This window comes from Novipirellula herctigrandis, assembly GCA_007859835.1.
In the GTDB taxonomy this organism is placed as follows: domain Bacteria; phylum Planctomycetota; class Planctomycetia; order Pirellulales; family Pirellulaceae; genus Novipirellula_A; species Novipirellula_A herctigrandis.
Genome location: SJPJ01000001.1, coordinates 1,991,704 through 2,049,374, shown reverse-complemented (window position 1 = coordinate 2,049,374; position 57,671 = coordinate 1,991,704). Strand labels below are relative to the sequence as shown.

The following is a 57,671-nucleotide window of genomic DNA, read 5'->3' as shown; positions in this document are numbered from 1 at the left end:
GTCGGTTGCCCGAGATACCGGCCAACCCTTGGATTCGTTCTTTGTTTGCATTGGTGACAGTGTGATACCGCAATAAACGGAATAGTTGTCTTTCACGTCGAGATCAGCGATCAGGAAATTCCGCACCATTTTTGCCAGGATACCTCGAATACCCTCGCCTTTCTTTCGCTCCCGATCGGAATAATCAATGATCCAGCGACCACCAAGCCCACGGATGCTGACATTCTCAATGAAGGCTTTCTCCTGATCCAGATTCATCTTCTTTTTGGAAGACCGTTCGGCGTCCAGGTTGAAGACCACCGTCTTTTCCCCTTCTGGCCAATAAGGTTTGATGACGGTGTCCTTCTCGATGAGAAGATGCACGTTCGATTTAAGCTTGACGCTTGCAAAACGATAGGTTCCCTGCGGGATTACTAATCGCCCACCTGCCGAAGCGGCAACATCGTCGATCGCTTTTTGCAGGACATCGCTTTGATTGGTTTTTGCGTTGTCATCGACAAGCCCATAATCGGAGCCAACATTTTTTGTTGGGCCGTTCGGGTCCATGGTCTCTTTGTATTCGGCGTTGGCCGTTGCCGCAAAGCCAATCGCCAGCAGCGATAGCAGCATGAGCCTTGATGTATATTTCATAAACGTTTCTCCTAAAAACGGGTTATGGGTTAGTGTCATTTCAACTCCGCTAGTCTTCGTGTCGGTTTGATTGTGGGATCCGAGTCGGCATCGACGTAGTTTGGTGGTTTGTCAAAGTGAATTTTTGGAAATCCAACACGTTCCGCCGGAACATGCTTTTTCATTTCCGCAATCACCCCGGCGTGTTCGGGGCGATTGATCCGATTCGACCATTCCATCGGATCATGCTTCAAATCGTAGAACTCTTCAGCGCCGGAAAGACTGTGGATGTAGTGGTAACGTTCCCCCATCACGGACGTTCCTGCCGCTGAGACCGTGACGCCAAAGTGCTTCCACTCTGTTTGGGGGTTACGAAGCAATGGCGAAAAGTCGTGACCGTCAAGCTCTTTGGCCGGCAGTCCGCAAAGCTCCACCAAGGTCGGGTACAGGTCAATCAGACTGACCGTTCGGTCGCAATAGGCAGCGTTTTGATCTTTCATTTCGGGTAGGCGAACGATGAACGGTGTCTTTGCCGCTTCGCACCACAGTGTGTTTTTGAGGTAGCGATGTTTTTCACCAAGATGCCAACCGTGATCACCCCAGATAACGACGATCGTGTTGTCGGCGTGCGGGCTCTTTTCCAGAGAACTCAGAACCATTCCTAGGCAGGAATCCACATAGCTGATACTCGCCAGATAAGCCTGCACGGCTTCCTTTTCCAAACCATGTTTCTTGATCCATTTGTACTCGCCGGTCGGCTCGTACGCAGGCTGACCATTGGGATTCAGAATGTCGTTGAGGTCGTCTTCCTGAATCTCCGGAACGTTTAGCGAGGCGAGATCGTACCGATCAAAAAACTCCTGAGGAACAATCCAGGGCAGGTGCGGCTTGATGAATCCAACCGCCATTAAGAACGGCTTGTCAAACTCGCGTTCCATCTGTTTGCCAGCCCAGTCGGCAACACGATAATCGACCGTTTCCTCAAAGGGCTTTTTCGTTGGCCCCCAACTGAGTTTGCTTTCCTTGCTCACAAAGTCGGGACTCTGACGACCATTGATAATCCCGGATTTACTCGCGGTGTAGCGTTTCTTGTCAGGCCCATCCTTCACTCCCCTGCGTGCCCGCGCGTGTTCATCAAATGCCCAGTGCCCAAAATCGACACCATGTTCCGTGGCGTGCTTGTGAAAAATTTTGCCGTTTGACAGTGTGTGATATCCGTTTTTGGAAAAGTACTCGGGCAGCGTTGCGTGCGTCTTGATGATGCCCGAGTAGATCATGTTGGAGTCATTCCCATAGACGCCGGTCCGCCCAGGCATGAAACCGGACAGAACGGCTGAACGCGACGGTCCACAGATGGGGGCCGCGCAGACACCATTGCGGAAAATCACCGAACCGCGTTTGCAAAACTGGTCCAGCTCCGGTGTCTGTGCCTGCGGATGACCTCCCAGCGGCCCAACCCAGTCGTTGATGTCGTCGATGGCAATGAACAGCACATTTGGATGGGTGTCCTCGCACTGAGCTGACTGTTCAGTCGCCAGTCCAAAGACTGACATTGTCGTCGCCACAAGCAAAAATCGAAATTCCATAACGTGAGCCACAAAGAGGGTGTTGGTTAACAAGGCCGGCCTGCACATCATCGAAGTACCGAGCCAGGGGGCAACGGAACATCATTTGCTTTTCGCCACTCGACCAACTCCTTGAGCAATACCTGCGTTTGTTCTGGGTTTTCTACGGCGAGATTTCGCTCCTCGCGTGGGTCATTCTTCAGGTCGTACAGTTCAAGTTTTCCGTCGGCAAGAAACTGAATCAACTTGTGATGATTCTTCCGGATGACCGAACACGTGCCGTGCTTATTACAGCTAGCCAAATGCCAGAAGAGAGGGCGAGTCTGCAACGACTCGGGTTCACCTTGAAACAGTCCCGTTATTGAGTGTCCGTCGAGCACGCCGTCATACTCGATCCCAGCCAAGTCCATGAACGTAGGGAAGTAGTCGAGGCAGGTGACTGCGTTGGATGTTCGCCGGGCGTCGATTTTGCCAGGCCAATTCACACAAGTGGGAACACGGATGCCGCCTTCGTAGATGTATCCTTTCTTGCCACGTAGCTGATCGTTGCGACCAACATTTTGACCGTTGTCTGATGTAAAGAGGATGAGGGTGTTGTTGCGTAGCCCGTTCTTATCCAGGAACTCAACGATCCGGCCGACGTTGTCATCAAGTGATTCGATCATCGTCGCGTATTGAGCCTCACGTTCCTTGTTTCGCCCTTCGCTGGTTCCCTGGCCGGTGATTGGGTCGCCTGGCTTATTCATGTACTTCTGGACAAGCTCTTCGCTACGTCCTCGGATCGGGCGATGGACTGTGTAGTAATGCAAGTTGATGAAGAACGGGTGTTCCTGATGCTCGCCCATGAATCCGATCGCTTCGTCGGTCAACCGGTCGGTCAGCCACTTGTCATCTGGTTTAGGCTCGATGAACGGGTTGCTAAATGGGGCAAAGTAGCCACCGGTTTCACCCTTGTAGCCGCCCACTTCAAGAGCTGGGTCACCACGATACGTTCCCCCAATATTCTTCAGATATCCACGGCCCTCCGGATAGTATTGTCGGCAGTGTTCTTTGTGATACGGCACCCAACTGAAGTCCCACGGGTCGGGCTGCTGAAGCTTTTCCTTCAATGGAAACTCCATCGCTAACTCTTCTTTGGGATACGGTCCGACTAGGTGCCACTTCCCAAGGTGAATCGACTTGTACCCAGCATCAGCCAGCGGCTGGCTATACATCGTGTGCTCCGCGCCGACCGTCCACCGCGAGAAGATGTTCTGCTGGTCATCGCCCTTTTCGAGGACAGGTACCGTGTAGACTCCCGTGCGAAACGATTGCTTGCCGGTGGCCAGAGCGGTGCGAGATGGAGAACAGGTGGGGTACATGTAGGCGTTTTCGATCACCAGACCGCCACGAGCCAATGCGTCGATGTTGGGCGTTTCGTAATAAGTTGAGCCATTGAAGCCAACATCCGCGTGTCCGAGATCGTCCACGAGAATGAATACAATATTTGGTTTCGATTCACCCATCGCCGTTGAGGCAAGGGCAAGAACGAAACAAAACAATCCAGTCAGGACGCAAAAGGTTTTGTGAAATCTCATCGTAAGTCCGGTCGTCGCGAGTTGGTTTCTCGTTTCAGAATCTGCTTCACTGGCTCAAGCGTACAGGTAAACGAACCCATGAGTTTGCCTTGTCCTTTGCTTGCACCGTTGTTTTCGCTACTTGATCTTCGTTCAGTTGATGGTTGCAGTTCAATTTTATGGTCATCCTTTCAAAGGGATTCAGCTTATCGGCCGCATTCTGTGTCAACAAAAACAAGTCGATGTCTATTTCGCGTAGGTTAGATCAACAAAACGCACGGATCCGGCAGGCACAGTTAAGTTGACTACCTTACCTTCAAAAGGCAGCGATTCCTTGCTCAGGATATCAATCGCCTTGACAGGTCGGTTGCCCTGAAAGCGAATCGTAACGTCGCGTTCACTCGGATCGATGTACCCTGGATCGACCAGCACCACGCGAATATGGAGATCATCGAGACGAATCGCGCTCCACGATGCCCCCGACACCAGCACCGGCATCGTCGAAGCTCCTGCCTTGACGGTCGAACTTAGCGTTGAGCCAAATTGTTTCGCTGGCACTGGTTTGCCGTCAACGTAACCCACTCGGCCATCGCTTACGGTATAAGGAATACCCGCGTCCTCAAGCGTCGAAGCGTATTCCACAGGTGCGACGGGCACCATGCCATAAGGCAGCTCAGGAACAAAATTGAGCCAGCGATAATCGACGCCCAGCGTTTTAGAAAAGTCGTGCTCGGGAACACTCGCGCCGCACCAGTTCACCTGTCCGACGGAGAAAACGGCATCCTCGTCGTGAGGCGTATAGAGTTTCATCTCGTGCCCATTATCGATTTGGTGAATCAATTCGTCATCGACGTCTTGGATCAAATGCCACGATCCGATCGACAAAACATCTTCATTCTGGAAATCTGGAAGTGCTCCCGATTTCATGAGCGCATAGAGGATGTTCATTCCCGGTTGTTCCAGGTATGCAACATTGAAGTTCACTCCTGACCTGGCCCCGTAGGCCGCAAGGATGACACCGTTCCTCAAATAGGGAGAAACCGAACGTTGCCCGCCGGGGCTGAGAGGACGCCAGCAGGTTGGGTTGTCATCAACCAAACGCATCGCCACGTCGTTGACATAACCACTAGCAAGCATTCCCACTCGCCCGGCAAAGTTGATGTCCTGCGTCCGTGAATTCGTATCCTCGGAGGAAGGGACAAGGATATCGTTGTATTTTCCCGAGAAGAACAGTCGATTCCAGGGTTTCTGATGTGATGTAGCTGCCCAAAACACATTTTTGTAGCGGAAAAACAACTTCGCCTTTCCATTTGTCCTGCAGACCTTGGCGAGTCGAGGAACATAGTGATCAATGAAGTAGTGGTAACGCTTGTCATCCGGATTCGACATCTCTGCATAGACGAATCCATAGCAAGTATTCGGCGCCACTTTCATGATTTCTTCAATCGTCTCAATCGAGAGATAGAAGGGGTCATTACCATGCCCCGCCCACGCAGCAAAAGGTTTGCCAGTTTTTTCGTGTTCACGAGCGATGTCCAGGATCTGATCGCGGCGCCACTTGTAATTGCCACGACCGTCTCGCTTGAGAGCTTCTTCTCCCAATGCATCAACGAGATAGTCGCGATCGAAGTCCTCGTGCCAAGTGTATTGCTTGACAAATACGATTTCACTCTCGTCGAGACGCTCGACTTCCTCGCTGGGCTGAAAACTGGTGATCATCATCCATGGTCTCTTCGATCGTTTCTGATAGGCGGGCGGAGTGAATTCGAGCGTCTGCTCGTAGAGCCTATTCAAGTTTTCTTCGACCTCTTGCATCCGTCCTTGAAGGGCGTGCGTTTTCTTCCACCAATCAGAGTTCGAAAGCGGGTACTGATAGACTGAGTTACCACCACCCACTTGGCCCGCTGCCAGCAGTCGACCGCTGTTTGGTTCCAGAGCGAAATCGTTGTAAATGATTCCGCGATTTTTTTCGCCGCCTGTATGCAGAAGCTTTCCTTCCAGATTCGTGATATAGAAAATACCGCCGTACTGCATCACGATTTCTGGGCGCTGAGGCAGTAAACATTCGCCCCGCACATGTGCATAACGCTGCTTGTGTTTGCTATTGCCTACGAATTGGGCGATTTGAGTCAGCTCTCCACTGAGCCCGAAAAAAGTAGCAAGCCCCGCTTTCGTCGAACCGAAGAAGAGCAAATCATCAAGCTCATCTCCATTGAGATCCGACACGGAAAAATCTGTCAGCATCAGCGAACGCCATTCTTTCGCAGAAAGCTCGTTGACCTCCACCTTCTTAAGCACCGCCTTGCTCTTTGGATCGAGCAATCCCATGAACTCCCAGCTGAATTTGTCATGCGAATAGGTCATCAGGAAGATGGATGACTTGTCTTTCGAACGGAAATTTCCAACTTCGATCTTGCGCACCACTCCGTTAATTTTCGTTTCAGAAACGAGCTCTCCGTTTTCATTCAATTCATAGAGCTTGAAATTGTTGCCGCCGGCAAAGATGCGAGTCACACCATTCTCTCGCATAGCCGCCACTTCCGAAAAGCGAACTTTATAGCCAGGATTGAATTGCCAACGGAGCGTACCGTCATTTCCCCAACAGCGAATCCGTCCATCCGCGCTGGCCACGAGCAACTCATCGATCCCATCACCATCAATGTCATCCGCTTCCATTTCGAAGATGACGCCCGGCGACCCCGTTGTCGCGGACCACAACTCCTTGCCATCCAAGTCATAGCAACCAACACCACCGCTCACTTCCGAAACAAAAATCGCCGGTCGGTCATTCACTTCGGTCGACACAAGATTGCGAAGCCCGTTGAGTCCCGTTACGAAATTTTGTGCATTTGCGGATGCAGCGAGCAAGCCGGCTAACAGCACGGCGAGATGACAATTCACACATTTATTCATAAGTAAAACTACTTTTGCGGTATGCTGACGTTTGTCCGTTATCCATTCGCAACACCTTGTTTTGCGATGGTTTACTTGTCTTCTTCTGCCAACTTCTTCTTGTGCTTTTCAAACTCTTCTAGAATCGGCATGCCGGTGAGAATCTGATTTAGATTTCCTTTCACGTCTTCTTTGAGCGTGACAACTCCAGGGTTGTACTTGAAACCTTCGCTGGTTACGTTCTGGATGACGGGCCGCCAACTTTTTTGAGTCCGATCGGTCACCGCACACACTGAAGGTCCTCGGAGAGATTTTGTTTCTCTTTCATCAATGCGAAGCTGAGACAAATACTCCTTGGGGACCCGGGCCAGACTCTTCGTTGCGATCGGTGCGTTAGTGCCAAAGATCGCATGAATGTTCTTTACGGTCGATCCGTCAGCAAAACTTCCAGGCGACACATGGACCCCCTCGGCCCTCTTCTTTTGGTCAACGAATCCGGAACCCATTTGCACCGCATTGAAGCAACCTTTGGTTTTGACACCATCAATCATGACCATTCCGTTTTGGCGAACATGAGGCCCCATCAGAACCGCAGCCTTGCCGTCTTCGCAGTAAAGATCTTTGGCGGAGATGTCGTAGATGCCCCCATGCTCTCCACCCGCTCCGGTCTCCAAGCGAAAGGTGACTCCGCCACCTGTTGTGGAGAGATTTTCAAAGTGAATGTCCCTGCCTCCGTGCATCTGCACCAAACCATAACCGGGTGACGAGTGAGTGCTGTGGCAATTCTTTACCAAGCCATCGACAGGCATGTAGACGTCATAACTTTTGGCGTTTGGGGAGGACGAAGGAGTGAAAATGATCGCACAGTAGGTCGTCCAGTTATCCTTGACCTCAAAGTCGGACAACAGAAAATTCTTTGCCATGCGACAGTTGACCGCGCGAATCCCCTCGCCCTTGACTCTTTTGCGGTTTGAGTAGTCGATAATGAAGGTTCCTCCCAATCCACGAATGCTGACATTTTCGACATAGCGATCGTCGTGTTGCCTGCGTTTCCTGGATTCCGAATAGGGAGTGAGTTGAAAGACCACTGCCTTTCCGCCTTTCGGCCAGTAAGGTTTGATCACGGTATCCTTTTCGATCAGCAAATGCACGTTCGATGCCAGGCAGACACCCGAAAACATGTAAGTTCCTTTGGGCATGATTAGTCGCCCACCGCCAGCCGCGGAGAATGCTTGGATTGCTTTTTGCATCAGATCACTCTGATCGCTTTTTGCCCCATCATTTTTTAGACCGAAATCCGTATGCAGGTTCTTCATTGGACCATTTGGGTCCATCGTTTCCCTGTATTTGGCGTGGACTTCGGTGCAGCAAATGAGAAACGCAAGTGCAATGATCAGATGTTTCATATCAGTGATGTCTTTTTGGTGCAGGTAGATCGTTGGTAGTCAAGTAGAGCGAAGTGTTTGAGGTTCTGAGATTCGTGGTAACGAGGAGGGTGAACGCGGGCTAATAGCGTGTGCTACGTTCACCGTGCAAGCCATAGATGCAATGTCGGTGGCCGGAGCGAGTCGTGATGCGAACTCGCAAAAGCATTCACCATCATTCCTTTTCTGGATTCGGTTTCCGAGACCAGCACAATCGAGAGGAGCCCGTTCGAGTCGTTTTTCAACAACTTGGTCAACTCGGGTCCTTCAACACGGAAGTTGCCGGATTGTTGCCCCTTGGGAATCGTGAAGTGTCCAAGCAAACGCACTGAATTCGACTGCCAAGGATTGTCGATCACGCCGGGAAGCTCGTTCCACAAGACTTTGTCCGGTAACCAATGATCCAACGTGTCGTCGATGATGCCGTAGGCCGCGATAACCGTATCCGTTGATTGCGAGGCGAATCCCTTTCCCGATGGCGTTGCGGTAAGTTGCAGGCTTGCTTTGTTTGCATCCGCAGTGCGCACATTCGTCAGATCGAAACGGAGACAGATCCGAGTGTCGAATCGGCTCAATGCGGGCCGGGATGTTCGTGCGACAAGCAGTGGGCTTTTAACTTTGCGATGTTGGTGATCGCGTCGCAAACTACAATCCGCGCCTTGAGCAGCCGTCGAGGCGATTTGAACATCACCTGAGTCTTCAACAGTCGGTGGCGGCTCGTATTCCGCTTCATCAACCATCTCTTTTGGCAGCAATCGTACGGCGGCATCCTCGGCCAAGCGACGTTGCTGGCCAGAAGTGCGATGCTTAACATCGACAAAACCGTCAAACACTTCCACCACCGACGCACCGTCGTCTTCCACGGTGACGCCAAAACTAGTCCCCTGATCGATGAACTGACCATGAGGGGTGTCGACGGTGAATCCCTTGAAGTCGTTCTCGACGGTGACAACCAGTTTACCGCTGTGCAATTGACAGTGATCTTGCCCCAGCACTTCCAGGTGCGATGAACCTTCCAGGTCAACCTGCGCGCCATTGTCAAAACGAATCGTGGCGACCCCCTCGGCAAGTCGGAAATGCCCAACGCCGATCCGACCGCCGACGCGAGCGGGCGTCGCTGTCTCTCTCCATAGGCAATTCGATACCGATTCAAGTCGCGCAAAAGACGGCGCCGGACGATTCGATAACCAACTCCATAAACCGACGGCCAACAAAAGACTTGCCGCCAGTACAACCACGCTAACGAAACGAATGGAGGAACGAGGTGCAGCGTCGTTGTGTAGATGGCTGTGGTTGTCACTGTTGGCAGGGCCGACGTTTTGGGCCTGTGATAAATCAGCAACGAGCATGCCGATTTCGACAAATGCGTCCAACGCTGCGGGCGATTCTGAAAGCATCATGTCGAGCTCAGCAACTTCCGCATCGCCAATGCGATCTTCACGGTAGGCGCTAGCCAGTTCGATTAAGCGGTCAAGCTCGGCGGATGATAACTTTGGGTTAGGTTCGGATGTCACGCAAGATGCTCCTGCTGCGAAAGCCTATTGGTGATACAACCGTGAAGTTGCTGATAGGTCCGATCCAGCCGCTTGTAGATCGCATGTATGGAGACGTTCATCTCCTCTGCGATCTCTTCGACCGACTGGCCTTCGTCGTAGCGGCGATGCAGCGTATCGAATTGCACCGACTTAAGTTTTGTCAGACAGTCTTTGAGTGCAGCAGACCGGTCGGAAAATCTGTTTTCCTGGTCGGGCGCCGCAAATCGGACAGCAACGGCTTCAATCACGTCAGCACTTAGCCGGGCACGCTCGCTCTTGCGGCGGCTGTAATAGCTCATCACCTGAAAGCGGGCAATCTTTAGCCCCCAAGCGGCAAAATCTGTCCCCGGCTCAAAATCGCAGTACTTCCGCCACATGACGGCGCAGGTTTCCTGTAGGACATCATCCGCGTCGGACCCGCAGGGGACCAGCGATAGGATCAATCCCCAAATCCGTTTCTGATTTTGGAGCAGCAATCGAGTGAACTGTTCGCCCGATTCCACGGACATTTTTTCGGTCGTCATACTATGGAAATACGCGTCGGAGGCCCAGATTAGACAAAAAAACGGAACGGCCTAACCGATATTTCCTTTTTTGGTCAATTCGTACAAAGGTAGCAAGCACACGTCCCACGCCGTTCGCGACCCATGCTCGTGGTTGACTGTACGATGTGTATGCCTATGACCGCGGTAGAGTCGATCTAGACCAAAGTGATTGGCGAACCACAGAAAATAAGTTTCAATCCATTCCTGTGAAGGTTTGAAGTTCTTTCCCGACACCGGATCGTCCCCCAACAGCCAACAGCCAACAGCCAACAGCCAACAGCCAACAGCTGCGACATACGCAAGCAAAAACGTGTCCAATCGAAACTTGATTGGAATCAAGTCGTTTCACGGTTGTGAAATACGAAGCGAACAGAAATTGTTGTTTAGTCTTTTCGGCGTAGCGGCAGAACGTTGTTCGGCAACACGTCCGGTAGCGGACCGCTGGGATACGCTCCCTTGATGGTCTGCCGTCCAATCGATTCAAAGAAGTCTTCCATCTCGTTGACCGTGTTGAAGATTTGGATTCGACCATCGGGATGAAAGGCGACCACGCCATTGCCCGCATCGGACAGCTTGGCATACCCATCGTGTGCACCGTGCAACACTCGGGGTTGATCCATTCCATCGTTTAACGCTTTGGCAACTTTTCGAAGGTCAGGATTGGACGCATCGGCGACCTTCTTGCCATCCTGGGTCGCGAGCACGATGTTCTGTCCTTTATTGTGCGGTTTGATCACGCTGTGCAAATCATAGTCGCCGACAAGTGGTTTTTTGAGTCGCGGGTCAATGACTTGGCCTGGTTCGAGTGGCCAGTCAGTCTTGCTAGGCAAATCAAGAGCTTGTCCGGCCTTGTTTCTGGCAACGCCATTTCCATCGACGATGTAGTAACCCGCACTGTAGGCATCCTGAATGTGTGACTCGGGTGTTGTTTTGGGGCCATGCTTTTGTACCGTCACAATCCCCGTCTTGTCGCTGGTTTTTACCTTCACCGACATCGGCTTTCCGGGATAGCCGCGGTCAATCCACTTGGTCGATTTTAGGTTCGTGAATCGAACGGCGATGATGCGGTTCTGGCCGCCATTAGACGACGCGACTCGCTGAAATACTTGAACGTGGCGGGAAGTGATTCCTGAGCGGGCCGAAGCCATTGCTGCGGTGACATAGGCAATCAATTTTCCACCTCGTCCCGACTTGCTGCCCAGCGTGACAAGCCCATCGACAAGCCTTGCGATGCGGGGAAATCGGGTCGCCCAGCGAAGGAACTCGCGACCAAACTTCACCGCCAATGCGCCCACACCAATGCCTGTAAATGCGACCGCGATCGAAGCAATGATTGGCCCCAGGATGCGGCCGACTTCGAAAGAAAACCGGATCACGCCAAGTCTGGAAAGCTTGCCAATCTTTTGTCCCAATTGCTGCCCAACCAACTTGCCAAATCCGTGGGCCGCCTTTTCATCATCTAAGATCGCCTTGATCAGTTTGACAGCCGCTGTGGCGATCTCGTCAAAATTGGTAACCAGTTGGTACAAACCGGTTACCGCCTTGACGATGTCTTGGACAATTCCAACCACCATGCCCGAAGCCATCACCGCCGGCAACACGACGTTAAGAATCTGTGACTTCATCAAGTTCCGATTCATCCGGGATAGAGTTTCCGGATCTTTGGCGAGCGACGTCCGAAGTCCCTCGAAAAGACCTTCCACAAAACCTTTCGACGCGCGCATCACCCGCTGGACCATTTCCGAAATGCCTTCGACCATCATTCCCGTCATCGGGAGCAAGGTCATTGGACGTCCAAAATAGGGATGATTGGGGACGCCATACATCCTTTGCATTTGACGGTCCTGCGCGGCAATCGCTTCGGCATGCTCAAAATAATCAGCGATTCGATCGGGATGATCCCGCTCGAGCGAAAGCGAACGCTGATAAACCGAATCCAAGTTCGTTACGTCGATGTTGCCAAAATTGGGACGGATTTCCTTTCCCGCAGGAAGCTGAAACGAGACCTGAGCAGCACGACTGCTTTGTGGATCAACTGGGCAAACACTGGCTTTTGCCTTTTGATAGTACGTAACGCCCATCGGTTCCCCTCGACACGAAATGGTTATTCAAGCCACGCAAATTGCCGTTGGCCCAAGCTCTTCGATGAAGTCAATTATTTGGCACAGACGAGTAGGTTGCTGAAAAAGTCGGTAATACATATTTGTTGTCACTGCCGACAGTCACAGTCGAACCGTTGGCAACTGAATGTAGTGAGGTTAGGTCGTTGCCACCATAACTTTTTTTGGTAGCAGGAAAGAACCAACACCGAAGCAATCGACAAGAGTTCACAGTTTGCATCACCTTGCTATCTCAGGCGCCGGTGGCCAGTCATCCATCATAACGCGATCACACTGCGACCATCATACAAAATGCAACCATGCAGCCTGAACGATGTTGGTTGCCGGAACAGCGGGTGCCTAGTCGGTTTTCGAGGCTCGATCGGAAATGTTTCTCAAAATCTTCCAGAATGCCGCGGGTTTTGAGAACCTAAAGCCAAAAGGCAGTTAAAAGCGACCGCAGAAAAGTCTTGGCATTTTGTTTGCTGACTCGGATTTTCGAGCTCGTTGAAAGAGATCGCGTCATGGTCCATTCGCTAGCTTCGATTCGCATGCCGCGTCGGCTTTTGCTTCGCCTAGAATTTTGACACCGCCGCGAACGACCAACATCGCGATCAGCACGCCGATGGCCAAGTCGGGGATTTGCGAATGGGTCAGTAATACAAGAAGCCCTGAGACAATCACGCCTGCGTTCGCAATCACATCATTGGCAGAGAAAATAAATGAGGCACGGAAGTTCACATCGCCGCCTCGATGTTTCCAGAGCAGTTTCAAGCAAAACGCATTCGCGATGAACGCCACACCGCCCATTGCGATCATCGCCATTCCCATCGGTTCCCCACCAAAAAAGAATCTCCGGCACGCTTCCATGAGGACACCGATTCCAAGCACTATCTGTAGGCATCCGCTCGCTGTGGCTGCTTTGCGTCGTATCCCGCTCGCTCGTCCGACGGCGTAAAGGCTTATCGCATAGACGCTAGCGTCCGCCAACATATCGAGTGAGTCAGCGGTAAGTCCCGTTGATCGGGCCAAGATTCCTACGGTGATCTCACTGACAAACATGACTGCATTGACTACCAGAACAAGCCGCAACGTCCGCCGCTGCAGTTCGTTGTTTGGCTCTGGTTCAAACGCACATCCGCAGTCAGTCATCTTGACGTCTCCTCTGATTCATCTATCAGCAACCGATTCGGTTACTCATTCGATAGTCGAATCCGACCCTGGGGGGCTGGTTTCGCGGAGCGAGCGCATTGATGGAACTCGGCTGAAGCGATCCCAATTCAGCAGATTGTTCCATCCAACCACAAGTTCAAACGCACTATTCCAAGGCGTTGTTTCTCGACTCGAAAAGTCGAAAGAGCGTCAACGCCAATGCAAATGATTGGCGTTGACGTAATGCACCTAACTTCGATCAATTTCCAGTGGCAGGATTAAAGGTCGAAGCGATCCGCATTCATCACTTTGTTCCAAGCCGCTACGAAGTCATTGACGAAGTTCTGCTTCGAGTCTTCACTGGCATAAACTTCCGAGATCGCTCGCAGTTGTGAGTTGGAACCAAACACGAGATCGACGGAAGTGGCCCTCCATTGGACCTGGCCCGTCTTGCGGTCACGCCCTTGGAAGTAGTGCTCACATACAGGGGATTTTTCCCACTGTGTGTTCATGTCCAGCAAGTTCACGAAGAAGTCATTGCTCAACGTCCCAGGTTGCTTTGTTAGGACACCCAATTTCATGTTGTCCGCGTTGGCATTCAAAACTCGCATACCGCCGATCAGAACGGTCATCTCTGGAGCAGTAAGCGTGAGCTTTTGTGCTCGATCAATTAGTAGCTCTGGCCCCGGTCGGTCGAGCTTTTGACCTAGGAAGTTGCGGAACCCGTCCGAAGTTGGTTCGAGCACGGCGAATGACTCTACGTCCGTCTGGTCTTGTGATGCGTCGGTGCGTCCCGGCGTGAAGGGAACTTGCACATCGTGTCCGCCCTTTTTCGCAGCGGCTTCAACGGCTGCACATCCGCCTAGCACGATCACGTCAGCAAGCGAAACTTTTTTGCCGTCAGACAGCGAACGGTTGAATTCCGTTTGGACTGTTTCCAACGTCTTCAATACCTGCGCCAATTCAGCCGGTTGGTTGACTGCCCAGTCTTTCTGTGGAGCGAGACGAATGCGTGCCCCGTTGGCTCCACCGCGTTTGTCGGTCCCGCGGAACGATGACGCCGATGCCCATGCGGTCGTAACCAATTGGGAAACGGAGAGACCCGATCCGAGGATCTTGCCCTTCAAAGCGACGATGTCTTTTTCGCCAATCAATTGATGATCCACAGTTGGAACAGGGTCTTGCCACAATTGTGGTTCGGCGACCAGTGGGCCGAGGCAACGCGAGACGGGACCCATGTCGCGATGCGTTAGCTTGTACCACGCTTTGGCAAAGGCCTTTTCGAACTCCTCTGGGTTCTCGTGGAATCGCTTTGAAATCGGTCCATAGATAGGGTCCATTCTCATGGCCATGTCCGTCGTGAACATCATAGGCGGGTGTGACTTTGTCGGATCGTGCGCATCCGGCACGGTGTCCGCCGCAGCGGGATCCGTCGGAACCCATTGCATCGCACCGGCAGGGCTCTTCACCAGATCCCAATCGTAACCAAACAGATTATCAAAGTAGCCGTTTGACCATTCCGTCGGTGTGGTAGTCCAAGCTCCTTCTAGGCCGCTGGTGATCGTGTCGCCAGCATTCCCCTTTCCAAATGTGTTCTTCCAGCCAAGACCTTGCTCTTCCAAGCTTGCACCTTCGGGCTCAGGACCGACGTATTTACTTGGATCCGCAGCGCCATGGGCTTTGCCAAATGTATGGCCGCCAGCGATAAGCGCAACGGTCTCTTCATCGTTCATTGCCATACGGGCGAACGTTTCCCGAATGTCCTTGGCTGCTTCAATCGCACTTGGGGTGCCGTTGGGCCCTTCTGGATTGACGTAGATCAGCCCCATTTGGACAGCAGCAAGAGGATTGTCGAGTTCGCGATCAGCGGTGTAACGCATGTCTCCGAGCCATTCGGTCTCAGGTCCCCAGTTAACATCTTGTTGAGGCTCCCAAACGTCCTCGCGGCCACCAGCGAATCCCATGGTCTCGAATCCCATTGACTCTAACGCGCAGTTGCCGGTGAAGACCATCAAATCGGCCCACGAGATTTTTTGGCCGTACTTTTGTTTGATCGGCCACAGCAAGCGGCGCGCTTTATCGAGGCTGGCATTGTCGGGCCAACTATTCAGGGGTGCGAAACGTTGTGTGCCATAGCCTGCACCACCTCGGCCGTCCGAGACGCGGTAGGTACCCGCACTGTGCCAAGCCATCCGAATAAACAGTGGCCCGTAGTTGCCGTAGTCGGCTGGCCACCAATCCTGGGACGTTGTCATCAACTCATTGATGTCTTTCTTTAAAGCATCCAGGTCGAGTTTTTTGAACTCTTCGGCGTAGCTAAAATCGTCACCCAATGGATTGCTCTTGGATGAGTTCTGATGAAGGATTTCCAGGTTCAATTGATTTGGCCACCAATCCCCATTGGAATAGGCTCCGGCGGCGGTGTTTCTGCTGGCTGGGTCTGAGGGGGGGGCCATCACCGGGCACTTGCCGCTGGCTGCGACATTGACTTTGGACGCCGCGGTTTGCGGAGCTTGAGCGAAGGTGGAAGTTGCGATGCAAAGCACCACTAGGCTCGTCACTGTGCGAGCGAACGGAATTGTCGAGGGCATGATGTTTCCTGGGTTTGGGGTGGCAATTCAAGGCTTCCAATGCGGACAGGCTAAACTACGTTGTTAGTATGCACGATCTTTCGGCATTGTTCCAATGTATTCTGTAAATGCTCCACGTGGATACCAGACCATACTAGTGGAGGTATCTTCGGGTGAAATTTCGACCAGGACCAATGAGTGCAAAGTTGCAATACCTTTGCTAAAGTCGTTCGGTATGAACGGAGGAACCTGCACCCCGCAGTGCTATGTTCTGACAACGAAGCTTTTGTCAACAAATCATCTACCACGAATGCGATTGTCTGATCGCGGTTAATCTTAATCCCAAGAATTGCGTTGGTGCGATCAAGTCGTTGTCGAGAATCCGTTCGATCGATATCTGGCAAGGGCGGATCTTGCAGGCCAATTGTGCCGAAAACAACGATTCCGCTCCGCTTGAAACACGCACTAGGCGGATTTTGCGAGCTTTAGCCGAGTCAACGGAAAATCCGTGATCCATCATTAAGAACACGGAATGTTCCTCTTTTTTGGTAAGCGGTTACGTGCATTTATTGCCCTCTGATGCGACCCTGCTTCAAGCGATCTTATTTGGATGCGGCAGTAGTTCTATTTGTCTTCATTCAATTTTGAATACTGTGATCAGCCTGGGGCACGATCCGCTGTCTTTCGTTGAATTTGACAGTGGACTAGCTCGGCTCGCCACAGCCGGACTCATCGTGTTCGAGGGGAACCGGGTCACGCCAATGGACGAGGCGTTGATGCTTGCCGAAGAAGTGATGTGCCAAAATGGTTCAGCACAGCGTTTTCACGCACAGTTGCTTGATGTGTTGACTACCATTTCAATCGAAGACAGGGGGGTGGATGGCTATACCACGGAGGTGCTATTGCCCACGGAATATGACCAAGCCTTTATTTGAAGCGATGGTTGCAAAGAAGGTGGCCACTCGTCCAGCGAAGCCATGCTTCGCTGGACGGTGCCAAAAGCACAGGCAATAAGACGTCCGCCTTATTGATAGGCCTTGTTGGCTTCTGCCATCTCTTCTTCATAACTTTCCATCGTCTGCAATTCTTCCTGAGTAATTGGCGGACGAGGGGTTAGCTCCACTTCTTGTGTATTGCTGCCGCAACCCGATAGGCCGCAAAGGCTAAGGCAAACAACCAGTGAAGCAAAAAAAGTGCATTTCATTACAGTAAAATTCCTTTCGAGACAAAGCCTCAATGTTAAGAATGGTTTGGCTGTCAACTTCGGCAGCCGTACCGACTAAAAATCTTCATTAATCGTTTCTTTGGTATTCGAAGTACCAAGGGCTCCCCACAATCCGTAAGGACTTTGCTTGCCACGTTGATCGTTGTGCTGGGCACTATACGGTACGATTGATTGATTACCGGCTTCGATTGAGCTGGTGATAAACTTGACCGCGCCATCACCCATCAAGATGTGCGCACCACCTTGATGCCGACTACTGGCTGGGAAAAAACCGTCCCAACTTTCGCGACGGCCGACACAATATCCGTTTGGCGGACGGATGGTGTTGAACCCAGTGTAATAAGGGACGCCATCGCACCATGCGGATCCACGACGTTGGTATTCGTAGTCGTTGCCGTAGTCAACGCCCCATACGTCGGATGTGGCGAGGTTCCAGAACTGCGGTCGTAGTGGATCGATTTTATCGGTGGTTTCCCAATAGTTTGCAGGACGACTCAGTGCACTGGTGTCGTGCAACATGTGATTGAAAATCTCACCTTTTCCGTCGCCAACAACAATTTCACCGGCTGCGATTGTGTTGGACAGCCCGTCGAGGATATCGCGGAAACGCTTAGAGTGTTTTCCCCAGAAGAAGCCGCGATCAAACGACTTTAACGTGGATTCGGACCACGGTTGCGTCGAAGTGTTTGGATTGCCATTGGCGTTGATTCCACAGTAGTGAAGTTCAGCGGTGGTGTCTCCTAGGCATGCAGCGTAGTTGGTATGCGCGATGTTCGTTTGGCCAGCAACCGTTGGATCACTGGGGCAACGATAGGTGGGAACTTGAGTTATCCATGGTAGGTAGTTGCGATCCCATGGACGTGGACCCATTGGGGCATAAGAAGGCGTTCGGGGAGTCCCATCACGATTCATTCCGAATGGATTGGAAATCGCTTCCCACATCGCTTGTTGCTCGATGAACGGTGTCAATCCGACCAGCCAGCTGAGTCGAAGACCATTCGAATTACCGCCTGAATCATAAGTTCCGCCGGTTTGCATCGGCAGCATATTGAAGGCACTGTGATAGTTGTGAAGCCCCAGCCCAATTTGTTTTACATTGTTGCTGCAACTCATTCTGCGTGCGGCTTCGCGGGCAGCTTGAACCGCTGGTAGTAGTAACCCAACCAAGACACCAATAATGGCAATGACGACAAGCAGCTCCACTAACGTGAAACCATGAACTTCACTCCGCTTACTAGATCTCATTACAACATCCTCTATATAAGTGGTAAAAGAAAAAATAATGCGACTGAATTGACGCATCGATTGCACTCGATTGTAACAGACTGCAACGGTGCTGATGTGATCCTTCGTAGTGAAAAAAGGGGGACAAAAGGGCGCAGCCAAAAAACATCACTCTTGTTGGGGGTGACGTTCTGGCTCGCGACCTTCACAAGCGTGGAAAACGGAAGAAGGTTCTTCTGATTGTGTGATTGTTAACAGCGGCTGGTTTCGTCAGGGAGCGATAACGCCCAAGCGACGTCTTTTCGCTCACCCGCGTAATACAACGTAATATTAGTGTGTGTTGCTTCGACTATGTGCGAACCTTGTCAGGTCGATGCAAACGCAAGTTGCTTCAAGCCAATGCGATACAACCCTGTCGTTTCGACCAAAGGGAACGCCGTTCGATGATGAAATATGCACGGTTTTGGGGTGGTCGGCAAATCCCCAAAGCGTTTCGCCACACAACGTTTGACTATGTCGATTCGTTTCTCGCGTGCAATTGGCTGAAGTCATGTACAGGCGGCTCAGCCAATAGCCAGCAGCACGAGAATACAGCTGCCATTGTCGATCACGTTGATGCCTGCTTCGCGCGCGGCCTCGCTTGCTTTGGCATCTTCTGCGCCGGGTTGCATCCAGACGTGTTTTATCCCCGCGTCAATCGCGTCGGCGATGACTCGCCGAGTTACCATCGGCGGCGTGATGATTGAAAGAGCTTCAGGAACGAGCGGCATTTCGGCGATTGCCGCGTATGCCTGATGACCTTCGATTTCGTCCTGAGCTGGGTTGAGGGGGTAAGTTTCGCGGCCAGCATCTAGCAAGGCACGGAATACTTTGTTGCCGTACTTGTGGCGATGATGCGACGCTCCGGCAACCGCGTAGGTGCGTGATGCGAGAAATTGATCGGTATTGCCGTTCTGCATTTCAGGTGCTTTTTTCGGGGCCAGCGGTGGTCTGTTGGTCTAGAGAATATTGTTACCGAAAAGGGCTTTTGGGCCAGCTCCTCGCCGGAAGGGAACTTCAACGCTCTAGCGAATGCTTTTCCAAAAAAAAGGGGACCCTCTAAACAGTTCAGGCTTCACACAAAAACCTAAGCTTTTTTCGTGGTGTCATCTTCTCTGGGCGGCCCATGCATCACTGGGCGGCCCATGCTTCATCGCTGGCAACCAGCAACGCGGAGACGAATGGATTCATCTTGCCTACGCCACTATTGATCCGAGACCATGAAGTATTCAAACGAAGCGAGACTATCCAATCCTTCCTGAACGAATCCAACACGGATAGACCTCGTCCATGGAGGAAGATCGCTTGCGTCGACATGCTCAACCCCTTCAGGAAACCGATTCCAATTTGCTCCGTCAGTCGACCAAAAGAAAGAAAATAGTCTTGCGTTAACCGCTTGGAACTTCAAATGAACTTTTTGGTTCGTATCGATACTACCGCAGACGGTTTCTTCTGCTTCACCGCGTCGAATGCTCTTCAGCTTGATTTGCTGATCTTCCACGCCCCACATGATCAAGTTCTCTGGATTGGCGTAGACACATAATCCATTGAAGCCCCCTGTGGCATCAACCATGGTGGTTTCGACGGAGTAATTGCCGACTCGGGTGTCTACACCTAAGAAAGTCAGCCCGTTGTTTTGGTTTTGAAGACCGAGTTGGCCTGCTTGCTGTGAAATCACAGGCTTCGATAAACCGACATCCCATTGCCAAGGAATCAAGTTTTCAACGGACTCGAAATCGTCTCGGAATAGGGAACGGCGAAGTTGTTGAGTGTTGCGAAGCGGAACGGGGGCTTGAACGGTCGGAATCGGGCCGTATCTGAAATAGGGCCAACCCGAAGCGTCGTCCCATAGCAGTTCATCAAGCATCCCTTGTCGGCCCACGTACTCAAAATCGTATCGATGATAGGCATGGTAGAGATAGAAGAATCGGCCGTCCGGGGTTGTCACCATTGTGCCGTGCCCCGAACACTTCCATAGGCCCCCGCCATGTAGGATCGATCCCGCTTCGTATTGTTCCCAATCTCCATGCAGGTCCTTTGTTCGCGCGACGCGAATGTTGTAATCGCACCGATTATCGCAGCAGCCTCCGACCGAATAGAAATGATAGTAGTAATCTCCATGCTTTAGGATGCATTGGCCTTCGTCTCCGGCTCCTTTCCATCCCTTGTCGTGGCGAGTGAGACTAAAGTGATCGCCGACAAGTGAAAGACCATCGCCGGATAACTCGGAGGCGAGAATTTCGATTTCGCGAGTAGGATTGAGCCCGTAGGCTTTCCACGATATGAATTTCTTTCCCTGATCGTCCTCGAAAATAAACGCATCAATGGCTTCCTTTCCCCACTCGATGATCACGCCGTGATCGACGAACCCTTCGCGAATGTCATTGGCTACTGCGACTCCGATGCACGAGACATTGTCGCTCTTCCGTTTCGCGGTGTAATAGACAAAGAATTTTCCATTTTCATAGAACAGCTCGGGAGCCCAGCATGATCCTGAAACCCATTCAGGAAGTTCATTGAATACGGAACCGATACGCCGCCAATTTGCAAGGTCAGTCGAGTGATAGAGCGGATAGGCTGGAACAAAGTCATGCGAAGTCCCACATGCGTAATAGTCAGATCCGACTCGAATGACCGTCGGATCCGGAAAGTCGCCGGCAATGACTGGGTTTCGGTAGGTTTGCTCGAAAGGTTGCGCAATCAAGGTTTGCGGAAGCATCACAACGAACGTGAAGCAAAGCCATTTTGCCAGCGGTGAAAACATTTCGTTTACCATTTTTGTAAAATTCTTCGAGCCTCAAAGAGGCACAGACTAGCATTTGTACTTCTCAATTTCGATGGATGGACGAGTTCGATGGATGGGCGAGTTCGATGGATGGGCGAGTTCGATGGATGGGCGAGTTCGATGGATGGGCGAGTTCGATGGATGGACGAGTTCGATGGATGGACGAGTCGCAGCTGCGAATTCGCTCGCCCTTTGTGGGGGATTCCGCTTACTGCTAGTTGCCGTCGCAGTGCGCAGGGGGGCTGCTTAGCGATTTGAATTTCCGGTTCAATGAGTTGTCTTCGTTTCCAAATGAAATCGTATGCAGTTGGGTGTTTGGCAGTCCTCGATAGCCGCGTTGAGTTTGTCGGGCCAACTTTGCTGATTGGTAAAGAGGACTTGTTCACTGCGCATCCTGTTCACTGCGCATCCTGTTCACTGCGCATCCTGTTCACTGCGCATCCTGTTCACTGCGCATCCTGTTCACTGCGCATGTAGACGCCCAGGAAAAACGTCCTGGCCCTTCGCCGGGACAAACCGCTTCGCTATTTCCAACTTGTTCGCCATTGACCCACAAATAGAATGCGCTTTCGACGCCTCCGAAGTGAATGAAAACTTCTCCTCCGCTGCAATCCGATGGCAATGCAAAATTACGACGATAGCTGCCAACCGGATTGCGATATTCGAAAGCGGTGTAGTGCTCTGGGGGCTCACCGGTTACCGTCGGCAAATCGCGGTGGAACGGATATCGTGTGTTGACGTAGAGCGGAGCACCAAACCCCAGAGTTTGCCAGCTGCTCGGTACCTTGATGTCACTCCAATCCGACACGTCAAACGCCTCTTGATAGAAATCCGTAGGTCGCAGGTCGTGACGCTTTGCATAATGAAACTTCCAAGTTCCATTGAGTAGCTTTACATTTGATGACTCTTGCCATCTCTTTTCCATGGCCTGAGACCGATCGGCAAATGGAAGGGAAAACACCCTGCCCGATTCTTTGTTGATACCGATTACACGTTCGTTTTCCCAATCCGCCTGCTTGTTTGCTGAATCAGCAGCGGTAGCAACAAACGAAGTGGCTATCAAACAAGCCAATAACGAAACGGAAAGTCGAGCAAACATAGCGGAATTCTATTGGTGCGGTGGGAGTGGGGGGCTGGTGCGTGCAAACGCGAGGAGGGCTGGTGCGTGCAAACGCGAGGAGGGCTGGTGCGTGCAAACGCGAGCGGGATTCTTTATGTAGGTGCCAAGTGTGTTATTCCAATGTTGTGTCGTAAACCAGACGCCAGCCTTTCGCCACAACTGCAATATTGTTTCATCCTTAATTGGCACGTTGGGCCTCAATCATTTTGTGATATTGGTAAAACTAACGTTGTTGAAGGTCGCCCAATGGTTGCCTTTTTCGTCTTGTAGAACTGGTCATGCCATCTTCGATATTTTGATACGAGAGATTCCTCAATGAAAAGAACAACGGAGCCCCGCGTGAGAAGCCTGCTCATTTGCACTGGAATCTTAATGATCGCGTCGGTGTGTTCGGCACAGCAGCCTCGAGAACGCATACGGTTGGATGATGAGTGGCAATTTGCGTTTGGGCATCCCTCGAATGCTAAGCAAGACTTCGAGTTCGGCACAGGTTACTTTTCCTATTTAGCAAAGGCCGGGTATGGCGACGGCGCGTCCGCGTTTGATTTTGATGATTCTGAATGGCGAACGATCAATTTGCCCCATGATTGGGCGGTTGAGGCACCGTTTGAGAACAATGGTAACCATAGTCAAGGATACAAGGCCGTCGGCCGCAATTTTCCTGAGCGAAGCGTCGGTTGGTATCGGAAAAAGTTTACCGTCCCCGAAACAGACAACGGGCGGCGCGTGGTTGTGGAATTTGACGGCGTGTTCCGAGATGCCAAAGTGTTTTGCAACGGTTTCTACTTGGGTACCGAGCCCAGTGGATATATCCCCTTCCGCTTTGACCTGACCGACTACCTAAACTTTGGTGGTGACAATGTTATCGCAGTACGTGTTGACGCCACGATGGAAGAGGGGCGGTCCGACGAACCGAGGCTTCATATCACTCCGAGTCATTGGAATTGGGCAGACCGAGAAGAACAGCTGATCCCGATTTGTGTCTATGCCAACACGGATGCGGTGGAACTATTTCTCAATGGTAAAACCCTTGGACGCAAGCCGATGCCGCACAATGGCTACGTGAATTGGAATGTCCCATTTGAATCTGGCCAGATCGAAGCGCGTAGTTTCAACAGCGATGGAGAAGTCGTTCTGACTAAGACGATTGAAACCGTTGGCGAACCCGTGCGTATCGAATTGGTTCCGCATCGTAACGCTATCACGGCCGATGGGCGTGACGTGAGTGTTGTGACCGTACGCACGCTAGATGATAACGGGCATTTTTCACCGACGGCGAACGATCTGATTGCGTTCAAAATGGAGGGCCCAGGACGGATCATCGGCGTCGGCAATGGCGATCCTTCGAGTCATGAGCCGGATAAGTTTATTGATCCCGCGTCCGTTTGGCAGCGTTCTCTTTTTCATGGTCTGGCGCAAGTGATCGTCCAGTCGAGCGGCGAACCAGGAGTGATCCGATTGTCCGCTTCGGGACCCGGGTTGCGCCCCACTGAGCTTGAGATTCAGGCGGATTGAAGATTGCATTGCATTTTGCACCGGCAAGAATGCTAACGATTGGTGGCCGCTTTTTTGGGGGGTCACGGATTGGGCGATGGATCGTTGGGCGATTGATCGATTGCGATCGGCACGTATCCAATTTCAAGTCCTTCGGGCGGCGAGACGATCAGTGCATCGTCCATCGCCACGAGCGTTCCTCTCGTTGGAAGGGGCATGTAGTCGCGATCAATCGGCCAAAGTCTATGAATTCGTTCCACCAACTTTTGCACTTTCTCTTTCTCTTTGGCGCTCCAGTTCAACGCTTGGATCGACGGTTGGTCGACGAATCGATACCATGCGTACGTGACAACCGAACCGTCCGTAAGCGCTGCCTTGAATGCCTCTGACTTTGGCCCCGGGTCTTTCCAAATACCCGAGTCGGGAGACCGGTAGCTTTGCGGGACGGACGTTGTACTAAAAGCCTGTTCAACGATCCCGGTTTCTTTTGGCACTTGTTCGGCTGTCGTCGCGATTCGGTGCGTTCCAACTTGTTTGTAATACTCGGGCAGGTTGCCGCGACCACGCGATGTTGTCCACTGCAGACCGAATGCCTGTTCGCCGGGGTTTCCAAAGATCTTGGTTTGCACCACCTGATCGATTTCGGTTAGCTTCACACGGTCGGGACCTTGTTGGAACGAGATTGGATTTGCAGTCAGTTTGGGCTTCCAAGATTTTTCTAAATCAAAGACGCCGGTTGGGGTAAACGCTTGCTTCGCGTAGAACGTGACGTCCTGCATCAGGATTGTTTCACCCCGATCGTTGATGGGAAATTGCAGCTGAGGGATTTTTGAGTACGTCGTTCCTGATTCATCGATCGATTCAAAATAGGGCACGGTGTTGACTTCCATCGCGCCGCTTCCCATCAAGCCTGGCCTGGCGTCCAGACCGCGTCCTGCGATCGTCTTGTAGCCGCGGGACAAACGACTCCATGTTTCAGGAATCCAAAAGGCAACAGGACCCTTGAAATTCGCGGTGTTAAGAAAGAGAGTCCAGCTTTGATCGCCTGTGGGTGTTTCGGGGCCCTGTTTGGATGACGTCATTGGTAACACCATCCAAGCGTTGCCGAGCACTTCTCCGTTTACATCTTTTGTAAACGTCATGCCATCGGGCGGAACCACGAGCCGGTTGCTAAGTTGAGCAATGCCCATTTCTTCGGACGTGAGTGAAACCGTTTTGCCGAATCCCCATCCCGGTGACGATATTTCGTGGTTGTAGCCATTGGGCGTGCCGTTCATCCGATACTTGGGCGTTGCCGAACGGAACCGTGTGGACCCCCAGTATCCAAGGCCGCCCTCGATGGTTTGAAACACGTTGCGATAATAGGGTCCGCGTTCATGCCAATTGTCGCGAGCGACGGTCCCAGGTGGACAGAGTGGTTGCTTGAAGTCGCGGTTGTCAGGGACGATCCACGTCGAAGGAAGTCCGATTTGAAAATGGGCGAGTGGGTCTTCAAGAAGCGGCCAAATACTAATGTAGAAGCTGGCGCCGTAGCCGTATCCAGGCGGTGGAGACTCAGCACGCATTGAGATGTAACCGTGAAAACCACCGCTCATCTGTGGCATGATTTTAACGCCATCTCTGACATACAAATCGTTCTGGAACGTGAACCCGATCACTTTGCCATCGCGTAACTTAAAATGAAATGCAGGCTGCCCTTGCTTGAAATAGGGATTGGATTCGTCTGTTTTGAGTATCCCATGTTCGAGCGAGGGAATGAGATTCCATGAGACGTTGGCTTTGTTGCGCCATCGTAGCGTTGTCACCGGATCCTTTGCCACTACTTCGATTGAACCGACATGCCAATCGTTTTCGTAGGGAAGACGCCGATACGTCCCTTGGATCGATTCTAGATCCACCGCGAAAACGGGTGTCAAAAGTCCCGCAGTAGAGAAAACCCAGACAGCGAGAATCAAGGTTTTTAACGTCAATAATCGCATGGTGGTTTGCCTGTTTGCGGTGACTATCAGGTTCCGGTGTTGGATTGGTCACAATGGCTGATCCAAGCATGCAATTCCGGTTTGAACCCAACGAGGGTTGCGTTTGCCACTAGAATACCCACGAGAAGGGAAAATGAGCGAATCATCTCCGCTAGCGCCAATCCACTTGCTCGCGATTCGAGCAAGTAATTTTGTATCAAAAGAATCATGCAAAAGCAATTTTTGGTAATTTTCGTCATCGTCGCTGCCTCGATGCTTGGCATGGAGTCGTTCGCCGAGGAATCGGTGACGGCCGAATCCGAGATACTGTTCGTTCGGCGCATCGGCCCATTGCTGCGTGAGAAATGTCTCGGTTGTCATGGGAACGATCCGGATGCGATCGAAGGATCGCTGGACGTCCGGTCGATGTCAGGATTGCTCGCAGGCGGAGACAGTGGCGAACCATCCATTGTGTCGGGAAAGTTTGACGACAGTCCGCTGTATTTGGCCGCGACACGCTTCAGCGACGATTGGTCCGAGATGCCCCCTAAGGAATCGGAACAACTGACCGCGGAACAATTGGCGTGGCTGCGAGATTGGATTGCTTCGGGCGCGGTGTGGCCGGATCAAACGCGAAGAAACGAGATCGAAAGCGAGTACGAAAAGGAGTGGTCGGTCGAGGACGGGACTGCGGTTAAAACGGCGGGTGGTTTGGATGTAGATTGGACCAACCGCAAGTACGATCCTGCCGGCTTGTGGGCCTACCAACCGGTAACTCGTCCTTCACTGCCTGCTAGCCCTGGTTCCGTAGAGGGAAAGGCGACGGTTGATCCAATCGACTTGCTGATTGAGCAAGCGTTGTCTGATGGAATAAAAGTCGCGCCGAGGGCTGATCGCAGAACGTTGATTCGACGGGCCACGTTTGACCTAACCGGTTTGCCTCCAACGCCACGTGAAGTCGAAGCGTTTTTGAGCGACCGCAGCCCGGACCGCGCCGCGTTTGCTCGAGTCGTCGATCGGTTGTTGGATTCACCGCACTATGGCGAGCGGATGGCACAACACTGGCTAGATGTTGTCCGCTACGCCGATTCGTCTGGTTTCGCCAATGACTTCGAACGTGGCAACGCTTGGCGATACCGAGATTACGTGATTCGATCATTCAATGACGACAAGCCGTATAACGAATTTATTCGCGAGCAAATTGCCGGTGATGAGATCGATCCAAACGATCCGGGAAAAGTGGTTGCCACTGGTTTTTTGCGAATGGGACCGTGGGAACTTACCGGAATGGAGGTTGCCAAGCTTGCCCGGCAAAGATTCCTTGATGACGTTACCAACAGCATTGGCGAAACGTTCCTGGGGCACTCTTTGCAGTGTGCTCGATGTCACGATCACAAGTTCGATCCCGTTCCGACGCGTGATTACTATTCCATTCAAGCTGTGTTCGCCACGACGCAGTTGGTCGATCGTCCGGCTGGATTTTTGCCACAAGAGAACACCGATGATTTTGGAGAAAAGGCGTATCTGTTGCAGGTCAAGCGACAACACTCTCGCACGACGGAGGAACTGAATGCCGTTCTGGTCAAGAATGCGGAAAACTGGTGGAAAGAAAACCACGGTTCGTCCGACGCGTGGCAAACAGCGATTGAACAAGCGAAACATAAGGGAAAGGGCCAATTGTTCACAGTGGCGAGGGAAATTTTGCGCAAGCAAGGCTTCACCGAAACGCAGCTTCCACCCAAGTTGGAATGCTTCACTCCCGAACAATTCGGGAAAGAGCGTGTCGCAGTAAAGGGTTTGCAGCGACTGACTTGGGAACTTGATCGCTATCGCCCGTTTGCACTTGCGGTTTACAACGGACATACGCCCAAGATGAGTTCGGTGACAAAGCCGATGCGGATGCCAGATGACGTGTCCAAGGGAGAGCTTGAGAGCACTTGCATCTTGAATGGTGGTGACCCATTCGCGCCGGGGGAAAATGTGATGCCCGATACATTGAGTGTTATCGATGAATACGTCAGCGCCGAAATTCCAGATTCGATCGATGGTCGTCGGAAGGCCTTTGCCGATTGGGTTGCCGACCCCGGAAACCCACTGACGACGCGGGTGATCGTCAACCGTTTGTGGCAGTGGCAATTTGGACGAGCGATTGCCGGTAATCCAAACAACTTCGGCTCCACGGGGGCCCGACCAACGCATCCTGTGTTGCTCGATTGGCTAGCTGCGACCTTTGTTGAGGACGATTGGTCGATCAAGACGATGAACCGGCGCATTGTGATGTCGGACGCTTATTGTCGTTCAACCCAATACAAGCGTGAACCTGGAATGGTTGAACCGGAATCAGTTGAACCGGAATCAGTTGAACCGGAATCGGTTGAACCGGGAATGGACCGAGACTCACTCGCCCATGCGTCACGTTTGTATGCCGTTTTTAAACCAAGACGCTTGAGCGCTGAGGAACTGCGCGATGCGATGTTGAAGTTGACGGGGGAACTGAACTCCGTCGTCGGCGGTATTCCATGTCGCCCTGAGATCAACCAAGAGGTTGCGTTGCAACCGCGTCAAGTGATGGGCTCTTTTGCTTCGGCGTGGGTCCCCAATCCACAACCGGAACGACGCAATCGACGTTCGATCTACGTTCTCAAACTACGTGGATTAGTGGACCCGTTGCTCGAAGTTTTCAATTCGCCATCGCCTGATTTTTCCTGTGAGCGACGGGAATCGTCGACGGTGACACCGCAAGTCTTCTCGCTTTTCAATGGGCAGAACACGCACACGCGGGCACTGTCCCTAGCGAATCGGGCAACCAACGAGACGGAAAACGATCATGAAGCCTTGGCATTGTGCTTTCGTTTGGCGTTAGCACGATCGCCGACGGTTGATGAAATGAGCGGCCTGCTAGCCCATTGGGACAAGATGACAGAATTGTTGCCGGTGAATGCCACTCCACCTGATCCGCAGCCACTGAAAGTGGTTCGCGAAGCAGTCGAAGAGAACACGGGTGAGCAATTTGTATTTGAAGAAGAGTTGTTTTCAAACCGCGACTATGTCCCGGATCGTCAGGCGTCCGACTGTGATCGTCGTACGCGAGCACTTGCCGACGTGTGTTTGGTGATCCTCAATTCAAACGAGTTTGTGTATCTGTATTGATCCAATGGGCGTTGGTGTCGGTGTGAAGATGACAAACCTGAGTTATCGTGAAAGAAGATGAACGTGAAAGAAGATGAACGTGAAAGAAGATGAACGTGAAAGAAGATGAACGTGAAAGAAGATGAACGATGGAAATTCCTAATATCAGTCGCCGCGATAGTCTGTTTCGCCTCGGCACGTCGCTTGGCAGCATTGCCTTTTCCTCACTTCTCGCCGAGGAAAATAGGGCCAATGCAAAAGAGAAGCCACTTGCCGCACGCGATGGCCATCTGGCTGCCAAAGCGAAGAATTGCATCTTTTTGATGATGGCAGGTGGGCCTTCCCACATCGACACCTTCGACCCTAAACCATCATTGAAGGACTTGCATCTCAAGGAGTTTGTTCGTGAAGGCAAACAGAAATCCGCAATGGAAAGCGGCAAGCGGTACTATGTGCAAAGTCCGTTCACGTTTCGCAAGCATGGTCAAAGCGGCGCGGATATCGCCGACAACTGGGTACACTTGGCGAAAGTGGCGGATGAGCTTTGTTTTTTTCGTGGTTGCCAAGTCGATAGTGTCAATCATCCCACAGCGATGTATCAGATGAATTGTGGCAATCGGTTTGGAGGTGATCCGGGCATCGGGGCATGGGTGACTTACGGACTTGGCACGATGAACCAAGACTTGCCGGGATTCCTCGTGCTACCCGACGTTTCGTATCCACAAGGTGGCGCGGCAAACTGGAGCAACGGATACTTGCCGGCCTTTTACCAAGGCACGCCGCTGCGACCAAAGGGCTCGCCGATTCTCGACTTAAAACCTCCGACTGGGGTGACACCCATTCGTCAACGCATGAACCTCGATTTGTTGGCTGAGATGAACCGGCGTCACGCTCAACAGCATCCCGAACATGATGATTTAGCGGCCCGTCTAGAAAGCTACGAATTGGCCTTTCGAATGCAGACCGAAGTGCCCGATGCAATTGATATTTCCAGCGAGGACCAGAAAACATTGTCGATGTACGGTATCGGTAACGATGCAACGGACGGCTTCGGCCGTAAGTGTTTGCTGGCACGCAAAATGGTCGAAAAGGGAGTCCGGTTCGTCCAGCTCTACAACGGAACGTGGGACAGCCACGATTATATCGAGCGCGCCCACGGTAATCTCGTCCGAGGCGTGGACCAACCGATCGCCGCATTGATTACGGACCTGAAACAACGTGGTTTGTTGGACAGCACTTTGATCGTTTGGTGTGGTGAGTTTGGACGGACGCCGGACAACGGTATTCGCGGTGGAGGTACGACTTATGGTCGAGACCACAATCCGAATGCGATGACGATTTGGTTATCGGGCGGTGGCTGTAACGCCGGCCACACGATTGGCGCCACGGATGAACTCGGAATGAAAGCCGTCGAAGAAGTCCATCACGTTCGTGATTTTCACGTTACGCTACTGCGTCTGCTTGGTCTCGATGACAATAAATTGACGTACTACCATGCTGGACGTTTCAAGCAGCTTAGCCAATTCGGTGGCAAGGTGATCGACGATCTAATCGCCTAAGGAACCTGATCATCAACCTCGTTGACGCATCGCAGTTGGTGAGCACCCAAAGTGTCGTGTGAACTGTTGGGTTAAGCTTGTACTGCTCGTGAATTCCATCTGGTATGCAAGCTGAGTGATGGACAGGTCGGACTCAAATAGCACTCGCTGGACTGCATCCATTCGAACTCGCCGAATGTGATCCGCGGGAGAACGACCGAGTCTCAGTCGGAATCGCTGCTCAAGCCACCGACGCGACACTGAAAACCGTGACAAAATATCGGCGACGCAGAGGTTTTGGTGTGAGTTTTCCTTGATGAATTGCAGCATCTCTTGCAACTCAGGAGCGTTTGTCGAATGGACATCGGTGGAATGACGTTGCCGAACATACAGCGGCGAAACCAGCTGTGGTTGTTTAGGAACCTTGCCGCCTTGCATCAGGCGATCCAATAGCTCCGCGGCTTGTTCCCCGATGGTTTCGCACGCCAATTGGATGCTAGACAGTTCGGGCGATGAAACCTTGCAAAGCAGTTCGTCATCGTCGCCAGCGAGAATGGCGACCTCGTCGGGAACATTGATTTCATTCCATTGGCACAACTCGGCAATATGTCGAGCTGGATAGGGATCCGCGGCAAAGATTGCGACCGGCCGCGGCAAACGCTCAAGCCAGTGTGCAACGGAGTCGTTGTCCATTTCCCAACCGCTTTTTCCGTCCGCTTCGGCAAATAGGTGGCAGCGAAACCCCGACTTTTCCACCACCTGCTGAAACGCCAACGCACGGTCAAACGAGTATCGGCCGATTGCCGGCGCGTAACATGCAAAATGTTTCAAACCACGTTCCCGAAGGTGGTCCAACGCCATCTGTGCACGTGCGTTGTCGTCCGTCGCAACACGACCAAGCCACGTGACTTTGGGCATCATGATCGACACGTCCACGGCGGGAATCGAAGCTCGTCGAAGATGGTTAGTCATGGAACGATCACGAAGCGACACCAGTGCTCCATCGCCAGTCCATCGTCTTGGTAGGCGGAGGCGATGTTGTTGGTCGCGCGGACAAATCAATAACTGCCAACCGGCGCGTCTTGCGTATGTCGCGATCGACGCAACAATTCGTCGCCCCCAGCTGTCGTCGGTCTCGATTAGAATGGCCACTCGGCGGCGTCCACGGTGCAATGGTAATTTGCCTTGATAAGAACTCAGGTTTAGTTTATGCGCAATATAGCAGGTCTTCTGCGCAGGTGCGCACGCGGTCAACACGCGGTCGGTCTAGAATAATGCTCTTTTGCAGTCCTTTTCGTGCATGCCGGTCAATCGGCTGCTTCCACAAAGACGCATGGAATTACTAGCTAGGGATGGAACATTTCCTTGAGCACGTTATCGCTCCAGCATCAAAAAATAGCGATCCTCACCGATGGCTATTCCACGCCTTTTCTCGCAAAGACGGCCATCAGTCTGCTGCGTTATCGTACCGATGATATTGCTGCGGTGATTGACAGAGCTGGTGCTGGTTCGACGGCGCAGGAACTGTTTGGAACCGGCGGTGATATTCCCGTGGTGAGTTCGTTGGATGATGTTGCCGAGGCCGACGCCGTTTACTTGGGCATTGCGCCACCGGGTGGGAAATTGCCGGAGGAGTGGAGGCCTTTGATTGTTGATGCACTCCGTCGCAAAATGGATGTTGTCTCAGGGTTGCATGATTTTTTGTGCGAAGACGCCGAGTATTTGCATACCGCAAACCAAGCGGGCGCTAAGCTAGTGGATGTTCGTCGCAATCGACATAAGTCAACCGCTATGGGTCGTCCCTTTCGACAAGGGGGCGTGCGGATCCATTCGGTGGGACACGACTGCAGCATTGGCAAGATGGTTACGACGCTTGAATTGCAGCGTGGCCTAGTGGCAGCCGGACAGGATGCCAAGTTTCTTGCTTCTGGTCAGACGGGGATCATGATCTCCGGCGAAGGTGTTCCGGTGGACTGCGTGGTTGCCGATTTTGTCAGCGGCGCCGCCGAGGAACTCGTTGCGGAGAACCAGCAGCACGACTTTTTGTTGATCGAAGGGCAAGGCAGCATCTCGCATCCGTCCTTCTCGGCAGTCACTCTCGGTTTGTTGCACGGCGTTGCCCCCGATGGTTTGGTGTTTTGTTACGAGGCGGGCCGGACACAGGTGAAGGGACTCGACAACATCGACATTCCAGAAATGAAAGCTCAGATCGATGCATACGAAACGATGGCGAATTTGCGGCATCGGTGCAAATTCATTGGCATCGCTGTGAATACGCGAAGGCTTGGCGATGAACAAGCGAAGGCTGAATTGGCACGCGTCGAATCGGAGTTTAACTTACCCGCATGCGACGTGTATCGAACAGGAAGCGAAAGGCTGGTGGCCGCGTGCATTGCGCTTCGTGAACAGGTCGTTTCGCAATGAAGATGACGCTCTATCAATTGGATCTTCCGCTCGCTCATGAGTTCACGATTGCTCGTGAGTCCATTTCCGTACAGCGATCATTGATTGTGGAACTTGAACATGAGGGAATCTCTGGTTTTGGCGAAGTGACTGAAAACCGATTCTATGGCCATACACTCGGCTCAATATCTGCATCGCTGGAAAAGACACAACATTTGCTGGGAAAGTGTCTTGAGCGGTCCCCAGAAGACCTTTGGAATGTCTTGAAAGTTGCCGTTGGTTTCGATAGGTTCGCGCTATCGGCAATCGACATCGCTCTGCACGACTTGAGGGGCAAGCGGCTTGGTGTTCCGACGTGGAAGGATTGGGGTTTTCGGTGGAAAGATACCGTGCAGTCGAGCTACACGATTGGAATTGATGCGATTGATAAGATGATCGCTAAGCTTGCCGAGCAATCGGGTTGGAGCATCTACAAAATCAAACTCGGCACGGACAACGATGTTCAGATCGTTCGCCAATTGCGAAAGCATACTGATGCTGTGTTTCGGGTCGACGCCAATTGTGGATGGACGGCACAGGAAACGATTGACAATTCGAAAGTCTTGGCCGATTTGGGCGTCGAGTTCATCGAACAGCCGCTGCCGATTGGAGCTTGCCGAGATGACAAATTGCGTGTTTTTAATGAATCCGCGTTGCCGATCGTCGCCGACGAGGATTGCCAAGTGAGCGAAGACGTTGTTCGATGCGTTGGACTTTTTCACGGCATTAACGTGAAAGTATGTAAATGTGGCGGACTGACACCCGCACTGGCAATGCTCCGTCAAGCACGCCGATTGGGCATGAAAACGATGGTCGGCTGCATGGTTGAAAGTTCAGTCGGCATCAGCGCGGCTGCTCAATTATTGCCGTTACTCGACTATGCTGATTTCGATGGAGCCCTCTTGCTTCGTGACGATCCGGCAACAGGAGTTGTCGTTGACAAGGGACTCGTTCGACTCTCGTCGTATCCAGGTTGTGGGGCCGTTCTTGATCGAATCCGCGCCGCTTCCTTCTGTATTGCAGAGGCGGACACGACTACCACGAACATTGTTGACCGAAACAATTTAAGGGACGGTGGCAGGTCATAGAGTCAATCGTTCGGCGCAATCGCAAAATCATCTTTGAGCCTACGAAGTAGTTGGATAACACCACTATTCGTCAAATTCGACTTAGGGGAAAGAACAAGTCGCTCTGTTGAGTTGGTACATTGGTCCTGTCGGCGCGGAAACGCGTGCCTGCATTTGCGACGTGTTGAATGAACCAATGGATTTAGAATTGGAAAAGGCCCGGGTAGCATATGAGTCGCGTTTTTTTTCTTTGTCTCGTCCTCAGCGTTCCGTATGCTCAAGCCGCTGAGCGTCCCAATGTGGTATTTGTTGCCATCGACGATTTGAATGACTGGGTGGGATGTCTCGACGGGCATCCGCAAATCCAGACGCCCAATATCGATCGGCTGGCACAGCGGAGCGTGAACTTCACGAATGCTCATTGCCAAGCACCAATATGCAATCCATCTCGGACCAGCATGTTGCTCGGCAAGTTGCCTTCGACCACCGGTCACTACTTTTTGGCTCCCGGATTTCGCGATGTCCAAGTGACCAAGGATGCTGAGACGTTGTTCCAGTGTTTCCGCCGACATGGTTACCGAGCCGAAACGATGGGCAAGGTGTTTCATGGCGTTGCGGATGAAGCTTCGTTCGATCATGTCGAACGCTCTAGTGGTGTTCGGCGACAAAAGGAAAAGCTGCGTTACCGCCAACCGGGATCGCATCCGAGTTGGGATTGGGGGCAGGTCGAGATTGCTGATGAAGATCAGCGTGATTACCACACTGCGGCCTGGGCGGTCGATAGAATTCCCCCGTTAGGGATGACCGAAGAACCCTTTTTCCTGGCGATCGGATTCCACCTTCCGCACGTGCCGATCTACGCAACGAAGAAGTGGTTCGATCTTTATCCCATCGATAATCTCGTGATGCCGACTGTGCTGGAAAATGACCTGGATGATGTTCCGCCAATTGCGATCGATTTGAGTCTCAACCCGACCGCACCACGGTACGAATGGATGGCCCAAAGCGGTGAGGATGTGCACGCGGTTCGCGCGTATCTTGCAGCGATCTCTTTCGTGGATCATCTCGTCGGCATGGTGCTTGATTCGGTCGAAGCGGCAGGGTTGGGGAAAAACACGATCGTGGTGCTGTTCAGTGATCATGGTTTTCACCTCGGTGAAAAGAAAAAGTGGGCCAAACGAAGTCTTTGGGAACGTACGACTCGAGTGCCGCTGCTTATCGCCGGTCCGGGAATTACAAGTGGAGACCGATGCGGAGCTCCGGTAGGATTGATTGACGTTTTTCCGACGCTACTTGATCTATGTGGGCTGCCTGAAAAAGTAGGTCTCGATGGGCAAAGCCTCCGTCCTCTACTCGAGGACGTTGATTCCCCGTGGCAGCATCCTGCGATCTGCACGTTTGGACCGGGCAATCATTCAATCCATTCTCGCCACTACCACTACATCCACTACCGCGACGGGTCAGAAGAATTCTATGACCATCGAAATGATTTTCACGAACACCAAAATCTTGCCAAAGACGCGGTATGTGAGGAGCTCATTTCGGAGCATCGGAAATGGTTACCTGGCAACGACGCCCCGATGGTTCCGGGTAGTCGCGGCTCCGATTCGCCGTTGTACGGAGAATCGAACGGGTTGCAGAAGGCGATGAAGCGATGAGTATGATGAATTGGGTCGTCGAAGAAGTTACGCTAATACCAACGCGTGGAAGCAGAACGAGCTGAAAACGGACACCACAGTCACAACGATGAGATAAGCGATCGTACGTTTCGGCCCCAGCCCAATAAGCCATGTGCCGATGGCTAGCTCTGCCCCAGTCAATAGGATCGACAACCACATCGACTCGTGAAAGTTATGGCCGAACCAACCGACGATGAGTGCCGAGGGAAGCAGCATCGGAAACCCCGCAGCCATAAACAAAAGCGCTTGTAAGATATTGTCAAGTTCGTCGTAGCTGATGATCCAAACAAACGGTAGAGACATGCACGCTAAGAGTGTGGATGCGGGCCATCGATGTTGTGGGTTTCGTGCAAAAAACCAGGCGAAGTGAATAAACGCACCTCCGCACAACACGCTGGCAGCAATCATTGGGAATTTAAGCAGCGCCGCAATGCAGATAGCGGTGGCCGCTGTCAGAGCGAGCAGGGTGCGAACGTGAAACCGTAACGGGCGTCTGTTCTCTGCCTCCGGTGCATCAGACTTAATGGGCAATAATGGCAGCGTTAGGCAAATGGCCACGCCGCCGATTATCATCCCCAACGCGAACTGGCCGATCAAGGGCGATGGCCGGCTTTGATCCGAGCCAGTCCATTCGTAGAACCCCGGAATGATCAACCCCAACAACAAGCTAACCCCGATGAAAGCCGGGTAAATTGAAGTTCGTGAACGCAGTTTTGAGAATGTCATAATTCATCCTTGGCCCACATAGGTTGAGCCCGCATTTGCCAGCGTAGTGCGCCAATTTCAGCAGAATGTCTAAATTTTCAATGACAAATGCATTGGGAACTATGCCTCCAAATAAGTGCTTCGTCTGCGAAACCGAAATTGCGAAACCATCCTTTAGCATAATGTCTCCCAAACCTTTGTATTCAACGCGGCCTGGTATTCAACGAGACATTGTAAGGTCGTGGCGGCGTTTTCCCCAAAACCTGATCCATCAGCTATGAGAGTGTACCGGCCGAAAATGGCCGAGGAGACGCTTGAAATGACGAAGTCGCGAAAACGACGAAAGCCTAAACAGATCGTAAGCCTGAATTGATCGAAAGCCTGAACAGATCGTGAAGGCACTTGCTGAAGGCGAAGCCAGGTGGGGTGCGAGTTGAATTGCGAATCCAGATAGTTACAATGACGATCGGAAAAAGTCGGCGTTCGATCGCCGAAACAATTCGAACTTCAACGCTACGGGCATGTCATGAGATCTCTGAAGATTGTCTCTCTGGTGTGCATAGTCGCAATTCATTACTCGCTGTTTGGCGTGTCCGCCCTAGGCAATGAGGCGACTTGTTATGTCGACGCTGAACGCCATTGTGTCGTCATGCCGGTTGAACAGCCGTTGAGTCAAAAGGCAGTCAAACTACAGCTGAAGTTGGGTTACAGATATCAGGTTTTGGCGAAAGGGGCCGCTTACTCGTCACCCGGTGAAGCCAATCCCATGCTCGGCGTCGTCCTGTTCTACAGTTCCAATCAGGAGGAAGACGGATATGCAACTCGCTATAGCGTGCTAAGGCCTGGCGAAGAGCTGGAATTTCAAACGCCTGAGGTTGGCAGTTGCTCGGATGCCGACGTGTTTCTTTCTGCCTTTTTCGTCGACGAATCCGCCGAGCACAAAAACCATGGTGGATACGAACTTAGCCTCATAGGACGATCCTCGTCGCGGCTGCTCGTTGGATCTGGAACGGCTTTTGTGGTTGATTCAAGAGGCTACCTGTTGTCGAATTATCATGTGATCGACGGTGGCAGCGAGCGAGAGGTTCTGTTTGCTGGCCGTCCAAGTATCAACGCGAGTGTCGTCGCCACGGATAAGGAAAGCGATCTTGCGTTGTTGCGAGTTAATCCCAACGACGTCGCGCTGACACCATTGAAGATCGCGTCCACCAAACTGAATCCAGGATCGAATATTGGCGCATTTGGTTTTCCTCTGGGGGCGACGACAGGACGTCGACTAAAGATTACGACCGGGGTTATTAGCGCGCTACCGGACGCGTCGACCGACGGTATGTATTTGCTCGATTGTATGGTAAATCCTGGTAATAGTGGTGGTCCACTATGCAATAAGCAGGGGCAAGTCGTTGGGATCATAACCGCCAAGAGCGAGGATACCGAAGATACGGACAGCTACGGGATGGCTCGTCCCGGATCCGATATGATTCAGTTCCTGAAAGACAATCTGCCGGACTTTGGTGGGACCGCGATTGCGACGACGGGCGAAGCCTCGGAGTGGGACGCTGTGTACGAGACGATTAGTCCATCGGTCGTCATGGTTCAAAATTGGCGATGAAATACGCGAGAGATTTGCAAAGGAAGCCATTCATGTTTCGAGCATTGTCCATCACGATCGTGTGTGTGTTGGTTTGCGGAACTTTTACCGATTCCCCATTTGCAGTAGAGATTCAGAACGAACACAAAGCGACTTTGCGGGTTGATGCTAGTGCAAACTGTTTGTTCATGACACAGAAAGTGACTCCAGCGAAGCACGCGACCAAGCTCCAACTTAGACGCGGCTATGAGTATCGCGTTACTGCTGAAGGCAACGCCTACTTCTCACCACAAACCGGTAAAGACGCCGATCGAGTGCCCGGTGTATTCGTTATGTATTGCATGGCTCACGAGGTTGGTCACGCGACACGCGTCGAAGTCCTTTTTCCGGGCAAACAGTTGCGATTTCAGACGCCCAATGCGGAGTCGATAAATTCAGAGCAGGTTTTCATCTATGCTTTTATTGTCGACTATTGGGACGCCAGCGAGAACCATGGCGGATTCAATCTAAACGTAGTGGGCAAACCTGTAGGGTCAGGAAAGAGCGAGGATGAATGATTCAGCCGACGTCGACATCAGCGACCGAGGCTATCGTGAGGCCGACGATAGTAGCTTGTCTGTGGTGCTTGCTTGGACTTCTGAGGCCGACGCCCGCGATCAGGCCGATAGTCGATTCTCTTACCCTAGGTGCTTCAAAGACAGACGCGTGTTGGCGTGTCGGGAACCGCTGCACCTTACGCCGACATCGCTACCAAGTTCTTTGGCCAAAGTGCCAGCTGTGTAGCGATGAATGCAGGCGTAGCTGATGAATGCAGGTGCAGCGATGAAGGAAATCGATGCGGAGACGATTGATCGCGATGTTGTCGCGCCAGGTACGTTTGCAACCCTTGGGGCACTTATCACGTTCAGAGAATAGCACCGGTATGCTGTGAACCCATGGCTTAAAGTTTCTTTATCTCAAGCCATTTCACGGTCGCCCACCGATTCGAGCCGGCTTCTCCTTGATAGAACTGCAAGCTGACTTGTGGGGGCAGCGCAGATGATGTCTCTGGGAGAGTCGACACACCGGCTTCGGTCCAATCCGTTGTACCTAGGGGACGAAAGTAACCACGAATTTCTTGGCCGACTACTGTTAGGCGAAGCTGCACGACCGGATCTGCGTAGGGAATGATCACCACGGTGCGGGTCTTGTCGCCTTCCTCTCGTCCCATCACGATGTTCGTGATTCCATGTTCAATTTCGAGGCCTAACTTGACCATCGCGCTGTCACTGTAATACCAAACCAGGTTGGCTTGTTCCCATCGTTTTTTTGGATGATGAGAGAGTTCCACACTTACCTCCACTGCGTCCTTCCAACCATCGGGCAACGGTTGGACTAAGATGTTCTTTGCGTCATTGGAAGCCCCCCACATATTGCCGGGCTCGATCAAAACCTCCAAGCCCGATTCACTGATTCGCCATCCTGCTTTGTTCTCTCGCAGCCATTGCCATCGTTCGTTAAGCGAACCAGCAAATCGATCAATGATCTTCTCTTGACCTGCGGCCACAGCAAGTTTCTTAGGGCTTTGCACCGATTCCTGCCCCCATGCGATTGACGCTAGCGATCCAATCACGACACCTAGTAACGCGATTGTCGAAAAACGATTTGTCATCTATCTACTCACCAACGGGAAAAATGAAGTCTAGCGAACGGTATTGTAACGATTCTGTTCATGGATCGGTAACTTCAGCAAAGCATCGAGATCCACCATCCCATCGCGAATGAACGCGACAAGATGAAATAAACAAAAGGTCATAGGTGCGATACCGACCCCGTTCAGTCGGTCATCCGTGGACAAAGGGGCCAATGCTTGGCTTCCGTTGATGCAACAGCAGCTACTGCGTCACAACGCGGTTTCGTCGCCGACTGGAAATCCACCTACAAAAATCCACCTACAAAAAAAGGTGCGGCCATGATGGGCCACACCTTCGAAAGATTTGCTTACACGTTTGATCTAGATCAGACGCGACGACGACGGGTCAGCAATCCCATTCCACCGAGGCCAAGCAATGCCAGCGAGCTCGGCTCGGGAACGGCGGTGACAGAAATCGCGAAGTTGTCGACAGTGATTGCGCTGATACTGGTGACGTCGTTGATGCTCAAATTGGGGTCTCCGGTTGCGGAGCCGGGTTGGTTGTAATCCGTTGTATAGCCACCGTAGACGGGGGTCCCCGCTGCGATGCCCAAGTCGATGGGATCCGTGGTCCAAACGGACGAGCCATCCAAGACACGGGTAAGTGCCAGAGTGCCTTCGTAGTTGCCGGCGCCGTTGATCGACAGGGCTAACTCGGCGGTCAGCCACTCGCTGGTACCCCCGTCGGCGGTGTTAACGCCTAGGCTGCCATGAGTTTGCCAGTTTTGAATCCAGGGCGCGACAGGAAGCCTATTTCCAATCGCACCGCCTCGGTTGGCCACGGAAATGCTCTTGTTGGCTCCAGACCACCACTGTGGTGCGTCCGAGACCAGGATGCCAAAGAAATTCTCGTTGGGACTGGCTGTGTTGCCACCAGCGCTGTGAGTGTATTGAAAGTTGGAAGTGATGGTTGCGGTGTCGCTTCCACTAATGGAGAAGCCAGTCTGGTGGACAGCTCGGTAGTTGATTTTGGCAACCGTGGTATCGAGGGTCGCGATTCCAGCCCCGTCGCCGGTGATCAGATTTTGCTGCGAAGTGTCGCCCCCATCCCACTTAACGTTCCAGTCAGGACTGGCGCCGAGTGACTGATTGGCAGCCAAGCCACTAAAATCTTCCGAGACAACGATCGCCGCGTTTGCGGTGGCGAGTGGGGCCAGAATCGTACCGAAACATAGAAGTGATTGGATCAAAAATTTCATAAAGAAGTTCTCGAGGAAGGGATTCTAATCCGAGATAATCGGACCACAAAATACCGGGTGAACTGGATTGGTTTGAAGAAGAAACAATGTTGATTGTTGACAAAAAACGCGTGCAACTTCTTGCCCCCAGTTTAGTGGGGTGCCTAACACTGGCAAGGCCAAACTGTCGCAAATAGGGGGAATGTGTGGATTGTGGAGGATGGGGTGTGAGCGGGAGTGTCTCTTCATTTCTGGTCCAGCAACAGCCTTCTTGCTCCGAAGGGGATGCAAAACCAGGCGATTTCTATGCGAATGCATAGGTGTTTGGTCAGCGGAGGCGGATCGGAGCCGAACAGACGCCCTGGGATTCGCCGCAGCGCCATGTCTGGGCTAACTGGCGCCATTTCTGGGCTGGCTGGCGCCATTTCTGGGCTGGCTGGCCGCAAACTGGCGACTGGCGGGGGCGGAATGTCGAGGTCAGCCGGTCCACATGTGCTATGAACGACCCCGAGCGTCTGGTCATTTTTTTGCCTAAGCATGACAGGCACCGTCTGTCATGCAACGCATCTTACTGAGGCTGGAACTTCTTCTTGAATTCCTGAAGTGCTCTCCAAGCTGTCGTTTGCAGGAACGCTTGTTCTTGTTTGGAAAACACCTTCTTGATCGGTTTACCATCGCGATCTTTCCCGCTGTCGCGATCATTGTTGAGAAAACGAATATCAGTGACGGAGTCAATCGCGACGCCCTCGGGACTGCGATCGTAGATGGCTGCGTAGATTGTACAGGCCGTCAAGTAAGCCATTGTCTGGTTCAGGTGGGGGTCGTTTTCAAAACGAAGTGTGACTTGGGGGTTACTCGTTTGGCATTGAAGGGCGACGTAGGACATCGGAGCGACCGAGGCGTCGATTTGAGTGGCTAATTTTGCGATCTGTCTTGCTTTTTCTAAGACCGCACTCGGTTCTTGGTGCTGGGTAATCGGAAACTGGTTTTGAGTGCTTGGCGTTGTTTCATAAAGCAAGACGCGGGCGTCTTGTGCTTTTGCCAATTCAGCGAACTTGGGGGCGAATCGCATATACGAGGACTGAGCTCCTTGCAGATCATCGCGGTACGATTGCAATACCACTAAATCCCACTTCGTGCGGTCAAGCGTTCCGTTTTCAATTTCTTGAAGCAGGCTTCGCATTCGCGTGAGTCCACCGGATGCATGTTTGAAAGTGGGGTCTTCTTCGGATGCGGTTTTCAACTCCGCAATCGTTGCTGCCACCTGTTCACGATTGACACAGTGGCGATTGATGATGTGTTGAGTTCCCAATCGCCAATGGGCTTTGAGCGTTTGGCCCCCATAAATGACTTGCGTCGGAAGGAAGGAGAGCTCCGCATTGGCCGCTTCCGACATCGCTTTGACGACCTGGGCAAGGTTATGCCTAGCCGTGTAGCTGTTGCCAATGAACAGCACATGGAGTGTCTTGGGATTGGCATTGGATGGTTCCTGTGCAAGCCCCATATTGCAGGCGACAAAAATGGATAACAAGAATGCGGTCACTATTTGGTATGCCTTGATTTTGTATGCCATGATCACGCCCATTTTTCCTAAGTATGAGAATATGCACTATTCGAAGGGGCGACGGTGATGGCTTTCGGCCGAGTCCCCTTCATCGGCTTTGAGTCTATGCGAATTGCTACCCGAAGTGTTCGACCGGTCGTTGCAAGGCGATTTAGCGTGAAGCGGGAGTGGGCACGGAAGAACGACTGGCGATCGACCGTCTTTGGCGAAGTCATGTTGTGGCAATAGGCCGCTGGCTTACGGTTTGGGGAAGTCCGGTAGCTCAAACTTTTTTACGGTGTTCGCGGTATGTTCTTGGTAGTGCTTTTGCATTTGCACCAGTAACGCTCGCAGGGATGGCCATCGACTTCCGGGCGCCTTTTTGTCAATGTCCATGCCATCCAGAAGGTAAGCGAAGCGGCGACAGAAATCACTTACACGCTGCATCTGCCGAGCTTCCTCGGCACCGTCCCAATCGGGATGTGCAAAACGATAGTCAAGCGGCATTTGCTGGGGATTCAAATTCATCACAGGAATGTTGGAGTCGATGGCATGGTAGATTTGCGAGAAAAACTGTAGTTGCCGTCCCATCATGTGTTCCGCATTCCAGCGCGGCGTATGCGTTTGGTTCGACGGCTTGAAGTTCATTTGTGACGTCGAGAGTTCAGCAAACACTTTCTGAGATTGGCTGCACGACTGTTCCATCTCTGTGAACAGTGCCGCGAGTTCGTTTGACATCTCCCACGGTGACGGGCCGAGCAAAACCGTTTGTGTCTCTTGTTGCCCTTTATCCGCGGCGGAAACCGCAAGCGTGTTGTGCCTTGTTCGGTTGCTAACGGTGCTGTCCGGTGATGATGCATTTAGGGGAATCAGGTATCGCGGGTTCGCTGATCGTACGATCTTGGCGATCGGTTCCGAGGTAAGTTGTTCGGCATGAACATTGGTCAGAATCATCACGTCGACGCTATCGGCGGAAAGCACGTTTGCCGCTTTGAAATCGTTTGATGCGATCAGCACAACGACACCGTCAACGTTGACTCGAAGTGAGTTGCTGCCAACGGATTGAATTGTCATTGCGTTTGGATCAATCGTTTGAATCTCGCTCGCTTTGCGCCACACCGGTTTCGGTTGGTTCGGCAAACGAGACAGAACATGATCCAAGGGATCGATCAAGGAAATCGACTTGCTGGCCTCGCGAGTCATGGTTGTTTGATGGTTGGCATGGGTGCTGACAAAAAGTTTCAATCCCCAGTGGTTTTCGATCGACACGACTCCATTGGGCCAAGTCCTCACTGCAAGCGGTTCGCCATCCGCCGCGATCGAAACGGAACTCAGTAGCCACCCGACGAGAGTGCTGAGAAGAAGACCGCGTATTAGAAACCGGTGGATGTTGAGTGGCATTTTTGATTTGCCTAAATGGGGTGGTGGATACAGAATCGACAACGTTTCAACAAGCGAAAAGCCATCGGTTGTCTATTGGGTCATGTGGGGGCCATTCGTATGTTACCAAGAATGAGTATTGGTTGAGTGCCTATGCTTCCAGCACTTTCGAACAATAATTAGCGTTGGCGTTTGTTGGTTTTGCGTTTGGTTGCTGCGTTGGAGCGTTTTCCCATCAACTGCAATGACTACACCCAGCGGGCGTTTGTTCGTAGCGATGCTCCATCGATTCGATTGTCCTGTGCGATCGGTTAGCAACTCACAGGGGCCTCCACCGAGTATGATTTGCATAGGATTTCTGCTTCGTCTCTGACAAAAGACTGCAATGATATCGCAGTTCAATGCCACAAATCTATTGACGGTTAGTGCTCGGATCATTGACGGGGCGCCATCGTGCCAGCAACAACAAAGTGAAACAAAAAAGGGTTTCCTAAATGAAGTGTCTAATCACGTTTGCCGTGACTCTCGGTCTGGCGATATCCACGATGGTTGTACAGGCTGAAACGGTCAAGCTTGTGCCTTTTTACGGAGTGCAGATGCAGGACGCGACTTGGAAACCTCGCATTGAGCAACTCGTCAAAAATACATTGCCGCATGCGTTTAAGAATACGGAGGTCGCGAGAGAACGACTCCGTTTGTGCGCCGAATGGCTCGAGTCGGGTGGCACGACGCCAAAACCAGAGCCGCATCGTTTCAATACATCGGACCTTTACAAAGTTCTTGAAGGCGGTGCACTAATGCTCAAGGCGGCCCCTCATCCGGAAATCGAGCGACTGATGGATGAGTCGATCGAAGTGATTGCCCGAGCGCAAAAACCGGATGGCTATTTGTACGTGTCACACATTACCGGTTCGATCTTTGAGAACGAGATGGGACCGCGACCTTACAGTTACCTGTTGCACAGTCACGAACTGTACAATGTCGGGCACTTGTATGAGGCGGCGGTTGCCTACGCTCAGGCGACCGGCAAGACGAAGTTGCTAGAGGTTGCCGAGAAAAACGCGGCGCACGTAAACAAGGTGATTTTTGAGGGCGGCGACCCGAACTACAACGATGGTAAGCCGGTACTTCAGGCACCGGGGCATCAGGAAATCGAAATTGGCTTGGTCAAACTCTACAGCCATACAGGCAAGCGACTGTATTTGGAGATGGCAAAGAAGTTCCTTGACATCCGCGGCGTTACCTTCAAGCCCAATCTCGATAACGTTAGCTCGCCCACCTACGCTCAGCAGCATCTTCCGGTCGCGCGGCAACGTAAAGCAGTTGGCCACGCAGTACGAGCCACTTACCAATATGCTGCTATGGCCGAAGTTGACAGTTTGCTTGGAACGGCCGAGTATTCCGATGCTCTGGACTCGATTTGGCACGATATCGTTGACACCAAAATGCACATCACCGGTGGGCTTGGTGCGGTCCATGGCATCGAAGGCTTCGGGCCGGCCTATGAATTGCCCAACGAACATACCTATTTGGAAACCTGTGCTGCGGTTGGAAACGTCTTCTTCAACATGCGAATGTTCCTGAAGTTCAAAGACGCACGCTACGTTGACGTCGCTGAAATCGCGCTATTGAACAATTGCCTGTCAGGTGTCGGGCTTGATGGCACCAGCTTCTTCTATCCAAACCCACTCGAAGCACGCAGTGGTCATCGCCCGCGATCGGGTTGGTTTGGAACGGCATGCTGTCCATCCAATATCGCAAGGTTGATCCCCCAAGTCCCTGGCTACTTGTACGCCACAACCGGCGATCAAATTTATGCTCTGTTGTACGCAGCCAACAACACGCGACTGGACATCGGTAATACGGCAGTGGATCTTCGCCAGGAGACGAAATATCCATACGACGGTGAAGTGACATTCCATGTCGATCCAGAAGCTGCATGTGAATTTGTCTTGAATTTGCGTGTTCCGACTTGGGCAGGCCAGCAGTTGGTTCCAGGTGACTTGTATCATTTCCAAGCGGATGCGCCGAAATGGTCGATCTTGGTTAACGGAACTCCCATCGAAGCAAGCATCGACAAGGGCTTTGCCAAGATTGATCGAACGTGGAATCCGGGGGACAAGGTTGTTCTACAGTTGCCGATGCCCGTTCGCACCAATGTTTGTACGGAGAAAGTCGTCGCCAACCGCAGTCGCGTTGCCTTCTCGCGGGGGCCCATCGTCTTCTGTGCCGAAGGCATTGATAACGAAGGATCCGTTCAGCGTTTCTTTGTGGATCCGAAAAACGCCGCTGCAAACGCTCGTGTCGAGACCTTTACGGATACGCCACTGAGCGGTTTGCCCAAAATCGTGTTGCCTGCTCACGAACTAACTGGTGACAAGGTTGCACAGGCGGATGATGTGAAGCTGGTTCCCTATTTTGCTTGGTCTAATCGGGATCGAAGTTCGATGATCACTTGGATGCCAACCCAAAGTGATTTGGCGATACCCGGCAATGGCGGGCTGGGCGAGTTGAAGTTCGCTGGTGCCGCTGCATCGCACACCTATGAACTTGACACGGTTGATGCTGTTCGAGCCCAGCATACGCCAAAGTCTTCGTCCGACACCAACATTCCTCGTTGGACCGGTTGGCCGCAGGTTGGTCAACCACAGTGGGTGGAAATCGATCTTGGTAAGGCTCAGCCGGTCGCGAGTGTGGGGGTCTACTGGTACGACGATCACGGCGGAGTCCAAGTTCCCGCAGAATGGCACATCGAAGCACTCGACGGTGACCAGTGGAATAAAGTCGAAATTTACAACACTGATTCCTACAGCGCATTGCCAGATACTTACAACACAGTCCAACCCGCCAATCCGCTGACCACTGGCAAACTGCGAATCCATATGCGACCACAGCACGACAAGACATCGGTTGGGATTCTCTCGGTTGACGTTACCATGGCGGAAGTGGCAGCATCGCAAGACGACGCGGTTGCTGAGAAGCTGCAACACGGTTCGCTTGAGGCAACTCATTTTGTTAATCCGATTGGCGAAGGGGCGGATCCTTGGGTGACTCGCGATCCAAATTCGGGACGCTACCTATGGTGCATGAGCGATGGGAACCGTGCGCTCGCGATTCATACAAGTGATTCGCTGACATCGCTTGGCCAGAAACACATCGTGTGGAAGGCGCCGAGACGGGGGCCATATTCACGCGAAATTTGGGCACCCGAACTGCACTTTCTCGATGGAAAATGGTTGATCTATTTCGCCGGGTCCGATGGAGACAACAAAAATCACCTGGCGTACGCACTGCAATCAAAGACAGCAGATCCATTGGGTGAATATGAGCTGCACGGGGCATTCATCACGGGGGATACCAAGGACGAAAACCGTTGGGCGATCGACATGACCGCGCTAGAACACCAAGGCAAACGTTATGCAATTTGGTCTGGGTGGGATACGGCAACGAGCGATCGGCAATACCTTTACATTGCCGAAATGGAATCGCCTACAAAGCTAGCTGGGCTTCGAGTTCGTATTTGTTCCAACGATGATTTTCCATGGGAGTTGACCGATGGCGATGGTCAAGGCCGAGGTCTTCACGAAGGCCCACAAGTCTTGCAATCAGGCGACCGCACTTTCGTCACCTATTCGTGCGCCGCCTCATGGCTGCCAACTTACAAGCTCGGGATGCTAGAACTTGTCGGCAACAACCCGCTTGATCCGGCCGCGTGGAAAAAATATGACAAGCCTGTTTTTCAAAGCACGGATGAAACGTACGGCGTCGGTCATTCCTGTTTCGTGCGGTCACCCGACGAGAAGGAGTATTGGCACATCTTTCACGCCAAGCGGGACCGAGACCCAGGTTGGCGAAGAGCCATTTTCGCACAGCCATTTCACTTTGACGAATCAGGCCTGCCGCAGTTTGGAAAACCCGTCCCTGCTGGTCGCCCCATGCCTATTCCCTCTGGTGACCCCGTTCCATCCGGCGATAAAGCAACCGAATTGAATTTGCCTTATCGAAGCGATTTGAAAAGCGACCACAGTTACTATGGTCACCATCAATTCTATCAGTTCACCGCAAATGGGCTGCGGCTAGGCGAGCCACCATCGGATCCGATTAACGACTATCGCAGTGGCGAAAAGATCGTGCTTGGGGCTAAGGTGCCGAATGATTTTTCCGCCACCATTTCGGTTGACTTTGGCGATGACCCAAACGCCACCGACGCGGGGATTCTTTTTCGCGTCACTGCCCCGTCCGTTGGCTATGACGCGCAGCGCGGCTACTTCGTAGGGATCAAGCCATGTGACAATGTGGTTTTGCTTGGAAAGACGGACGGTCGTCAATGGGAGGAACTTAAACGCGTCCCGCTCGCGATGGACACGTCAAAGAAGAAACTCAGTATCACCGTCGTCGACGACCTATTCGAAATCGCGGTCGACGGCAAGACGCTTTTTACTCACCACGACGCGACCTACACCGCAGGCACCCTCGGGCTGCGGGTCGTTGATTCGTCGGTGACCTTCAGTGAGTTCAAAGTATCCGCTCCGTGATCCGATGCGTGATCCGATGCGAATGCTAGTCGCCAACGCTCGGATTTTACCGAACCGGCTTGATTGATCCGAATCGCGTGGGTTGATCCGATTGCTGCTAGAAGTCTTTCACTTCTTTCCGAAACGCCGTTGGTGATTGCCCGGTTAGTCGTTTGAATACGACCGTCATGTATTCCACGTGTACGAAGCCGACAAGTTTTGCAATGGATGCAAGAGTCAGATCCGTTTCAAGCAAGAGTTGCCTAATTCGCTTGACCTGTGTCCAGCGGATTTCGTGTTGGGGTGAATGGCCGAGATACTTGCGAAAGGAACGTTCTAGGTGACTCCGTGACACGGCGACTTGATCGGCAATTTGGTCAACGGTCACTCCCGAGAATGCGTTCTCTCGAATGAAGGCGATTGCCGCAACGACATCCGCATCGGCAATCCCTAAAGCATCGGATGATTGGCGTACGACAACTCCAATCGGATCAATCTCGTGATCCATTGGGTCCGGCTGCTCTCCTGCCATTAGCTGATCGAGAAGCATTGCGGCCTCGAAGCCAATTCGTAGTGGGTTTGGTTGGATACTGGATAGCGGAGGGTTGCAAAAATTGCATAGCAATTCGTTGTTATCCACGCCAACCACCGCGACTTGCTCAGGCACGAAGTCGCCCGAGTCTTGGCACGCGTTCAAAACATGTTGGCCACGGACGTCGTTACAAGCCATGATCCCCACCGGTTTCGGCAGGCTTTCAATCCAGGATGCGATTTTGTCCTGATCGGTGTCCCACCGAGGGACGCCTTTTCCTCGCCATACCGATTCGTACAGATCGCAGTGTGTACCGAGTGTTGCTGCTTCGGCGAAAAAACCATCACGACGTTCGGTCGACCATGTTTCGTTCTTAAAACCACAGAACGCGAGATGGCGAAAACCCCGTTCGTGCAAATGTCTTGCGCCGAGTTGCCCGATCGCTTGCATTTTGGATCGAATGCGCGGTAATCCGAGACCCGTGTAGAGGTCATTCAGATCGACCGCAGGTATGCCTTTCGAAATGATCGACTCTGCGAGTCCTTTCGTCGTTGTCCGGCACAGGATCCCGTCCCAATGACGCTGTAATAGCCATGATGGCGGAGTTGCCCAAAGCTCCCGTTCATCCAAATACACCGACCATCTCGCATGACTTTTTTGGTACTGGGCGATCCCTTGAAGGATCTCGCGACCATAAGTCGTGGACGTTTCGATCAGCAACGCGACTCGTCGTTTGGAAGAGATTGGCATTGGTTTCTATGCATTTTTCACGTTCGGCCGTCTTGCAATTGATCTCCTGCAATAGCATTCTTCAGGCACGTTTTTGCTAAACGTCCAGCATCGCAAGGATGGTTGTGAACACAATTCAACTCGTAAATTGGCGTCCGCCGGCGCTACGATAACCGATTCAGTGGATGTTCGACAAGGATTGGGCTGACAATATCTCTCATGCTATTTACTGGTGTTCTCCTGGTGTTCGCAGGGGGACCATTGCACAATGAGAGCCCACGAAGAACTTACTCGACCCACGAAATTTGAAGAATTATCAATATGCTTTTTTTTAGAACCTTGCTTGTGGGGTTTCTTTTGTTGGCGATTGCGAAAAGCAATCAGGCGCAAGAATTAGCGATCAAGGTAGATGCCACTAAGCAACTCCATCCGGTTTCTCATCTGCTTACGGGGGCATGCATCGAAGATGTAAATCATGAGATCTATGGCGGTTTCTATAGCCAGATGATTTTCGGCGAGAGCTTTCAGGAACCAGCTACCGCATCGACGATTGAAGGTTTTAAGGCTTACGAAGGTGAGTGGGAGGTCGAAAATGGCGTGCTACATATATCAGGTGGTCAGGGCAACAAGTTGGTTTCGGATTCACCGACTTTGCGAAACGGCGAAGTGAGTGTCGATGTCAAGTTTGAGGACCGGACGCCAGGCAATGCGGGATTGATTCTGCAGGTTTCCAAAGCGAAGAATGGTGCCGATAACTTCTACGGCTACGAGATATCGCTCGATCCCGCTCTTCAGATATTTCGACTGGGGCGGCACCGAAATAATTGGGAACACATTCGCGATGTTCCTTGCGAAATCAAAGTCGGCCAATGGATCAACCTTCAGGTCAAATTGGACGACGGCACTCTCGCCATCGATGTCGACGGAGTCAATCGCCTGACGTACGAAGATCACGACAATCACTCGTTGCATGAAGGCTTGGTTGGGTTGCGGCAATGGCAGCGAGGGGCAAGCTTCAGAAACCTGAAGGTGATGTCAGAATCAAAACTCATTGAACTGCCATTCGAGAAGACCACCTCGCCAATGAATCACGCGGTCAGCAGTATGTGGCAGGCTTCCGAGACGGGCACCGCGGTTGGTCAGTACGAAATTGTTCGCAGCGATTCGTTCGTGGGAACTCAGTGCCAAAAAATTCGCTTTGTAAACGGTCAGGGAACTGTCTGTATCAACAACAAAGGGCTGAATCGTTGGGGTTTGCATCTTCAGCAAGGTAAAGAATACGAAGGTGTGGTCTACGCCAAAACCGATTCGCCGTGTGAGCTTTGGGTTGGCGCCGAGAACAGCGACGGTTCGCAGGTGATGGATGAGAAGAAGCTGAACATTGCCTCGTCGGAGTGGAAGCGAATTGAGTTTTGTCTGACTCCCAACGAAACCGTTGTCGACGGGCGATTCACGTTGAAATTAAAGATGCCCGGTTCGGTCTTGGTTGGCTACGTTTCCCTTCAACCGGGACCGTGGGGACGATTCGAGAATCTTCCTGTCAGACGCGATGTGGCCGAGATGCTTCAAAGGCAAGGAATCAATATCCTGCGTTATGGCGGATCGATGATCAACAACGATCAATAAAAGTGGAAGAACATGATTGGTCCGCGTGCGGAACGCCAGTCGTATCGAGGACATTGGTACAAATACTCAACCAACGGTTGGGGGATTTTGGACTTCATGGACTTCTGTGAAGCCGCCGAGTTTGAATACGTTCCGACATTCGGTATGCACGAAACGCCAAAGGACATGGCTGACTTTGTCCGTTACGCAACTGCGGCTATCGATACCGAGTGGGGGAAAAAACGCTCCCGCGATGGGCATCCGCAGCCATATCAGCTGAAATATCTTCAGCTTGGAAATGAGGAACGCGTGGACGAAGCCTACGCCGACACGTTCGCGCGGCTTGCCGATGCGATTTGGGCTATCGACAAGAACATCCAGTTAATCGTGGGCGATTTTGTGTACGAAGAGCTGATCACCGATCCGTCTCGAATCCGACGTTCTGCATCGGGAATTACGAACTTAGAAGGCCAGCGAAAGGTATTGCAGTTTGCCAAAGAGAGGAATCAAGAGGTTTGGTTCGACGTGCATGTTTGGACCGGTGGCCCACGTCCTAACCAATCGTTTGATGCCTTTTTTACCTACATTGATGCACTCGAATCGCTCGCTGATGGGGCGAAGTTTAAAGTGCTAACATTCGAGTTCAATGCGAACAATCACGATCAACGTCGCGCCATCGCCAACGCCTTGGCGATCAATGCGATCGAACGAGACGGAAGGGTGCCAATCGCGACTTCGGCCAATTGCCTTCAGCCTGTTGGACAAAACGACAACGGTTGGGATCAAGGGTTAGTGTTTCTGTCGCCATCGCAAGTTTGGATGCAACCGCCGGGCTACGTCACACAGATGTACTCGGATAACTATGGTCCAATGCTAGTCGAATGTTCGGTTGCTCAGGACGAGCAGGCTGAGCAGGACCTCGATTGTAATGCGAAACTAAGTGGCGACGGTGCATCGTTAGTGTTAAACATCGTTAACGTGTCCGCGAAGCCAAAGTCCGCAGTTCTACAAATAGCGGGATTCATATTGTCGAGTGACGAGGCGGATGTTATCGAACTCAGCGGTGAACTGGATGCGGCGAATACCGAAACAAATCCAACGACGGTGTCACCGCAATGCAGAAATTGGGAGCATGGTCTGGCGAAAGGCTCGACCAGTTTCACGTTCAAACCAAATTCGGTAACCACGATTGTATTGAAGTAGGTTGCAATGTGGATCGGTGCGGGGAGCCACTCCGCTACCAGTCTGCTAAGTTTCGGCAGTGATTCGTGGCCAGCATAACGTTGCCCGCCGGAATCACGCGGTGTTTGGAACGGCCTACTTTAGCGTTCTTTAACCGGATGCTGGAAATACTCAACAGCCGAGTTGCGTTTTGCTGTTTTGGCTCGATATCTGTTTCACTCGGTGGCATACGGCTTCCGTTGGGGCATCATCACCAAAGTTTGGTGCAACAGGACGAACCGTTTTTCAGGTGCGATTATGGACACGCTTTGCTTCCGAAGATAACGATTAGGAGAGTCATTCGCACTGCAGTGTACTCGACGGAGGTACGTGTCGATTGGCTCACAAGAATACTCGGTTACGCGTCGATAGTGCCACCATGGGCTGCAACGAAATTGTGGCCAAAATTTCATCGAATGGAGTCGATTCTGCTGTGAATATGCGTTTAATTGCTACCTTCTTTGTTGTCACATGCTGTGTTGCCGTCCTGGATATCAGCTCCGTTCAGGCTCAATCTTGCGATCAGCAGTGCGATTCTTCTTTGGGCGATTCTTGGTTGGGCGATTCTCAGTCGGGACATCTTAGAACACGAGGCTGCTCGGACCGGGGGACGGTGGGCTCCCTGTTTTGTTGGAGCGGGAACTCCTGCCGTGATGAACTCATTCAGCCGAACGAACCGTTGATTACGGACCGTCCCGACTTTACCGAAGCTAGCAGCGTTGTGGGGTTGGGCATACTGCAAATCGAAACGGGTTACACGTATTTCTACGATGACGATGGAACCACTCAAACCATTTCCCATTCGTATCCAGAGGCACTTTTGCGCTATGGCGTTTTGGCAAATTGGCTTGAGTTTCGATTGGCTGCGAATTACGGAAACAGTGACGTCAACGGATTGTCGAGCGATGGTACCGATGACTTGTACTTAGGTTTGAAAATTGGGTTAACACCGCAAGAGGGATTGCTGCCCGAGATGGCGTTGATTCCACAGATGACCGTGCCAACCGGAGGCAGCGCGACGACCAACGGCGAAGTCTTGGCCGGACTCAATTGGTTGTACGGATGGGACATCAACGATTTTCTAGCCACGGGCGGCAGCACGCAATTCAATCGTTCGTTGGATGAAGCCACGGGGATGGGATTCACCCAATGGGCACAATCGTGGACAATTGCTTATTCGCTGGCGGATCGTTTGGGAGCTTACACAGAGTACTACGGTTTCTATCCCAGCGGTGCGGATACGGCATCGCCCGAGCATTACTTCAACGGTGGCTTTACGTTTCTAGTCAGTAACGATGTCCAGTGGGACATTCGCGGTGGCACTGGATTGAACGACGAAGCGGACGATTACTTTGTCGGCACAGGACTTTCGCTTCGCTTTCGTTGAGTGAAGCAGAAGCAGCGATCAAAAGTGTTATTCGCCGACTTCCGCAGGCGCTGTGTAGGGATTCGAATCATTTTCCGATCCGGAGTTCTTTCGCGGTACCCCATTGGTTCCGGGGAGATCACCAGGCAAACCGTCGGATCGCGAAACGAACACAGCGCCAATGATCAGCACCAAGCCAACTGCACTGACCAACGCGGTCACCGTCCCGAGAATGGAATAATAGAATAAATAGTCGTTGGACGGCATGCTTTGTGCAATGTAGATCGAAGCGATCGTACTCCCGATACGACTGATCAAAATGCTCGCTAGGCCGGCGGCCAGGTAGGTAGCGGGTTTCGGGTATCTGCGCATCTTCGTTAACGCAAACAAAACGCCCCCGAAAATCGCGATCATTTGAATCAGCGATGGTGCCGCATAGAGGGCGCCCAACATTAAATCAGAACCCGTGTTAACACTCATTGAAGACTCCGGTGTGGTTTAATATTGTCGCTCGACGAATTGGAAGTGTTTGCCGATTCACGGGGGAAACGGGGGTAATTCGTGTTTCCTAAATCGCTTTGGTTTTTTTGGCAGCTAGGGCTCTATCCGAATGTGATTCGCAAAACCAAATAATCCATCCGCAGTCTAACCGATCCGTGCGCTACCGTCGAAACGATTTGACTTATTGGAATATCAAAGTGGATTGGATATGGCTGAATCGTCGGTAGTGCTCCATCCATTACCAAATATCCAATCTAGAGGACGCACCCTTTCTTCGTCGCGTGCGCGAAGAGTGATAGCCTTATTGTTTATCCTCTATCGATAGACAGCCTTTCGGACGTTTGACGTGTCTTCACAAACCCGCTTGTCAGGTGTAGAACAGCGCATGATACATTCCTTTTCCTGACTCAACAAAAGAGTAACGAACGTGGCCAAAAAGAAAGTAAGTAAAGCAACGGTTAAGAAATCTTCGTCAAAAAAGAAGTCGCTAACGCTCAACGACATTTATGACCAGGTATCGCGAAAGGCCGACACGCAAGGGGTCAAGATTAACGTTGCCGAAACGAAGCGGGTTCTGGCGTGTTTCTTCGATGCGCTTGAGGATTACCGATCCGCCGATGCATTTGACTTCATTGCCAAAGGGTTAAAGCGAGCTGGCACACGACGTCGGTAATCCGAAGTCGCTTGTCCACGAGGTAATTTGTGCTAAGAATTCACTGACCCTAGGAGGACAATATGGATCGGCGACTTTTTCTTGCACGAATTTCATCGTTAGCGGCTGCGGCCTCAGCGATACCTGCTACAAACGCATTGGGAGCGACTTCAGAGAATCTGACGCTCCCGGATATCGCCTCTGACGATGCCAAGGATCCGATGCGAGTTGGACTCGGCCGCCGATTCGTCTCGGACCTGCGTACAAGTGGCTACTGGGAAGTGATAATCGAGCAGGTGCATTTCCATCGCCAACAAATGAGAGACCGGAAACTCTGTATGCCGCTCATTCGCTTCAATGACGATTTTAGCCTTCCCGACGACGCATATTACTTTGAGATTTATGGTGTCAAAGTCTTTTCAAGCAATCTATCGCCAGAGTATCTGTTGAGTTCCTCACCATTGAGTGAGGATGTTCGACGTGAGTATGAGAATCTAAGTGTCCGTCTCGCGACTCTCGCCGAGCGATGTCAGCATGTCTGGCCAACGGAACTCAAAGAAGCGGCGGGGATTGTAACATCGGTGCGAAGGTCTCTTTCCCCAATCGATAAGACTGTTCGAATGGAAGGTGCTCGCAATGGCAGTCGCGTTTTAACCAACTAACCCATCAAACCGAACTCGGCTGCGTCAATGCGTTTGTGATGCAAAAAGGGCTCAGCGAATGGCAGTCCTTTGAGTCTCTTCGACAGGCCATCGCGTTGCGGCGAATGACAACCGCTTCCTTGAACTCGACGACTAAACTCTGCATCTAGCGTTCGGCCGACTATTGCGCAAGCAAATTGAGGAAATGCATTCGCGACACACGACTCATCTTTTGCGTTTGCTGAGCTTCCCGAATGGTTGATACTGCTTGCAAGCGACTAACAATTCGTGTGTACTGGCATCGCCACTTCTGGTGCCTTCATTTCTTTTGCGTCCTTTACGAACTCGTCATCCATGGCAGATCCCTCCGTGAGTCATTCAAGTTGGATCAAGCGAATGGTCGTCGTGATTTTGCTTACTTGGCAGATATTGCTAACGATCTTCCTCACTCTGGCAGGACTTGAAGACCGCAAGCTCGCCGCAATGTCGGGAATGCTGTGGGGCCTAAACCTGTTGTGGATCATCGGAATGGGGGGACTATCCATTTCGCTCCGCAAATATGTGGCCGAGAGTGTCGTTCATTCACCGAAACGGATTTGGTTGAAGTTCTTTTGCTTCGTCACCGCTTTGGCACTCGTTGAAGAGGCCATCACAACGACGATGACGAATTGTGCACCATTGTTTGGTGTCAAAATGGGTGAGGTCTATATCACGGCATCAGCCAACTATTTTGACGTGGTGCTGTTCCACAGCGTCGTTGTTTTCCTTCCGCAATTTGCGATGTGGGGCTGGCTACTAAAACGCTATGCCCTTTCTCCATTTGCTGCGTTTCTGATGTACGGTTTGACTGGCTTTATCAACGAAGCTCTGTTCGCGGGGCCGAATCCACTCATGCTCGCTCAATGGATTCTCGTCTATGGGTTGTTGGTTTACCTGCCGGCAAATCTATTCAATCACCTACCGGATCGTCGGCGTGTTCGTTGGTGGCTGTACCCCGCTGCAGTCGTGTTGCCGATTTTGGCGTCAATACCGATGGTGATGTTGCTGCTACTGGTTATCGCCCCAGGGCATCCGAGCATTCACTTTCCTCCGATGGGTGCCGAATAGCTTTCTGCGGTCGTGTCGGCGCCTCGGTAGCGATCAAATCAGGAGCGGTGCCACAGCCAGGGCATTTCGCCTGTTCATGGTCTGTCCATTAAAAACACGCTGGATCGGTCGTCGGCATGAAGCGTGCTACTTCGTTTACAATTGAGGCGAAGGAGGCTGAATCATTTGAATTTTTCGTTTTACGGCCAATAAATTAAGGCCGTTTGCGAATAGGTGTGAGACGCATCCTTCGTGAATCCGAATGCTCACGGTAATCCTACCTATTGAAGATGCATCCGCCGGAACCAAAATACTTTCCCACCAACAAACTACGTTGGCTTTCACTCGTATGATAGTTGCCAGCAGCCGTACCGATTTTGCCTCCATCCGAAAGGGAATCCATTGTGGAATTGGCAATCCAAACTGAACATTTAACCAAGATTTACGCAGGACGCGTGATCGCGGTGAACGACATGAGTTTGAACGTTCCCAGCGGAGCGGTGTATGGGTTACTCGGGCCAAATGGTGCGGGAAAAACCACGACTTTGCGATTGTTGCTTGGGTTGCAGCGACCGTCTGCTGGGAATGCAAAAGTATTTGGGCATCCATGTGGTCCCAATGCAACGAATGTTCGAGCCATGATTGGCTATCTGCCAACTCATCCCGTATTACCGGGCCATTTGTGCCCGATCGAGTATCTGGATTTGCTTGGCAAGTTGTGTCGGATTCCTCAGCAGATTCGCAAACCCCGATTGACGTCATTGTTGCGAGCGGTGGGTTTACTGAGTGCGACCGATCGTCGCATCCAAACGTTTTCGACGGGCATGCGAACTCGGCTTGGCATCGCCGCATCGCTGCTAGCCGATCCGCCACTTTTGGTTTGGGATGAGCCGACTGCGGGACTCGATCCGTCGGCGCGACGCTTCACGTTGGACTTGATCCGCGAGCTCGCGAAATCTCGCACGGTCATGGTGGCAACGCACATCCTCAGCGACATCGATCAGATCTGCGATCACGTTGGCGTGATGCATGAGGGACGGATGATTTTCAGTGGGTCGATGCGAGAGATGAAGCAGCGCTTGCAGCGCGACGATTTTTGTTTGGAACT

Annotated in this window: 44 protein-coding genes (2 of these 44 only partly in view); 19 read left to right on the top strand and 25 right to left on the bottom strand. The window is 52.1% G+C overall.

Annotation, left to right across the window (positions count from 1 at the left end; genetic code table 11):
* From CA13_RS07350 to katG, 10 genes are all read right to left on the bottom strand, one after another.
* A protein-coding gene (locus CA13_RS07350; protein WP_419194038.1) for a glycoside hydrolase family protein crosses the window boundary here: on the bottom strand, nucleotides 1–630 show its beginning. Its footprint begins 705 nt before the window's first position; 630 of the gene's 1,335 nt are visible here — the first part of the coding sequence; it begins with the start codon at nucleotides 628–630; its stop codon lies off the left edge, out of view.
* A 35-nt stretch (nucleotides 631–665) separates the two neighbouring features.
* A complete protein-coding gene (locus tag CA13_RS07345) occupies nucleotides 666–2,195 on the bottom strand; it encodes a sulfatase (protein ID WP_419194037.1) in 1,530 nt (509 codons plus the stop codon).
* Nucleotides 2,196–2,242: 47 nt separating this feature from the next.
* Nucleotides 2,243–3,751, bottom strand: a complete 1,509-nt coding sequence (locus CA13_RS07340; protein ID WP_146395285.1) for a sulfatase — start codon at nucleotides 3,749–3,751, stop codon at nucleotides 2,243–2,245.
* Nucleotides 3,752–3,976: 225 nt separating this feature from the next.
* Nucleotides 3,977–6,643 carry a hypothetical protein gene (locus tag CA13_RS07335; RefSeq protein WP_146395284.1) on the bottom strand — a complete coding sequence of 889 codons (2,667 nt, stop codon included), beginning with the start codon at nucleotides 6,641–6,643 and terminating at the stop codon, nucleotides 3,977–3,979.
* A 71-nt stretch (nucleotides 6,644–6,714) separates the two neighbouring features.
* The gene (locus CA13_RS07330; protein ID WP_146395283.1) at nucleotides 6,715–8,028 is read right to left on the bottom strand and encodes a glycosyl hydrolase family 28-related protein; all 1,314 of its coding nucleotides are present in this window, start codon (nucleotides 8,026–8,028) and stop codon (nucleotides 6,715–6,717) included.
* Between the two features lie 119 nt (nucleotides 8,029–8,147).
* On the bottom strand, nucleotides 8,148–9,560 hold the full coding sequence (locus tag CA13_RS07325) for a FecR domain-containing protein (protein ID WP_146395282.1): 1,413 nt from the start codon (nucleotides 9,558–9,560) through the stop codon (nucleotides 8,148–8,150).
* A complete protein-coding gene (locus CA13_RS07320) occupies nucleotides 9,557–10,105 on the bottom strand; it encodes a sigma-70 family RNA polymerase sigma factor (protein WP_146395281.1) in 549 nt (182 codons plus the stop codon). The genes CA13_RS07325 and CA13_RS07320 overlap by 4 nt, the downstream gene beginning before the upstream one ends.
* 404 nt (nucleotides 10,106–10,509) lie before the next feature.
* Nucleotides 10,510–12,207: an anthrax toxin-like adenylyl cyclase domain-containing protein gene (locus tag CA13_RS07315; RefSeq protein ID WP_146395280.1), complete on the bottom strand. Its 1,698-nt coding sequence runs from the start codon at nucleotides 12,205–12,207 to the stop codon at nucleotides 10,510–10,512.
* Nucleotides 12,208–12,747: 540 nt separating this feature from the next.
* Nucleotides 12,748–13,377, bottom strand: a complete 630-nt coding sequence (locus CA13_RS07310) for a cation efflux transmembrane domain-containing protein (protein WP_146395279.1) — start codon at nucleotides 13,375–13,377, stop codon at nucleotides 12,748–12,750.
* A gap of 278 nt (nucleotides 13,378–13,655) precedes the next feature.
* Nucleotides 13,656–15,968, bottom strand: a complete 2,313-nt coding sequence (gene katG / locus CA13_RS07305) for a catalase/peroxidase HPI (protein WP_146395278.1) — start codon at nucleotides 15,966–15,968, stop codon at nucleotides 13,656–13,658.
* Between the two features lie 632 nt (nucleotides 15,969–16,600).
* Here katG and CA13_RS07300 point away from each other — a divergent pair.
* Nucleotides 16,601–16,882 carry a hypothetical protein gene (locus CA13_RS07300; RefSeq protein ID WP_146395277.1) on the top strand — a complete coding sequence of 94 codons (282 nt, stop codon included), beginning with the start codon at nucleotides 16,601–16,603 and terminating at the stop codon, nucleotides 16,880–16,882.
* Nucleotides 16,883–16,971: 89 nt separating this feature from the next.
* Here CA13_RS07300 and CA13_RS07295 read toward each other — a convergent pair whose 3' ends face one another.
* The 4 genes from CA13_RS07295 to CA13_RS07280 all read right to left on the bottom strand — a co-directional run bounded on the left by CA13_RS07295 (nucleotide 16,972) and on the right by CA13_RS07280 (nucleotide 21,211).
* Entirely contained in the window at nucleotides 16,972–17,151 is a 180-nt protein-coding gene (locus CA13_RS07295) for a hypothetical protein (RefSeq protein ID WP_146395276.1), read from the bottom strand.
* A gap of 75 nt (nucleotides 17,152–17,226) precedes the next feature.
* On the bottom strand, nucleotides 17,227–18,417 hold the full coding sequence (locus tag CA13_RS07290) for a DUF1559 domain-containing protein (protein ID WP_146395275.1): 1,191 nt from the start codon (nucleotides 18,415–18,417) through the stop codon (nucleotides 17,227–17,229).
* A gap of 542 nt (nucleotides 18,418–18,959) precedes the next feature.
* Entirely contained in the window at nucleotides 18,960–19,355 is a 396-nt protein-coding gene (locus tag CA13_RS07285; RefSeq protein ID WP_146395274.1) for a CoA-binding protein, read from the bottom strand.
* Nucleotides 19,356–19,639: 284 nt separating this feature from the next.
* Nucleotides 19,640–21,211: a glycoside hydrolase family 43 protein gene (locus CA13_RS07280; protein WP_146395273.1), complete on the bottom strand. Its 1,572-nt coding sequence runs from the start codon at nucleotides 21,209–21,211 to the stop codon at nucleotides 19,640–19,642.
* 82 nt (nucleotides 21,212–21,293) lie between these two features.
* Between CA13_RS07280 and CA13_RS07275 the strand changes: the two genes are divergently transcribed.
* Entirely contained in the window at nucleotides 21,294–21,470 is a 177-nt protein-coding gene (locus CA13_RS07275; RefSeq protein WP_419194036.1) for a hypothetical protein, read from the top strand.
* Between the two features lie 180 nt (nucleotides 21,471–21,650).
* Here CA13_RS07275 and CA13_RS07270 read toward each other — a convergent pair whose 3' ends face one another.
* Complete coding sequence (locus CA13_RS07270; RefSeq protein ID WP_146395271.1) at nucleotides 21,651–22,319, bottom strand: sugar-binding domain-containing protein; 669 nt, start codon at nucleotides 22,317–22,319, stop codon at nucleotides 21,651–21,653.
* A gap of 360 nt (nucleotides 22,320–22,679) precedes the next feature.
* Between CA13_RS07270 and CA13_RS07265 the strand changes: the two genes are divergently transcribed.
* The gene (locus CA13_RS07265; RefSeq protein WP_146395270.1) at nucleotides 22,680–23,855 is read left to right on the top strand and encodes a DUF4982 domain-containing protein; all 1,176 of its coding nucleotides are present in this window, start codon (nucleotides 22,680–22,682) and stop codon (nucleotides 23,853–23,855) included.
* Nucleotides 23,856–23,917: 62 nt separating this feature from the next.
* On the opposite strand, the gene CA13_RS07260 is transcribed toward CA13_RS07265, so the two are convergent.
* On the bottom strand, nucleotides 23,918–25,813 hold the full coding sequence (locus CA13_RS07260; protein WP_146395269.1) for a hypothetical protein: 1,896 nt from the start codon (nucleotides 25,811–25,813) through the stop codon (nucleotides 23,918–23,920).
* 207 nt (nucleotides 25,814–26,020) lie between these two features.
* Between CA13_RS07260 and CA13_RS07255 the strand changes: the two genes are divergently transcribed.
* Nucleotides 26,021–28,942 (top strand): PSD1 and planctomycete cytochrome C domain-containing protein, encoded by a 2,922-nt coding sequence (locus CA13_RS07255; protein WP_146395268.1) that lies wholly within the window; start codon nucleotides 26,021–26,023, stop codon nucleotides 28,940–28,942.
* A 128-nt stretch (nucleotides 28,943–29,070) separates the two neighbouring features.
* The gene (locus tag CA13_RS07250; RefSeq protein ID WP_146395267.1) at nucleotides 29,071–30,480 is read left to right on the top strand and encodes a DUF1501 domain-containing protein; all 1,410 of its coding nucleotides are present in this window, start codon (nucleotides 29,071–29,073) and stop codon (nucleotides 30,478–30,480) included.
* A 12-nt stretch (nucleotides 30,481–30,492) separates the two neighbouring features.
* On the opposite strand, the gene CA13_RS07245 is transcribed toward CA13_RS07250, so the two are convergent.
* Nucleotides 30,493–31,431 (bottom strand): substrate-binding domain-containing protein, encoded by a 939-nt coding sequence (locus CA13_RS07245; RefSeq protein WP_146395266.1) that lies wholly within the window; start codon nucleotides 31,429–31,431, stop codon nucleotides 30,493–30,495.
* 393 nt (nucleotides 31,432–31,824) lie between these two features.
* Here CA13_RS07245 and CA13_RS07240 point away from each other — a divergent pair, with 393 nt between their 5' ends.
* The 3 genes from CA13_RS07240 to CA13_RS07230 all read left to right on the top strand — a co-directional run bounded on the left by CA13_RS07240 (nucleotide 31,825) and on the right by CA13_RS07230 (nucleotide 35,626).
* Nucleotides 31,825–32,883, top strand: coding sequence for an N-acetyltransferase DgcN family protein (locus CA13_RS07240; RefSeq protein ID WP_146395265.1), 1,059 nt, complete (start codon nucleotides 31,825–31,827; stop codon nucleotides 32,881–32,883).
* Nucleotides 32,880–33,989: a dipeptide epimerase gene (locus CA13_RS07235; protein ID WP_146395264.1), complete on the top strand. Its 1,110-nt coding sequence runs from the start codon at nucleotides 32,880–32,882 to the stop codon at nucleotides 33,987–33,989. Before CA13_RS07240 ends, CA13_RS07235 begins: the two co-directional genes overlap by 4 nt.
* Before the next feature lie 209 nt (nucleotides 33,990–34,198).
* Complete coding sequence (locus CA13_RS07230; protein WP_146395263.1) at nucleotides 34,199–35,626, top strand: sulfatase; 1,428 nt, start codon at nucleotides 34,199–34,201, stop codon at nucleotides 35,624–35,626.
* A gap of 27 nt (nucleotides 35,627–35,653) precedes the next feature.
* Here CA13_RS07230 and CA13_RS07225 read toward each other — a convergent pair whose 3' ends face one another.
* Nucleotides 35,654–36,373, bottom strand: a complete 720-nt coding sequence (locus CA13_RS07225) for a hypothetical protein (RefSeq protein WP_146395262.1) — start codon at nucleotides 36,371–36,373, stop codon at nucleotides 35,654–35,656.
* A gap of 505 nt (nucleotides 36,374–36,878) precedes the next feature.
* Between CA13_RS07225 and CA13_RS07220 the strand changes: the two genes are divergently transcribed.
* From CA13_RS07220 to CA13_RS07210, 3 genes are read left to right on the top strand one after another with little or no spacing between them, the layout of a single operon-like run.
* Nucleotides 36,879–37,964, top strand: a complete 1,086-nt coding sequence (locus CA13_RS07220; protein ID WP_146395261.1) for a S1C family serine protease — start codon at nucleotides 36,879–36,881, stop codon at nucleotides 37,962–37,964.
* 32 nt (nucleotides 37,965–37,996) lie between these two features.
* Nucleotides 37,997–38,500, top strand: a complete 504-nt coding sequence (locus tag CA13_RS07215) for a hypothetical protein (RefSeq protein WP_146395260.1) — start codon at nucleotides 37,997–37,999, stop codon at nucleotides 38,498–38,500.
* A complete protein-coding gene (locus CA13_RS07210; protein ID WP_146395259.1) occupies nucleotides 38,493–38,726 on the top strand; it encodes a hypothetical protein in 234 nt (77 codons plus the stop codon). The genes CA13_RS07215 and CA13_RS07210 overlap by 8 nt, the downstream gene beginning before the upstream one ends.
* Before the next feature lie 157 nt (nucleotides 38,727–38,883).
* On the opposite strand, the gene CA13_RS07205 is transcribed toward CA13_RS07210, so the two are convergent.
* The 5 genes from CA13_RS07205 to CA13_RS07190 all read right to left on the bottom strand — a co-directional run bounded on the left by CA13_RS07205 (nucleotide 38,884) and on the right by CA13_RS07190 (nucleotide 43,737).
* Nucleotides 38,884–39,594, bottom strand: a complete 711-nt coding sequence (locus CA13_RS07205; RefSeq protein ID WP_146395258.1) for a beta-xylosidase family glycoside hydrolase — start codon at nucleotides 39,592–39,594, stop codon at nucleotides 38,884–38,886.
* A gap of 30 nt (nucleotides 39,595–39,624) precedes the next feature.
* Complete coding sequence (locus CA13_RS34785) at nucleotides 39,625–39,789, bottom strand: hypothetical protein (RefSeq protein WP_419194035.1); 165 nt, start codon at nucleotides 39,787–39,789, stop codon at nucleotides 39,625–39,627.
* A gap of 152 nt (nucleotides 39,790–39,941) precedes the next feature.
* Nucleotides 39,942–40,814, bottom strand: coding sequence for a PEP-CTERM sorting domain-containing protein (locus CA13_RS07200; RefSeq protein WP_146395257.1), 873 nt, complete (start codon nucleotides 40,812–40,814; stop codon nucleotides 39,942–39,944).
* A gap of 547 nt (nucleotides 40,815–41,361) precedes the next feature.
* Nucleotides 41,362–42,366 (bottom strand): hypothetical protein, encoded by a 1,005-nt coding sequence (locus tag CA13_RS07195; RefSeq protein WP_146395256.1) that lies wholly within the window; start codon nucleotides 42,364–42,366, stop codon nucleotides 41,362–41,364.
* Between the two features lie 228 nt (nucleotides 42,367–42,594).
* Complete coding sequence (locus tag CA13_RS07190) at nucleotides 42,595–43,737, bottom strand: DinB family protein (RefSeq protein WP_419194034.1); 1,143 nt, start codon at nucleotides 43,735–43,737, stop codon at nucleotides 42,595–42,597.
* A gap of 473 nt (nucleotides 43,738–44,210) precedes the next feature.
* Here CA13_RS07190 and CA13_RS07185 point away from each other — a divergent pair, with 473 nt between their 5' ends.
* Entirely contained in the window at nucleotides 44,211–48,251 is a 4,041-nt protein-coding gene (locus CA13_RS07185) for a beta-L-arabinofuranosidase domain-containing protein (protein ID WP_146395255.1), read from the top strand.
* Between the two features lie 97 nt (nucleotides 48,252–48,348).
* On the opposite strand, the gene CA13_RS07180 is transcribed toward CA13_RS07185, so the two are convergent.
* Nucleotides 48,349–49,512 (bottom strand): XylR family transcriptional regulator, encoded by a 1,164-nt coding sequence (locus tag CA13_RS07180; protein WP_146395254.1) that lies wholly within the window; start codon nucleotides 49,510–49,512, stop codon nucleotides 48,349–48,351.
* 300 nt (nucleotides 49,513–49,812) lie between these two features.
* Between CA13_RS07180 and CA13_RS07175 the strand changes: the two genes are divergently transcribed.
* The 3 genes from CA13_RS07175 (at nucleotide 49,813) to CA13_RS07165 (ending at nucleotide 53,704) form a co-directional block, all read left to right on the top strand.
* Nucleotides 49,813–51,117, top strand: coding sequence for a 3-keto-alpha-glucoside-1,2-lyase-like domain-containing protein (locus CA13_RS07175; RefSeq protein WP_146395253.1), 1,305 nt, complete (start codon nucleotides 49,813–49,815; stop codon nucleotides 51,115–51,117).
* Nucleotides 51,118–51,129: 12 nt separating this feature from the next.
* Nucleotides 51,130–52,299 carry an alpha-L-arabinofuranosidase C-terminal domain-containing protein gene (locus CA13_RS07170; RefSeq protein ID WP_146395252.1) on the top strand — a complete coding sequence of 390 codons (1,170 nt, stop codon included), beginning with the start codon at nucleotides 51,130–51,132 and terminating at the stop codon, nucleotides 52,297–52,299.
* Nucleotides 52,300–52,996: 697 nt separating this feature from the next.
* The gene (locus CA13_RS07165; RefSeq protein ID WP_419194033.1) at nucleotides 52,997–53,704 is read left to right on the top strand and encodes a transporter; all 708 of its coding nucleotides are present in this window, start codon (nucleotides 52,997–52,999) and stop codon (nucleotides 53,702–53,704) included.
* Between the two features lie 27 nt (nucleotides 53,705–53,731).
* On the opposite strand, the gene CA13_RS07160 is transcribed toward CA13_RS07165, so the two are convergent.
* Nucleotides 53,732–54,163, bottom strand: a complete 432-nt coding sequence (locus CA13_RS07160) for a hypothetical protein (RefSeq protein ID WP_146395250.1) — start codon at nucleotides 54,161–54,163, stop codon at nucleotides 53,732–53,734.
* A gap of 448 nt (nucleotides 54,164–54,611) precedes the next feature.
* Here CA13_RS07160 and CA13_RS07155 point away from each other — a divergent pair, with 448 nt between their 5' ends.
* From CA13_RS07155 to CA13_RS07140, 4 genes are all read left to right on the top strand, one after another.
* Complete coding sequence (locus CA13_RS07155; protein WP_146395249.1) at nucleotides 54,612–54,857, top strand: hypothetical protein; 246 nt, start codon at nucleotides 54,612–54,614, stop codon at nucleotides 54,855–54,857.
* A 62-nt stretch (nucleotides 54,858–54,919) separates the two neighbouring features.
* A complete protein-coding gene (locus tag CA13_RS07150) occupies nucleotides 54,920–55,498 on the top strand; it encodes a hypothetical protein (protein ID WP_146395248.1) in 579 nt (192 codons plus the stop codon).
* A gap of 333 nt (nucleotides 55,499–55,831) precedes the next feature.
* The gene (locus CA13_RS07145) at nucleotides 55,832–56,584 is read left to right on the top strand and encodes a hypothetical protein (protein ID WP_146395247.1); all 753 of its coding nucleotides are present in this window, start codon (nucleotides 55,832–55,834) and stop codon (nucleotides 56,582–56,584) included.
* A gap of 383 nt (nucleotides 56,585–56,967) precedes the next feature.
* Nucleotides 56,968–57,671: the 5' portion of an ABC transporter ATP-binding protein gene (locus CA13_RS07140; protein ID WP_146395246.1), read on the top strand. The gene runs 316 nt beyond the window's last position; only the first 704 of its 1,020 coding nucleotides appear in the window; the start codon lies at nucleotides 56,968–56,970; its stop codon lies off the right edge, out of view.

Excerpts from the sequence above, each read along its gene's own strand:
- CA13_RS07345 (WP_419194037.1), bottom strand. The coding sequence starts at position 2,195 with ATGGAATTTCGATTTTTGCTTGTGGCGACGACAATGTCAGTCTTTGGA.
- CA13_RS07340 (WP_146395285.1), bottom strand. The coding sequence starts at position 3,751 with ATGAGATTTCACAAAACCTTTTGCGTCCTGACTGGATTGTTTTGTTTC.
- CA13_RS07335 (WP_146395284.1), bottom strand. The coding sequence starts at position 6,643 with ATGAATAAATGTGTGAATTGTCATCTCGCCGTGCTGTTAGCCGGCTTG.
- CA13_RS07330 (WP_146395283.1), bottom strand. The coding sequence starts at position 8,028 with ATGAAACATCTGATCATTGCACTTGCGTTTCTCATTTGCTGCACCGAA.
- CA13_RS07320 (WP_146395281.1), bottom strand. The coding sequence starts at position 10,105 with ATGACGACCGAAAAAATGTCCGTGGAATCGGGCGAACAGTTCACTCGA.
- CA13_RS07315 (WP_146395280.1), bottom strand. The coding sequence starts at position 12,207 with ATGGGCGTTACGTACTATCAAAAGGCAAAAGCCAGTGTTTGCCCAGTT.
- CA13_RS07310 (WP_146395279.1), bottom strand. The coding sequence starts at position 13,377 with ATGACTGACTGCGGATGTGCGTTTGAACCAGAGCCAAACAACGAACTG.
- katG (WP_146395278.1), bottom strand. The coding sequence starts at position 15,968 with ATGCCCTCGACAATTCCGTTCGCTCGCACAGTGACGAGCCTAGTGGTG.
- CA13_RS07295 (WP_146395276.1), bottom strand. The coding sequence starts at position 17,151 with ATGAAATGCACTTTTTTTGCTTCACTGGTTGTTTGCCTTAGCCTTTGC.
- CA13_RS07290 (WP_146395275.1), bottom strand. The coding sequence starts at position 18,417 with ATGAGATCTAGTAAGCGGAGTGAAGTTCATGGTTTCACGTTAGTGGAG.
- CA13_RS07285 (WP_146395274.1), bottom strand. The coding sequence starts at position 19,355 with ATGCAGAACGGCAATACCGATCAATTTCTCGCATCACGCACCTACGCG.
- CA13_RS07280 (WP_146395273.1), bottom strand. The coding sequence starts at position 21,211 with ATGGTAAACGAAATGTTTTCACCGCTGGCAAAATGGCTTTGCTTCACG.
- CA13_RS07275 (WP_419194036.1), top strand. The coding sequence starts at position 21,294 with ATGGGCGAGTTCGATGGATGGGCGAGTTCGATGGATGGGCGAGTTCGA.
- CA13_RS07270 (WP_146395271.1), bottom strand. The coding sequence starts at position 22,319 with ATGTTTGCTCGACTTTCCGTTTCGTTATTGGCTTGTTTGATAGCCACT.
- CA13_RS07260 (WP_146395269.1), bottom strand. The coding sequence starts at position 25,813 with ATGCGATTATTGACGTTAAAAACCTTGATTCTCGCTGTCTGGGTTTTC.
- CA13_RS07255 (WP_146395268.1), top strand. The coding sequence starts at position 26,021 with ATGCAAAAGCAATTTTTGGTAATTTTCGTCATCGTCGCTGCCTCGATG.
- CA13_RS07250 (WP_146395267.1), top strand. The coding sequence starts at position 29,071 with ATGGAAATTCCTAATATCAGTCGCCGCGATAGTCTGTTTCGCCTCGGC.
- CA13_RS07245 (WP_146395266.1), bottom strand. The coding sequence starts at position 31,431 with ATGACTAACCATCTTCGACGAGCTTCGATTCCCGCCGTGGACGTGTCG.
- CA13_RS07235 (WP_146395264.1), top strand. The coding sequence starts at position 32,880 with ATGAAGATGACGCTCTATCAATTGGATCTTCCGCTCGCTCATGAGTTC.
- CA13_RS07230 (WP_146395263.1), top strand. The coding sequence starts at position 34,199 with ATGAGTCGCGTTTTTTTTCTTTGTCTCGTCCTCAGCGTTCCGTATGCT.
- CA13_RS07225 (WP_146395262.1), bottom strand. The coding sequence starts at position 36,373 with ATGACATTCTCAAAACTGCGTTCACGAACTTCAATTTACCCGGCTTTC.
- CA13_RS07220 (WP_146395261.1), top strand. The coding sequence starts at position 36,879 with ATGAGATCTCTGAAGATTGTCTCTCTGGTGTGCATAGTCGCAATTCAT.
- CA13_RS07215 (WP_146395260.1), top strand. The coding sequence starts at position 37,997 with ATGTTTCGAGCATTGTCCATCACGATCGTGTGTGTGTTGGTTTGCGGA.
- CA13_RS07210 (WP_146395259.1), top strand. The coding sequence starts at position 38,493 with ATGAATGATTCAGCCGACGTCGACATCAGCGACCGAGGCTATCGTGAG.
- CA13_RS07205 (WP_146395258.1), bottom strand. The coding sequence starts at position 39,594 with ATGACAAATCGTTTTTCGACAATCGCGTTACTAGGTGTCGTGATTGGA.
- CA13_RS07200 (WP_146395257.1), bottom strand. The coding sequence starts at position 40,814 with ATGAAATTTTTGATCCAATCACTTCTATGTTTCGGTACGATTCTGGCC.
- CA13_RS07195 (WP_146395256.1), bottom strand. The coding sequence starts at position 42,366 with ATGGCATACAAAATCAAGGCATACCAAATAGTGACCGCATTCTTGTTA.
- CA13_RS07190 (WP_419194034.1), bottom strand. The coding sequence starts at position 43,737 with ATGCCACTCAACATCCACCGGTTTCTAATACGCGGTCTTCTTCTCAGC.
- CA13_RS07185 (WP_146395255.1), top strand. The coding sequence starts at position 44,211 with ATGAAGTGTCTAATCACGTTTGCCGTGACTCTCGGTCTGGCGATATCC.
- CA13_RS07180 (WP_146395254.1), bottom strand. The coding sequence starts at position 49,512 with ATGCCAATCTCTTCCAAACGACGAGTCGCGTTGCTGATCGAAACGTCC.
- CA13_RS07175 (WP_146395253.1), top strand. The coding sequence starts at position 49,813 with ATGCTTTTTTTTAGAACCTTGCTTGTGGGGTTTCTTTTGTTGGCGATT.
- CA13_RS07170 (WP_146395252.1), top strand. The coding sequence starts at position 51,130 with ATGATTGGTCCGCGTGCGGAACGCCAGTCGTATCGAGGACATTGGTAC.
- CA13_RS07160 (WP_146395250.1), bottom strand. The coding sequence starts at position 54,163 with ATGAGTGTTAACACGGGTTCTGATTTAATGTTGGGCGCCCTCTATGCG.
- CA13_RS07150 (WP_146395248.1), top strand. The coding sequence starts at position 54,920 with ATGGATCGGCGACTTTTTCTTGCACGAATTTCATCGTTAGCGGCTGCG.
- CA13_RS07145 (WP_146395247.1), top strand. The coding sequence starts at position 55,832 with ATGGCAGATCCCTCCGTGAGTCATTCAAGTTGGATCAAGCGAATGGTC.